Source organism: Paenibacillus sp. PK4536 (assembly GCF_028594455.2).
Taxonomy (GTDB): domain Bacteria; phylum Bacillota; class Bacilli; order Paenibacillales; family Paenibacillaceae; genus Saccharibacillus; species Saccharibacillus nuruki.
The window spans coordinates 2,484,763-2,542,433 of sequence record NZ_CP126313.1 but is presented as its reverse complement, the minus strand read 5'-3'; the positions used below and the strand labels follow the sequence as shown (position 1 = coordinate 2,542,433).

General features: G+C 37.3%; 43 protein-coding genes, 6 tRNA genes and 1 pseudogene (1 of these 50 running past the window's edge). 20 read left to right on the top strand and 30 right to left on the bottom strand.

What is annotated here, in order from left to right; translation table 11 throughout:
- Positions 1-55: 55 nt before the first annotated feature.
- Positions 56-138, bottom strand: a tRNA-Leu gene (locus PO903_RS11360).
- Between the two features lie 185 nt (positions 139-323).
- Entirely contained in the window at positions 324-686 is a 363-nt protein-coding gene (locus PO903_RS11355; RefSeq protein ID WP_069327153.1) for a helix-turn-helix domain-containing protein, read from the bottom strand.
- A gap of 215 nt (positions 687-901) precedes the next feature.
- Between PO903_RS11355 and PO903_RS11350 the strand changes: the two genes are divergently transcribed.
- Positions 902-1,108, top strand: coding sequence for a helix-turn-helix domain-containing protein (locus PO903_RS11350; RefSeq protein ID WP_069327152.1), 207 nt, complete (start codon positions 902-904; stop codon positions 1,106-1,108).
- A 218-nt stretch (positions 1,109-1,326) separates the two neighbouring features.
- On the opposite strand, the gene PO903_RS11345 is transcribed toward PO903_RS11350, so the two are convergent.
- The 3 genes from PO903_RS11345 to PO903_RS11335 all read right to left on the bottom strand — a co-directional run bounded on the left by PO903_RS11345 (position 1,327) and on the right by PO903_RS11335 (position 1,609).
- Positions 1,327-1,409: transfer RNA gene (locus tag PO903_RS11345), tRNA-Leu, on the bottom strand.
- A 35-nt stretch (positions 1,410-1,444) separates the two neighbouring features.
- A tRNA-Lys gene (locus tag PO903_RS11340) sits at positions 1,445-1,517 on the bottom strand.
- A 17-nt stretch (positions 1,518-1,534) separates the two neighbouring features.
- Positions 1,535-1,609 (bottom strand) — tRNA-Glu (locus PO903_RS11335).
- A gap of 160 nt (positions 1,610-1,769) precedes the next feature.
- Between PO903_RS11335 and PO903_RS11330 the strand changes: the two genes are divergently transcribed.
- From PO903_RS11330 to PO903_RS11320, 3 genes are all read left to right on the top strand, one after another.
- Positions 1,770-2,555 carry a DeoR/GlpR family DNA-binding transcription regulator gene (locus PO903_RS11330; RefSeq protein ID WP_069327151.1) on the top strand — a complete coding sequence of 262 codons (786 nt, stop codon included), beginning with the start codon at positions 1,770-1,772 and terminating at the stop codon, positions 2,553-2,555.
- Positions 2,552-3,427 carry a Cof-type HAD-IIB family hydrolase gene (locus PO903_RS11325; protein ID WP_273593463.1) on the top strand — a complete coding sequence of 292 codons (876 nt, stop codon included), beginning with the start codon at positions 2,552-2,554 and terminating at the stop codon, positions 3,425-3,427. Before PO903_RS11330 ends, PO903_RS11325 begins: the two co-directional genes overlap by 4 nt.
- 301 nt (positions 3,428-3,728) lie before the next feature.
- Entirely contained in the window at positions 3,729-5,213 is a 1,485-nt protein-coding gene (locus PO903_RS11320; RefSeq protein ID WP_273593462.1) for a cohesin domain-containing protein, read from the top strand.
- Between the two features lie 250 nt (positions 5,214-5,463).
- On the opposite strand, the gene PO903_RS11315 is transcribed toward PO903_RS11320, so the two are convergent.
- The 3 genes from PO903_RS11315 to PO903_RS11305 form a co-directional block, all read right to left on the bottom strand.
- Positions 5,464-5,555 (bottom strand) — tRNA-Ser (locus tag PO903_RS11315).
- 2 nt (positions 5,556-5,557) lie between these two features.
- Positions 5,558-5,633, bottom strand: a tRNA-Asn gene (locus tag PO903_RS11310).
- Positions 5,634-5,672: 39 nt separating this feature from the next.
- Entirely contained in the window at positions 5,673-6,158 is a 486-nt protein-coding gene (locus PO903_RS11305) for a SprT family protein (RefSeq protein ID WP_273593461.1), read from the bottom strand.
- A 186-nt stretch (positions 6,159-6,344) separates the two neighbouring features.
- On the opposite strand from PO903_RS11305, the gene PO903_RS11300 reads away from it, so the two are divergent.
- Entirely contained in the window at positions 6,345-6,710 is a 366-nt protein-coding gene (locus tag PO903_RS11300) for a hydrolase/acyltransferase (protein ID WP_273593460.1), read from the top strand.
- A gap of 89 nt (positions 6,711-6,799) precedes the next feature.
- On the opposite strand, the gene PO903_RS11295 is transcribed toward PO903_RS11300, so the two are convergent.
- The 7 genes from PO903_RS11295 to PO903_RS11265 all read right to left on the bottom strand — a co-directional run bounded on the left by PO903_RS11295 (position 6,800) and on the right by PO903_RS11265 (position 14,224).
- Positions 6,800-9,025: a Tex family protein gene (locus PO903_RS11295; protein ID WP_273593459.1), complete on the bottom strand. Its 2,226-nt coding sequence runs from the start codon at positions 9,023-9,025 to the stop codon at positions 6,800-6,802.
- 138 nt (positions 9,026-9,163) lie between these two features.
- Positions 9,164-9,514 carry a type II toxin-antitoxin system PemK/MazF family toxin gene (locus PO903_RS11290; RefSeq protein ID WP_069326106.1) on the bottom strand — a complete coding sequence of 117 codons (351 nt, stop codon included), beginning with the start codon at positions 9,512-9,514 and terminating at the stop codon, positions 9,164-9,166.
- 3 nt (positions 9,515-9,517) lie between these two features.
- Positions 9,518-9,799: a CopG family ribbon-helix-helix protein gene (locus PO903_RS11285; protein WP_069326107.1), complete on the bottom strand. Its 282-nt coding sequence runs from the start codon at positions 9,797-9,799 to the stop codon at positions 9,518-9,520.
- 221 nt (positions 9,800-10,020) lie between these two features.
- Positions 10,021-11,208 carry an alanine racemase gene (gene alr / locus PO903_RS11280; protein WP_069326108.1) on the bottom strand — a complete coding sequence of 396 codons (1,188 nt, stop codon included), beginning with the start codon at positions 11,206-11,208 and terminating at the stop codon, positions 10,021-10,023.
- 476 nt (positions 11,209-11,684) lie between these two features.
- On the bottom strand, positions 11,685-12,170 hold the full coding sequence (fur, locus tag PO903_RS11275; RefSeq protein WP_137222488.1) for a ferric iron uptake transcriptional regulator: 486 nt from the start codon (positions 12,168-12,170) through the stop codon (positions 11,685-11,687).
- 329 nt (positions 12,171-12,499) lie between these two features.
- Positions 12,500-13,573: an SDR family oxidoreductase gene (locus PO903_RS11270; RefSeq protein WP_273593458.1), complete on the bottom strand. Its 1,074-nt coding sequence runs from the start codon at positions 13,571-13,573 to the stop codon at positions 12,500-12,502.
- A 69-nt stretch (positions 13,574-13,642) separates the two neighbouring features.
- Positions 13,643-14,224 carry a TetR/AcrR family transcriptional regulator gene (locus tag PO903_RS11265; protein ID WP_502921637.1) on the bottom strand — a complete coding sequence of 194 codons (582 nt, stop codon included), beginning with the start codon at positions 14,222-14,224 and terminating at the stop codon, positions 13,643-13,645.
- Positions 14,225-14,473: 249 nt separating this feature from the next.
- Between PO903_RS11265 and arfA the strand changes: the two genes are divergently transcribed.
- The 4 genes from arfA to PO903_RS11245 all read left to right on the top strand — a co-directional run bounded on the left by arfA (position 14,474) and on the right by PO903_RS11245 (position 19,281).
- A complete protein-coding gene (arfA, locus tag PO903_RS11260) occupies positions 14,474-15,961 on the top strand; it encodes an arabinosylfuranosidase ArfA (protein ID WP_069326191.1) in 1,488 nt (495 codons plus the stop codon).
- A gap of 97 nt (positions 15,962-16,058) precedes the next feature.
- A complete protein-coding gene (locus PO903_RS11255; protein WP_069326114.1) occupies positions 16,059-17,402 on the top strand; it encodes an ABC transporter substrate-binding protein in 1,344 nt (447 codons plus the stop codon).
- A 117-nt stretch (positions 17,403-17,519) separates the two neighbouring features.
- Entirely contained in the window at positions 17,520-18,410 is an 891-nt protein-coding gene (locus tag PO903_RS11250; protein ID WP_069326115.1) for a carbohydrate ABC transporter permease, read from the top strand.
- Positions 18,411-18,438: 28 nt separating this feature from the next.
- On the top strand, positions 18,439-19,281 hold the full coding sequence (locus PO903_RS11245) for a carbohydrate ABC transporter permease (RefSeq protein WP_069326116.1): 843 nt from the start codon (positions 18,439-18,441) through the stop codon (positions 19,279-19,281).
- Positions 19,282-19,393: 112 nt separating this feature from the next.
- Here PO903_RS11245 and PO903_RS11240 read toward each other — a convergent pair whose 3' ends face one another.
- Positions 19,394-20,347, bottom strand: a complete 954-nt coding sequence (locus PO903_RS11240) for an ArsR/SmtB family transcription factor (protein ID WP_069326117.1) — start codon at positions 20,345-20,347, stop codon at positions 19,394-19,396.
- A gap of 173 nt (positions 20,348-20,520) precedes the next feature.
- On the opposite strand from PO903_RS11240, the gene PO903_RS11235 reads away from it, so the two are divergent.
- The 3 genes from PO903_RS11235 to PO903_RS11225 are packed head-to-tail and all read left to right on the top strand — an operon-like array spanning position 20,521 to position 22,914.
- On the top strand, positions 20,521-22,002 hold the full coding sequence (locus tag PO903_RS11235; RefSeq protein WP_137222071.1) for an alpha-N-arabinofuranosidase: 1,482 nt from the start codon (positions 20,521-20,523) through the stop codon (positions 22,000-22,002).
- Between the two features lie 20 nt (positions 22,003-22,022).
- On the top strand, positions 22,023-22,346 hold the full coding sequence (locus PO903_RS11230) for a hypothetical protein (RefSeq protein ID WP_083243319.1): 324 nt from the start codon (positions 22,023-22,025) through the stop codon (positions 22,344-22,346).
- Positions 22,347-22,386: 40 nt separating this feature from the next.
- On the top strand, positions 22,387-22,914 hold the full coding sequence (locus PO903_RS11225; protein WP_137222069.1) for a hypothetical protein: 528 nt from the start codon (positions 22,387-22,389) through the stop codon (positions 22,912-22,914).
- Between the two features lie 125 nt (positions 22,915-23,039).
- Here the strand turns inward: PO903_RS11225 and PO903_RS11220 are convergent, their stop codons facing one another.
- From PO903_RS11220 to PO903_RS11210, 3 genes are all read right to left on the bottom strand, one after another.
- On the bottom strand, positions 23,040-26,309 hold the full coding sequence (locus tag PO903_RS11220) for a S8 family serine peptidase (protein ID WP_273593456.1): 3,270 nt from the start codon (positions 26,307-26,309) through the stop codon (positions 23,040-23,042).
- Positions 26,310-26,701: 392 nt separating this feature from the next.
- Positions 26,702-29,932, bottom strand: coding sequence for a S8 family serine peptidase (locus PO903_RS11215; protein WP_273593455.1), 3,231 nt, complete (start codon positions 29,930-29,932; stop codon positions 26,702-26,704).
- Between the two features lie 338 nt (positions 29,933-30,270).
- Positions 30,271-30,825, bottom strand: a complete 555-nt coding sequence (locus PO903_RS11210; RefSeq protein WP_137222065.1) for a GbsR/MarR family transcriptional regulator — start codon at positions 30,823-30,825, stop codon at positions 30,271-30,273.
- A 334-nt stretch (positions 30,826-31,159) separates the two neighbouring features.
- On the opposite strand from PO903_RS11210, the gene PO903_RS11205 reads away from it, so the two are divergent.
- Together PO903_RS11205 and PO903_RS22315 are read left to right on the top strand one after the other, a co-directional pair.
- Entirely contained in the window at positions 31,160-32,362 is a 1,203-nt protein-coding gene (locus PO903_RS11205) for a quaternary amine ABC transporter ATP-binding protein (RefSeq protein ID WP_069326122.1), read from the top strand.
- Positions 32,355-34,190 (top strand): annotated as a pseudogene (locus PO903_RS22315) (glycine betaine ABC transporter substrate-binding protein). The gene PO903_RS11205 and the pseudogene PO903_RS22315 overlap by 8 nt, the downstream one beginning before the upstream one ends.
- 117 nt (positions 34,191-34,307) lie before the next feature.
- Here PO903_RS22315 and PO903_RS11190 read toward each other — a convergent pair.
- The 3 genes from PO903_RS11190 to PO903_RS11180 all read right to left on the bottom strand — a co-directional run bounded on the left by PO903_RS11190 (position 34,308) and on the right by PO903_RS11180 (position 36,847).
- Positions 34,308-34,466: a hypothetical protein gene (locus tag PO903_RS11190; protein ID WP_161594229.1), complete on the bottom strand. Its 159-nt coding sequence runs from the start codon at positions 34,464-34,466 to the stop codon at positions 34,308-34,310.
- Between the two features lie 54 nt (positions 34,467-34,520).
- Positions 34,521-34,967 (bottom strand): NucA/NucB deoxyribonuclease domain-containing protein, encoded by a 447-nt coding sequence (locus PO903_RS11185; RefSeq protein WP_273593454.1) that lies wholly within the window; start codon positions 34,965-34,967, stop codon positions 34,521-34,523.
- A 191-nt stretch (positions 34,968-35,158) separates the two neighbouring features.
- Complete coding sequence (locus PO903_RS11180; RefSeq protein WP_273593453.1) at positions 35,159-36,847, bottom strand: methyl-accepting chemotaxis protein; 1,689 nt, start codon at positions 36,845-36,847, stop codon at positions 35,159-35,161.
- 432 nt (positions 36,848-37,279) lie between these two features.
- Between PO903_RS11180 and PO903_RS11175 the strand changes: the two genes are divergently transcribed.
- Positions 37,280-38,056: a sporulation protein gene (locus PO903_RS11175; protein ID WP_137222061.1), complete on the top strand. Its 777-nt coding sequence runs from the start codon at positions 37,280-37,282 to the stop codon at positions 38,054-38,056.
- Between the two features lie 112 nt (positions 38,057-38,168).
- Here the strand turns inward: PO903_RS11175 and PO903_RS11170 are convergent, their stop codons facing one another.
- The 3 genes from PO903_RS11170 to PO903_RS11160 are packed head-to-tail and all read right to left on the bottom strand — an operon-like array spanning position 38,169 to position 40,775.
- Positions 38,169-38,741, bottom strand: a complete 573-nt coding sequence (locus PO903_RS11170; protein WP_273593452.1) for a GNAT family N-acetyltransferase — start codon at positions 38,739-38,741, stop codon at positions 38,169-38,171.
- A 28-nt stretch (positions 38,742-38,769) separates the two neighbouring features.
- Positions 38,770-39,981 carry an MFS transporter gene (locus tag PO903_RS11165; RefSeq protein WP_350339081.1) on the bottom strand — a complete coding sequence of 404 codons (1,212 nt, stop codon included), beginning with the start codon at positions 39,979-39,981 and terminating at the stop codon, positions 38,770-38,772.
- 32 nt (positions 39,982-40,013) lie between these two features.
- Entirely contained in the window at positions 40,014-40,775 is a 762-nt protein-coding gene (locus PO903_RS11160; protein WP_273593451.1) for an MBL fold metallo-hydrolase, read from the bottom strand.
- A gap of 117 nt (positions 40,776-40,892) precedes the next feature.
- On the opposite strand from PO903_RS11160, the gene PO903_RS11155 reads away from it, so the two are divergent.
- From PO903_RS11155 to PO903_RS11145, 3 genes are all read left to right on the top strand, one after another.
- Positions 40,893-41,303, top strand: coding sequence for an Lrp/AsnC family transcriptional regulator (locus PO903_RS11155; RefSeq protein ID WP_273593450.1), 411 nt, complete (start codon positions 40,893-40,895; stop codon positions 41,301-41,303).
- An 82-nt stretch (positions 41,304-41,385) separates the two neighbouring features.
- Complete coding sequence (locus PO903_RS11150; protein ID WP_273593449.1) at positions 41,386-41,703, top strand: hypothetical protein; 318 nt, start codon at positions 41,386-41,388, stop codon at positions 41,701-41,703.
- A gap of 208 nt (positions 41,704-41,911) precedes the next feature.
- Positions 41,912-43,051, top strand: coding sequence for a PsbP-related protein (locus PO903_RS11145; RefSeq protein WP_273593448.1), 1,140 nt, complete (start codon positions 41,912-41,914; stop codon positions 43,049-43,051).
- Positions 43,052-43,145: 94 nt separating this feature from the next.
- Here the strand turns inward: PO903_RS11145 and cls are convergent, their stop codons facing one another.
- A complete protein-coding gene (cls, locus tag PO903_RS11140; protein WP_273593447.1) occupies positions 43,146-44,600 on the bottom strand; it encodes a cardiolipin synthase in 1,455 nt (484 codons plus the stop codon).
- Positions 44,601-44,870: 270 nt separating this feature from the next.
- On the opposite strand from cls, the gene PO903_RS11135 reads away from it, so the two are divergent.
- Both PO903_RS11135 and nagA read left to right on the top strand, forming a co-directional pair.
- The gene (locus PO903_RS11135) at positions 44,871-45,656 is read left to right on the top strand and encodes a DeoR/GlpR family DNA-binding transcription regulator (protein WP_273593446.1); all 786 of its coding nucleotides are present in this window, start codon (positions 44,871-44,873) and stop codon (positions 45,654-45,656) included.
- Positions 45,657-45,682: 26 nt separating this feature from the next.
- Positions 45,683-46,822: an N-acetylglucosamine-6-phosphate deacetylase gene (nagA, locus tag PO903_RS11130; protein ID WP_273593445.1), complete on the top strand. Its 1,140-nt coding sequence runs from the start codon at positions 45,683-45,685 to the stop codon at positions 46,820-46,822.
- A gap of 783 nt (positions 46,823-47,605) precedes the next feature.
- On the opposite strand, the gene PO903_RS11125 is transcribed toward nagA, so the two are convergent.
- The 4 genes from PO903_RS11125 to PO903_RS11110 all read right to left on the bottom strand — a co-directional run.
- Complete coding sequence (locus PO903_RS11125; RefSeq protein ID WP_273593444.1) at positions 47,606-49,675, bottom strand: HNH endonuclease signature motif containing protein; 2,070 nt, start codon at positions 49,673-49,675, stop codon at positions 47,606-47,608.
- Between the two features lie 585 nt (positions 49,676-50,260).
- A complete protein-coding gene (gene groL / locus PO903_RS11120) occupies positions 50,261-51,901 on the bottom strand; it encodes a chaperonin GroEL (RefSeq protein WP_069326135.1) in 1,641 nt (546 codons plus the stop codon).
- An 85-nt stretch (positions 51,902-51,986) separates the two neighbouring features.
- The gene (gene groES, locus PO903_RS11115; RefSeq protein ID WP_069326136.1) at positions 51,987-52,268 is read right to left on the bottom strand and encodes a co-chaperone GroES; all 282 of its coding nucleotides are present in this window, start codon (positions 52,266-52,268) and stop codon (positions 51,987-51,989) included.
- Positions 52,269-52,558: 290 nt separating this feature from the next.
- On the bottom strand, positions 52,559-57,671 hold the 3' portion of the coding sequence (locus tag PO903_RS11110; protein ID WP_273593443.1) for a diguanylate cyclase domain-containing protein. 251 nt of this gene lie beyond the right edge of the window; 5,113 of the gene's 5,364 nt are visible here — the last part of the coding sequence; its start codon lies off the right edge, out of view — the gene reads right to left on this strand; it ends in the stop codon at positions 52,559-52,561.

The following is a 57,671-nucleotide window of genomic DNA, read 5'->3' as shown; positions in this document are numbered from 1 at the left end:
TTAAAAGGCTTTTTTGTTGAGGAATATGTATAGAACTGTCTAATCAAGCTTATAATGCGGTCGAGAGGACTCGAACCTCCACGGGTATACACCCACTACCCCCTCAAGGTAGCGTGTCTGCCATTCCACCACGACCGCGCAAAAAATACATTCTTGCAGCGAACCTCCATATTATACTATTCTAACCCTCACTTGTAAACCTACTTCCAAAATCAGTAATCTTATTGCATAACCATGACCTTAAATATACTTTGTATGGTCTCCATCTGCTACTAAAATATAAAAAGCCCACCTGTGATAGGCGGACTTTTGAATATATCATCTTATTGATCTTGCTTTTTATTTTTGCGGTACACTGTAAATTCAATATATTCTTTGATGAAGCCTTTTTCATTCTCTGATAATACTTCATCTTGGCAATTCAGTTGCCCCATTAGTTCAAAAAAATAAGGATCAGTCTGCTCTTTAATTAATTCAGGAAGACGTTCTTGCCCTGTAAGCAACCAATCCAGACTTGTATTAAAGTAAGCAGCAATCTCAATAAGCTTATGTGTACCGGGTGTAGATTTGCCTCTTTTCCAATCACCAAAATTACCTGTACTGATTTTTAACTGTTCACAAAATGATTTCTTGGTAATGCCTTTATTCTTAATCAATATTTCAATTCGATCATAGATAGATTGCATATTGGACCTCCACTCCCGACCATATTATCTTTAGGTACTCAATTAAGTTATTTTTGTTGATTAACAACTTAAAAAAGTATATACTTACTTTATCGACATTTTTTTACTACTTTCCCTAAATAATTATATCACAGGTTTTTGAATAATGAATTTTGGACTCTTTATTCATCACCTGACAATACACATTTTGATGTTTAGTTAAGGGGTGATATCTATTGAATCGCAAGCAGCCCGTTACCCCATTCGGTTGGGCAATCAAGCAACGTCTGGCAGAATTACAGATGGATCAGAAAACATTTTGCACACGTCACGGGATTCCTCCTTCCCGCTTATCCAATCTCATTAACGGTACACGCAAAGCCACACGATACCGTAAACAAGTCGCCGATCTGCTTGATATTCATGATTGTTGTAATCACTGATATGCGTACATAGTTATACTACAGCTCCTGCAATATACAACAGGTTAATAATCATTTGCAGCCAATTTATGTATTTAGAACTTTAGTCTGGATATGGCGAATATGAACTAATCACTCATTTATATTCTACCAAAAATAAGCTTTCTATTCTATCCTATATTAATAACATTATAAAAAAAGTCCCGGCTATAACAGCTAGGACTTTTTTTACTTTATAATGCGGTCGAGAGGACTCGAACCTCCACGGGTATACACCCACTACCCCCTCAAGGTAGCGTGTCTGCCATTCCACCACGACCGCTCAATGAATATAACTGAGGATTATTTATAAAAGGATGAGCCATGAAGGGCTCGAACCTTCGACACCCTGATTAAAAGTCAGGTGCTCTACCAACTGAGCTAATGGCTCACAAATACAAACATAAATGGTGACCCGTAGGGGACTCGAACCCCTGTTACCTCCGTGAAAGGGAGGTGTCTTAACCACTTGACCAACGGGCCATGCTCTTTAACAACAGAAATGAGTATAACAAGAATCGATATAGATAGCAAGCATTTCAAATGAAAATTATTTTACTTACTATTTACACAAATGCTCTTGTTAATTCACTTAAAAATACTTATAATTACTTATATATACTTATTTAAAAGGAGTATGTTTATGTATCAAGAAGAGCGAATGCTTCACATTTTAGCGTATCTCAAAAATCATCAACGTATTAATATTGAAGATATTTGCCAGTTATTTGATGTATCCAGAGATACAGCGAGACGTGATCTGGTACGGATGGAAGAGCAAAATTCAATTATTCGTACACGAGGTGGAGCTCTACTGCCTTCTTCTGAAATGGTTATTCCTAGTTATCAAGATAGACTGAATACTGTTTCTTTGGAAAAGAAAAGTATTGGTAAAGTTGCTGCTTCACTAATAAATGATCGTGATCGTGTCATTCTTGATTCTTCGACAACTGTGCAAGCTTGTGCAGAATTTTTAGATGCTAAAGGTTGTACGATCATTACGAACTCTATTAATCAAGCTGATATTTTATCAGACAAAGAAGATATTACGATTCATTTGCTAGGTGGACAACTACATACTCAGCATCGTTATGTATATGGTTCAGCAGCGATTGAACGGCTTTCTCATTATTTTGTTCAACGTGCTTTTATCGGGATCGGAGGTATTTCTGCCAAAGGGCTTACTTCGGTCTCTGATGAAGAAGGCATGATTAAGCACAAAATGATGCAACAAGCAGATATCGTTATTATTTTAGCTGATCAATCCAAATTCGGTAGAGAACTATTTTATAAATTTGCCGATTTATCTGAAATTGATCTTATTATTACAGATCGTGCCCCTACCCCCGAGATGGCTGAATTACTAAAACAACATGAAATTGAAGTTCATATCGCCAATCAACCTATTTTGAAGGAGATGAGTCTATGACTGTCAAATTAATTGCTATTGATCTAGACGGAACCTTATTAAGCGCACATACTCACATCAGTGAGACGAATATTCAAGCTGTACGTACAGCACAACAAGAAGGAATTCTAGTCACTATTGCTACAGGACGTGAACATGGAAATGTACGCGAGATCCTACAATCTTCAGGTCTTGAGACTCCTGTTATTTCTTCAAACGGATCTGTCATTCATGATGAGCAAGACCAACAACTATTCACTTTACCTTTAGAGCGTCAGGCTGCTAATGAAGTTTTACAATGGTTAGAAGTTAATGAGTATTACTATCAGGTGCACAGTAACCGTGGCATTTATACCGTAAATAACAGCCATCAACTATTAGCTATGGAAGTCGATCGTCTGCTAAGTACGGATCCTGACCCTAGCTTACTTAAAATGCTAGAAGCTATGCAGTTCCATCATGAAAATACAGGATTTTTACGTATTTCATCCTATACTGAAATTCCGGATCAAGCTGATTTGTATAATGTGATGGCATTGTCTTTAGATCCAGAAAAGTTACAAGTAGGACGAGACAAATTTTCTAATCGTGATGATATGACAATGGTCATCTCAGGTAGTCATAATTTTGAAATGGAGCACAAACAAGCTTCTAAAGGATTCGCTCTACAACGTCTTGCGGAACACTTTAATATTCCTATTGAGGATACGATGGCGATTGGAGATAACTACAATGATGTCTCCATGCTGCAAATAGCAGGTAAAGGTGTAGCGATGGGCAATGCTGATCTAGAAGTACAATCCTATGCGGATGAAGTCACCAAAAACAATGAAGAAGATGGCGTAGCTCATGCGATCTATAAAGCAATGGGTATGACGATCCCTTCTGCTTAACATTTCTTTTTTGATTTTTACCATTTAGTTATTAATATATTTCAAATGAAAGTGAATTCTGAGATATTCAGATTCACTTTTTTTGTTTATGTACAGATTAGACACTAAGTCAAAAGAATCATTAATATAGAATGGAACTAGATATATTATCCTTTATTCATCCAACCATATACATATTAGGAAACATATAATCAAACATTAAAAGTACATTATTACATATTTAGTAATAAGTGTTTTGACAACAGGTTCTTTATTCCTATATGATTCTTTTTGTTAATAAAAAGATTTTCAGGGGGAAGTTATGAAAAAGAGAATTTTTAGTCATTTAAGTTTATTTTTATCAGTTTTGTTTGTAGCAGTATCCGTACTTACAGCTTTACCAACAGCAACACAAGCAGCTACACCACCAGTAACATGGGATAACGGTTCTTTAACAGCAACTCTTAATAGTAGTAAACAAATTTTTCAAGCTAATATTGGAAAAAATTCAGGCAAATGGTATTGGGAAGTTACTATAGACAACGATACTGCAGATACTTCAGCAGTAAGAGTTTTTGTTGGAATTTCAAATTTGGCAAAAAATAAAGTAGTTCGTTATAATGGAAATACTGGAAAAATTCATGCCACTACTATAAAACCATATGGCACAACATTTAATGTAAAAGATGTAATTTCTGTTGCTTTAGATGCAGATAATAACACAATTGAATTCTTTAAAAATAAAGTAAGCCAAGGAGTATATTCGTATACTGCTGATGTTACTAATCCAGTTTATGCAGAAATAGCAGTCGGAACTGTATCAGGTACTCATACTCTTACTGCAAACTTTGGAACATCAAAGTTTATAAATAGTATTCCAGCTGGATATGCTCCGTATGATGAGAATGCTATGCTTATCGGAGCATCCACTTTGAAAGCTACTGCTGGTGATGCTAAAGTTGATCTCACTTGGTCAACAGCCACGAATGCAACTAGCTACAACGTAAAACGTGCTACAGCTACAGGTGGTCCTTATACTAATGTAGCGACTAATGTAACAGGTAATACGTATTACACAGATACAACTGCTGTTAATGGCACTCCTTACTTCTATGTAGTAACAGGCTTAAACGGTACTACTGAAGGTGCTGTGTCTAATGAAGTAACAGCTACACCAATCGCAGCAGTGAAGCCTAATGAACAAGCAACACTTGATGTTACGATCGACAAAGAAAAAGTTAAAGTTGGCGAAGATTTTATTGCTGATTTATCTTTGAAAAAAGCAACAAATATTTATGCAGAAGATTTTGTTGTGAACTATGACTCTACATTAATGGAATACTTGGGCGCTACTGAAGTTCCAGGTTATAAAGTCTATAATGAAACAAACGATAAAAAAGGAACGCTTCGCTTTATCGTAGCTAGCCAAGGTAAAAACTATGGTATTTCCGCAGATACTGTATTTTTGAAATTGAAATTTAAAGCTATTGCTGTCGGAACAGGTAAAGTTGATTCACTATCTGGTCGTATCGCAGATACGGATAACGAATATGATATCGCTCCTGCTAACGCTTTAGAAGATACGATTTTAATTGAAAAGCCAGCTTTTTTGGACGTGAATAGATCTGGTTCTTATACGCTTCTAGATCTATCTATTGATGCATTCTACTTCGGTCAAAATGCAGCAGACACGGATAAAACATTGCATGATGCAGATCAAACGGAAGATGCTAAAGTTGGTGATGATGACCTTGTCTATATTGTTGGTCAAATCTTAACTAACCCTGATTATACACCTAACAAATAATTCGTTTTTAAATCAATAGGCATGAGACACTTTCTACCACAGAAAGGATCTCATGCCTATTTTTTACTTCTACTTCTACTTCTACTTCTACTTCTACTTCTACTTCTACTTCTACTTCTACTTCTACTTCTACTTCTACTTCTACTTCTACAAATATTATTATCTATCTTTAAACATAAAAAAGGAACAGCAGCTGCTGATCCTTTTGTTGTATGTACCTATGATCTTACTTATTCTATTCATTCTTATATGGCGGAGAGAGAGGGATTCGAACCCTCGCACCGCTAACGCAGTCTAACCCCTTAGCAGAGGGTCCCCTTATAGCCACTTGGGTATCTCTCCATTGGCTCCCCGAACAGGACTCGAACCTGTGACAACTCGATTAACAGTCGAGTGCTCTACCAACTGAGCTATCAGGGAATATCTAAAAAGAATAATATAGGTAGTACAAGAAATAATTTACCATGATTCCTGAGGCAAGTCAAGCTGTTCCAATGTTAATTTACCACTGCATTTGCCACAACGATATTTGTCTGGATTCATTTTACGTTTGCGTAAATACTGAGTCTGACAAGCGGTACATAATAACTTATAACGATACAGTTCTTTTCGTTTTTGTTGCTCGATCGCTGGTGGAGCCTGACAGTATCGGCTTCCACCCACACGTTTGAGCCAGTATTTAAACTCTGCATCCCGGTGACGATAGCCCATACCATGAATATGTAGATGATAATGACACAACTCGTGTTTGATAATGCGTTCCACTTCTTCTATACCAAATGCTTCTAGTTGATGTGGGTTGATCTCTATATGATGACTTCTCAAAAAATAACGTCCACCTGTAGTACGTAATCTAGCGTTGAATACAGCACGATGTCGAAAAGGCCATTCGAAATGTTCCAGCGAAAGTTGTTCTACCCAAGTTTGTAATTCTTCGTTCGTCATGGACACTATTGCTCTCCTTTGTATCGGTTTCACTCTGTATAACTATCCTTTTACTTCATTCGATTGTTGCCGTTAATCTATATTTACTATAAATATAATCTCTTCTCTTGAATTTTAACTTTATTCTAAGCTACACTTCAAGTATAAATTATATAACCTATTTGATATTTAAAGGAGAATCTACTCATGACTGCTACAAACATGCGTTATGTGCTATTGCAACAAGATTCACAACTTTCTTATATAGAAATGCCTGCTGACTATGCCTACCAATTAAGTGCGCTTAACCTCAGACTACATAAAGAAATCAGTAAATTAACAGCTGAAGATATTCCTTCTTTGCCTCGTGCGATTGCTGAATGTGACCAGCTAGAATTATTAGACGAGACCGCTTCGATTACAGGTGGATTGGACTACATTAATGAATTGGAACGTTCTTTTGCTATGCTCAAAGAAAATCATTATCCTTTAATCTCATTATTAACAGAAATTCGGGCACTGCAAGCACAATTAGAACAATGGTATGAAGAATACAAAGAATCTCAAGCTTAACGATTTCTTTTCAATCATAATCTCTCTATAGCAAAAAGCGTACACTTTTCGAACAATAATTCGAAGAATGTACGCTTTTTAAATTATCTTTATGCTTGAGCAGCTTCATCCGCAGAGGACTTGCGCATCGTCAAGCCTACACGACCTTTTTTATGATCGATATTCAGAACCCATACTGTTACATTATCCCCGATAGATACCACATCCATCGGATGCTTCACAAAGCTGTTACTTAATTGTGAAATGTGTACCAATCCATCGTTTTTGATACCAATATCAACAAAGGCACCAAAATCAATAACATTACGAACCGTTCCTTGTAGTTCCATCCCTGGTGATAGATCTTCAATTTTCAACACATCGGTGCGGAAAATAGGCAATGGCAATTCGTCACGCGGATCACGCCCTGGACGTTGTAAACTATCCAAAATATCACGTAATGTTGGAACACCAATATCCAATGTTTCTGAAGCTTGCTCTACATCGACATTAGATAATGCTTCTACTGCTTCAGGTGTACCTAATTGCTCGGGTGTAATTTTTAACGATTTAAGTAATTTCGTTGTAGCTGCATAAGACTCTGGATGAATCGATGTGTAATCGAGTGGATTTTCGCCACCATTGATTCGTAAAAAGCCCACACATTGCTGTAGCGACTTCGCACCCAAACGTGGTACTTTTTGCAGTTGTTTGCGACTTGTAAATTTACCATTTTCTTCACGGTATTTTACGATGTTTTTGGCAATCGTTGCATTAACGCCTGCTACATACGATAAGAGCGATGGAGAAGCTGTATTCACATCTACCCCAACATGGTTAACTGCGGACTCTACAACGGCTTTTAGACTGCTCTCCAGATGTTTTTGAGAGACATCATGCTGGTATTGTCCTACACCGATTGCTTTTGGATCGATTTTGACCAATTCAGCTAATGGATCTTGAACACGACGAGCGATAGAAGCTGCACTACGCTGAGCTACATCCAGATCAGGGAATTCTTCTTGAGCGAGTTTGGAAGCGGAATATACACTTGCTCCTGCTTCACTAACAATTAAATACGATAGTTCTTGATCTGTAATCTCTTGAATCAATTCAGCGACAAACTGTTCAGATTCACGAGAAGCGGTTCCGTTACCAATAACGATCAATTCAATATCATACTGCTTGATCATACGGCGGAATATGTCAGCAGCTTCACGTTTTTTGTTATGTGGTGGAGTTGGATACGTTACTTCAACTTCAAGTAATTTACCTGTACCATCTACTGCTGCTAATTTACAACCTGTCCGGTAAGCTGGATCGACACCAAGTACACGTTTTTCTTTGATCGGTGCTTGTAGCAAGAGATTGCGAAGATTACCAGCGAAAATAGAGATGGCTTGCTGATCACCTTTTTCTGTTAATTCTGCACGTACTTCACGTTCAATCGATGGCGCAATCAGACGTTTGTAAGCATCTTCGATCACATTGATCAATAAATCGCGAACAGCAGAAGAACCTTTAACAACCTGCTTTTCCATATACCGATGAATAGATTCCGGTTGAACTTCCAGTTGTACTTTTAAAATATTTTCACGTTCTCCACGATTGATCGCTAAGATACGGTGAGGTGGCATTTTTTTAGCTAATTCACGATAGCTATAATACATTTCATATACAGACTCTTCCGTAGGCGCTTTGGCTTCTGTAACCAGCATCCCTTGATCAAGTGTGTATCTTCTAATCCATGTACGCAGATTCGCATCATCCGATAGACTTTCTGCAATAATATCCATAGCGCCTTGTAGAGCTTGGTTCGCATCTTCTACACCTTTGTCAGCATCTACGTAACGTTCTGCTTCCACGAGTGGTGCAGGGCTTGCGTGTTGCTCCATTATCCAATTGGACAGTGGCTCTAACCCTTTTTCTTTGGCAACACTTGCACGTGTTTTGCGCTTTTGACGATACGGACGGTATAAATCTTCAACCACTTGTAATTTAGCTGCACTTTGAATAGCAGTCGCTAACTCTTCGGTTAATTTATCTTGTTCACTAATAATCCGTAGCACTTCATCTTTACGTTCTTGCAAATTACGCAAATATTGATGACGTTCTTCGATATCTCGCAATTCATTTTCATCTAGCTCGCCGGTCATTTCTTTACGATAACGTGCAATAAATGGAATCGTATTGCCTTCTGACAATAAATCAATCGTTGTGCGAATTTGTTTTAATGAAATTTGTAATTCGCTTGCGATTTGTTTAATAATTTGTTCACGAACTTGCTGTTCGGTGACTTTGGCTTGTTCTTCTGTGATTACTTTTTGTTCAGACAAATCCTATCCCTCTTTCTCTTCTCCCTTACAACGGAGATTCCTCGCATCATACTTTTATTATCTCAGACAATGTCTTTGATTTCCACCTGAATACAAAAAAACCCGGTGATAGCACCGGGTTGAAATTGCAAGTTAGGCTTAAAATTCAACTAAGCCTAAACTGATCTGGAGCGCATCATGTACACGACGCATGGTTTCTTCATCCAGATGTGTAATCTTATCAGTTAGACGCTGTTTATCAATAGTTCGAATCTGTTCCAGCAAAATAACGGAATCTCTGTCAAACCCATGAGATTTAGCGTCGATCTCTACATGTGTTGGCAATTTGGCTTTTTGAATCTGTGCTGTAATTGCCGCCACAATAACCGTTGGACTGAAACGGTTGCCGATATCATTCTGGATAACCAGAACCGGCCTCACGCCGCCCTGTTCGGAGCCGACGACGGGCGATAAATCTGCAAAAAATACATCGCCACGTTTTACGATCAATGTCTACACCCCGCTAACTAAACGGTCCAGAGTGATGTCCGCCTCTTCCTCCGCATGAAAAGCTTCGCAAGCGATTCTCAGATTGATCTTAGCCATTTCCATATATCCACGCTGCATCGCTTCACGGATATACCGCTTTTTGCGTTCAGTGAGATAAATTTTGGTGGCTTTTCTGATTAATTCACTGCGATCGGAATCTTCTAAAGCTGCGATACCATCCACTTCTTGCAGAAGTTGATCCGGCAAACGGATCATAATGCTCTGCGCATTTTGCATGTTGTCCAACTGTCAAGCACCCCCAAAACCTTTTCCAGCTCTACCCCTATAGCGGCTGTATTGGTATCTTTTGTGCACGAATCTAACTTTCTGGTCTTTGCGACACATACGACATATGAGGCAAGTTTGCTGCCATCATTATAAACCAGATCATACGTGTGCGTACAGACCTTTCTTGATACTTATGTAAGATTCGCTGTAAATATTCGGTTTCCTTCTGATTCACAAAATTAATTTGTAAAATGTGTAAGGGGATTCCAAAGGGTGACAATGGCATTATTCCGGTAGTATGCACGAGGCACTCTAGCGGCAATCATACAAACGATTTCATAGTGAATTGTACCGAGCTTAGATGCCAGCTCATCAGCAGTAATGACAGCATCATGCTGTCTGCCAATTAAGACAACCTCTTCGCCGATTTGGATTTCTTCTGCTTCTTCAGCAAAAGATTTAAGTGATACCATGCACTGGTCCATACAAATCGTTCCTACTACAGGGACACGGCGACCACGAATTAACACTTCCGCCACTCCCGTTAACATTCGAGAATAACCGTCCGCATAACCGATAGGAAGTGTCGCAATATATTCATCACTTTCAGTAACATATTTCCCGCCATAACTTACTTTAGAATGATCAGGAAGTTGTTTGACGTATGTTACTTCAGTTTTGAGCGTCAGTACTGGAGTTAATTCTATCGCCTGTTTGTTCACTTCAGCTGAAGGATACAGCCCATACAATGCAATACCTATCCGAACCATCTGAGGCGATAATTCAGGAGTATCAATAGCGGTAGCACTGTTCCCCGTATGTATGATAGGGATAGAATAACCCAGTTCACGTAATTGCACGTTAACCTGTTGAAAACGTTCGTATTGTTCCAATGTATAACTTTTGTCAAACTCATCCGCCTTGGCAAAATGGGTAAACATTCCTTCGATCTCAAGCTGTGGCACTTTGAAAGCTCTAGTAATAAAATCAACTGCCACATTAGTCAAAAGACCGATTCTTCCCATTCCGCTGTCGATCTTGATATGAGCTTTAAGCTTGCGTTCGGAAGAATCAAGCACAAGTCCAGCTATCGCTTCAAGTACATCTTCCGTGAATACATTAAGAGTAATATCATATTCATAAGCAGCAGATATACCTGCCGGTCCGGTATAGCCCAGAACAAGAATAGGCATACGTATACCTTGCTGACGCAGCTCAATCGCTTCATCCAAAAATGCCACACTCAAATAGTCCGTACCTAATCGTTCCAATTCTCGTGAAATTTCAACTGCTCCGTGTCCGTAGGCATTACCTTTAACACAACATAGCAATTGAGTCTGTGGAGATAAAGCTCCACGAAAAGCTTCGTAGTTGGTACGTAATGCATCCAAGTTAATGTCTGCTCTCGTTGCTCGATACTGTTGCACTTGCAGTCACCTTCTAATCCGTTTTTGCCTATAAAGGGCAATAAATATATGTTAATGCGGAAGTAAGATAACTGTCAATTACACTTGGATACATTAACAAGGCGAATATTAAAAAAGACGATGTTCCGTAGTGCAGTTGCGCCTTGCGGTTTCGTCTTATATCGTAGTATTTACCCGCTTCAAGGTCGATAGAAGCGGGATTTTGAGTATTTTGTAAATTTACATTTAAAATTAAAACTTTTTCATTTTTTATTCATACACAACGGTGTTACCGCAATATTCACAATCTTTCTTTTCATGCGGTGCAATCGTATAAATCGCTCCACAACCGGAACAATCTACCTTTTTAGGCTGAAGATTAGGAGCAGGAGGTTGTGTTGTTGATGCATTCATGGACTGATGACGTTGTTGCTGTTGCGTATTTGTGAAAATAAAGATGAACGCAAAAAAAGAGCCATTAATGGCTCTTTCTGGGATTAAGATACAGCTTTACATTTGTTGTTGGACTTATTTTTATCACGTTCTTTGACACGACATTCTGTGCATATGCCCTGAAAATCAAGACGATGATCGGTGACAGTGAAACCATATTCTCGTTCAATCCGTTTCTCAAGTGGCAATAACCAGTCATCCATAATTTCTTCCACATTCCCGCATTCGGTACAGATTAAATGATGATGTAAATGGGGGCTATTCGCTTGACGAAGGTCAAATCGAGCGGCTCCATCGCCAAAATTCACTTTTTGTACAACATGCAGTTCGTTCAAAAGATCCAGTACACGGTACACCGTCGCCATGCCGATTTCTGGAAATTGTTCTTTCACTAATAAAAATACTTCTTCTGCACTTAAATGATCTTTTTCATGTTGGAGTAATACCCGAATAGTCGTTTCACGTTGAGGTGTCAGTTTATACCCTTTTGATTTTAAGCGCTCTTTAATCCGGTTCAATTGTTCTGTCAGTATCATTATGTGTTCACACCTTCCGGTTAAATTTGCAAGATATCTACAGATTCTAAGATGAGCATAATCTGATTTTCACGATAAATCTATATGTTCTAGCACAACTTATTATGAAATTATTAGAATACGATATGAATATGCAGTATTTATACTTAGAATAATTATAATTCTATAATAACTAAAATGTAGCACTCTTGTAAAGCATATTGGATAAAAAAGTAAATTTATCATATAAAAAAACGTCAATGAAAAAAGAGAGAATTTAAAATGTATTCTCATCCTTTTTTTGACGTTATACTAATGAACGATTTTATTTCTATCGTTGTCATTTATACATAAGTCTGAAGCTGAAGACGAGCATCCAGATCTTGTATAACTTTTTGCAATCCATTTACAGTAATTGTAGATTGAATACCATATTTAGCTTCGATCTGGCGTACTGATTCTAACGGATATTGTTGCTCGACGATAAAATCAATAGAAGCTGCCGGTACACCTAGCTTTTGCCCGAGCGATGTACTCAGTATGTATTTAACTACGTAAGGTGGAACAGATAAAATAGGTTGAGGAGCATTCAATTCTAAACTGATCTGCTTCACCAATTGCTTGATATTATAGGTATGTTCAGGACGATTTAATAAATAGTATGCTTGCATATGAGGTAATTGTGAATGTTGCTCTTCCAATAATAAACAAATCAGAAAATCAGCAATATAATCAACATGGACTAAAGGTAACCAGTGACGTTTTCCACCCGGTACAATACGCATCTTTCCTTTACGTACCGCATCGACTACAATTCCAAGTCCTCCTAATTGCGGTGTAGTGCCTGTTATCGAATCTCCAATCACGACTCCTGGATGAATAATGGATAATGGAAATCGATGCTGGAATGATTGCTGACGAATATAAGCATCGGCTTTGAACTTCATCTGTTCATAAGGAGCTTCATGTTGTAATAATTGATCCAATCGTTCTGGAAACTGGATATGTTCTTCAGTGACCGGACTTTTATAACCTACAATATGAATAAATTGCTTTAAAGAATGAGCTTGATGAATCTCGCTCGCTAACTCTGCAATATGGATAGCCCCTTGCATAAAAGCAGAATGCGCTTGATCGGAATGAAGTAAAATATCCATCGGCCCACCTGCATGAATAATCGTATCTGCCTCCATCGCTAGTTCCCAATCTTCATTAGACAAACCTAAGTGCGGTAATCCAAGATCGCCTTCTATCGCGATAACTGACGAACTATCTTTCCACTTCTGTAATGTCTTCCACTCTTTCCATCGTTGTAAAGAACGAACCAGTACAATGATGCGATAATCGGTTGCCAAACATTTTTCCAATAGTGCCTTGCCAATAAACCCTGTTGCACCTGTCAAAAATAAAGTATGCATATTCGTCTCCTCATCAATATCTATTTATTTTTAATTTAGTACCGATCTGTACTAATATATTCAAAAAAATTACTTCAGCATGGCTGCCAAAGCAAAAAGTGAGGATCGAATCATTTGCGGGTTCTGATGAACATGACCTAAAAATAGTCCTCCTTCTATAGTAGATACGATTAATGAGGCAACAGCAGGCGGTTGCAAAGACTCATTAAATTCCTTACGCTGTATCCCTTCAATAATCAATTGTTCGACCACGATCACTTGCTGTTCAAAAAACTGCTTGATCGCATTGCGGATATGTTCTGCTTCTATAGGAGTCTGTGTGTACAATGTTAAAAATGGACAGCCTCCCAAACAATCGACTTCTTCCATGATTAGAAGCTCCGTAAATCGTTGTAGACGTTCCCATACCGATTGATCATGCTGAGCAGCAATCTGTGTAATCTTCTCTGTATATTGTGTGATCAGTTGATGAATAATAGCTGCTAACAGTTCTTCTTTACTTGCAAAATGATAATAAATATTCGTTTTAGAAACTTTGCTTACTGCTACGATCTCATCCATACCTGTTGCTAAATATCCTTTTTGTAAAAACAATTCCGTTGACAACTGTAAAATGAGATCACGATTTGAGGTTTTATTTTTTTTAATCATAATTAGTACTGTACGGTACTAATCTTAATATTGTCAACTGTTATTGCTTTGTACAGGTCTATCATTTATATATTTATTTTAGTTAATGTTTATGTTAATTATTAATATTATTATTGACTGGGTAAAAAATATATGCTACATTTGCTTTGTTAAATTATGCAAGAAGTATCCAAATGAAGCGTTATCATTATTGATGATGGATTAAAGAAAGGATGAATATTATTGTCACAGTCTAACCTTAAAGCCAAAATGGTCGTGGATAAAGCTTTTCGTATCGCTGAAGTTGATAAACGCATTTATGGTTCCTTTATCGAGCACTTAGGTCGTGCCGTATATGGTGGTATATATGATCCTTCTCATGCGTCCGCAGATGAAAGCGGTTTCCGTAATGATGTCAAACAATTGATACAAGAGCTACAAGTGCCTATTATTCGTTATCCTGGCGGTAATTTTGTATCCGGTTACAATTGGGAAGATGGCGTTGGACCTGTTGAATCTAGACCGAAGCGCCTAGAGTTAGCATGGAAAACGGTTGAGCCTAACGAAGTGGGTACCAATGAATTTATGAAATGGGCAAAAGAAGCCGGTTCCGAGGTCATGATGGCTGTCAATTTGGGAACACGTGGTATTGATGCTGCTCGTAATCTAATCGAGTACTGTAATCACCCAGGCAATTCTTATTACAGCGATCTACGTAAACAACATGGTGCAAGCGATCCTTACAATATCAAAACATGGTGTCTTGGTAATGAAATGGATGGTCCTTGGCAAATTGGTCACAAAACAGCGGACGAGTACGGTAGATTAGCACTTGAAACGGCTAAAGCAATGCGTCAGGTCGATTCAAGTATTGAATTGGTGGCTTGCGGAAGTTCCAATACAGGCATGCCTACATTCCCAGAATGGGAAGCAACAACACTGGATCATACGTACGAAGCAGTAGATTATATTTCTCTTCATCAATATTATGGTAACCCTACTAATAATACTGCTGATTATCTAGCTCGCTCGATGGATATGGATCATTTTATTCATACTGTTATCTCTACATGTGATTACATCAAAGCCAAAAAACGCAGCAAAAAAACAATGAATTTGAGCTTTGATGAATGGAATGTATGGTATCACTCCAATGAAGCAGATAGCAAAATGGACCCTTGGAGTATTGCTCCACCACAATTGGAAGATGTGTATAACTTTGAAGATGCTTTGTTAGTCGGCAGTATGTTACTTACTTTCTTGCGTCATGCTGATCGTGTGAAAATGGCTTGTCTGGCTCAATTGGTCAACGTTATCGCTCCGATTATGACAGAAGATGGCGGACGTGTATGGAAGCAAACGATTTTCTATCCATATATGCACACTTCTACTTTCGGACGTGGGGTATCCCTCAAGCCTGTTGTTGATTCTCCTAAGTATGATGCTAGTGATTACACCGATGTTCCTTACTTAGATAGTGCTGTTGTATATGATGAGGAAAATGAATACTTAACGATCTTTGCTTTGAACCGTCATTTGAGCGAATCATTAGACTTGAACTGTGATGTGCGTTCTTTTGAAGGCTATCAGATCGAAGAACATATTGTACTTGAAAATGATGATCTTAAAGCAGTCAACACAGCAGATGAAGAAAAAGTGGCTCCACATCGCGGAGGTCAATCTCAATTAGATGATGGAATGTTAACCGCTCGCCTTGCTAAAGCTTCATGGAACGTTATTCGTCTTCGTAAAGCGTAAGCTTCGCCTTATTGTATAACAATCAATACGATTTGGGTTGGAATATGTACAGTGGTCTATGTATTACTTTTTTGAAATTTAAGGGGAGGTTTAAACTATGTTGCGTCAAAAAAGTTGGCTGATTGTCTTGGCGAGTGTGTTGATGTTGTCTTTGGTACTTGCAGGCTGTGGAGGTTCCAAAAAAAATTCAGATCCTAATCAATTAACATTTATGTTCCGTGGTGGACCGGATGAGCAAAAAGCATATAATGCGGTTGTCGAGGAATTTAAAAAAGATAATCCGGGTGTAACGGTTAAAGTGATTCAGACAACAGGTGATCAGTATGCTACTAAATTACAAGCGGCGATTACAGGAAACAGTATTCCTGATGTATTCTTCTACAATCCTGCTGATCTGAAAGCATACGTAAATAGCAACATCTTATTAGACATTAGCAAGTATATCGAAAACAACAAAGAAGTTGACCTGAAAAACATGTGGGCAGATGGCGTGAATTTCTATCGCTACGATGGTAAAGAAGTGGGCAAAGGCGCACTATACGGACTGCCTAAAGATTTGGGTCCTTTCTCCCTCGGCTATAACAAAACCATGTTTGAAAAAGCAGGCATCCCTCTGCCGGACAAAAACAAACCTTATACATGGGATGAATTTATCAAAGTCAATCAAGAGCTAACGAAAGATACCGATGGTGATGGCAAATTAGATCAATTCGGTACTGGACTGAACGTACAATGGGCGCTTCAAGCGTTCGTATGGAGTAATGGCGCTGATTGGATTGATAGCACACATACTAAAGTAACTATCGATGAACCTAAATTTATCGAAGCTCTACAATTCTTTGCAGATATGCAGAACAAATACAAAATCACCCCTGCGATTGAGCAAGCACAAACACTAGATACTTACCAACGTTGGATGAGAGGCGAACTTGCATTCTTCCCGGTTGGACCTTGGGATCTAAGCACGTATGATCGTGAATTGAAATTTGATTATGATCTTATTCCTTACCCAGCAGGTTCTACAGGCAAAACAGCAACATGGATCGGTAGTCTAGGTATCGGTGTATCCAGTAAAACAGCTAATCCTGAACTAGCTGCTAAATTAGTGACTTATTTGTCCGCTTCTAAAGAAGGACAAGAAGCATTGGTGAAATCTGGCGTACAGATTCCGAACTTACAAGATATGGCGAAAACATGGGCTGCTGATACATCTACTAAACCAGCCAACAAAGAAGAATTCATTAAAATCGTAACTGAATATGGCAGACCGTTGCCAGGTCAATATACGTACAATGCAGAATGGTATGACCTATTCTTCACTGATGTTCAACCCGTTATTGATGGTAAAATGTCGGCTGCTGATTATGTCAAACAAGAACAGCCTAAAATGCAAAAACTACTCGATCGTGCCGTCGAGCAGGATGAAAAATCTAAAAAATAAGTTTTAAATCTTCCACTAAATGAGAGCCATTTTGAGAATGGTGAAAATGATGTTAGCTTTCCCTAAATCCAAATGGGACTAACATCATTTTCATTCCAGATGAATTAGGGGTGAATTATGAAAACCAAATCTAATCTGTATCGTAAAGAAAAATATTTTGGTTATTTGTTTATTTTGCCACCCGTTGTCGGTTTCTTACTGTTCACACTTTACCCTGCCTTATATTCGGTATATGGATCATTTACCGATTGGAACGGACTTGGACAGATGAACTTTATCGGGTTGGATAACTTCAAAGATATTTTGACAGATGATTTCTTTTACAAATCAATGTTTAACACTTTATTCTTAATGATCGGTATTCCGATTGGATTGGTTATTTCTTTACTACTAGCATTAGGTCTAAATCGTAAAATTCCGGGTACCACTACATTCCGCGTGATCTATTATGTACCGGTTATCTCTTCACTCGCTGCAATCTCTATCTTGTGGCAGTGGGCATATAACGGCGATTATGGACTGGTCAATCAATTCCTTGATCTATTTGGAATCAAAGGCCCTAACTGGCTTGCAAATACAGCTACAGTCAAACCAGCCTTGATTATTATGACGATCTGGAAAGGTCTTGGTTACTCCATGCTTCTTTATCTAGCTGCTCTACAAAGTGTATCTCGTAGCTACTATGAAGCAGCTGAATTAGATGGCGCAAGTGGATTCAAGATGTTCCGTCATATTACATGGCCGATGGTTAAACCAGTTACTTTCTTCCTTGTGGTTACGAATATTATCGGAGGATCTCAGATCTTCACCGAGATTAATATTATGACACCTACAGGCGGACCTGAGTTCTCCTCAGCTACAATCGTATTCTACATCTGGCAGAAAGCTTTTGATAACTTACAAATGGGCTATGCTTCGGCAATGGCTGTTATTTTAGGACTATTTATCTTTATTATTACATTGGTTCAGTTCAAAATGAATGAGCGTTCCAGCTTTGATGTCGATTGATTACTAGCTCGAAAGGAGTGACTACAGAATGGTTCATACTAAGCAACAAAAGATAAGTAATGCGTTCATTTTTGTTTTACTCTGCATCGGAGCTATCGTGATGATCGCTCCATTGCTCTGGATGGTCTCTACTTCATTTAAAGACAGACAAGATGTATTTGCTCTTCCACCGAACTGGATTCCTGCTGTGTTCCACTTTAATAAATATCAGGAAATTTGGACAGCGGGTCCATTATTAAGCGGTATTATCAACAGTCTGATTGTGGCGCTTACTGTAACCATTATCGGTACGATTACATCTAGCTTAGCCGCTTTCGCTTTTGCTAAATTACGTTTTCCTTACAAAAATCAAATCTTTTTACTATTGCTTTCTTCGATGATGATTCCGTATCCAGCTGTTATGATCTCTCAATTCATTATGTTCTCTGAATGGGGATGGGTCGATACACTATTACCGCTGATTGTACCGGGGTTATTCGGTAATATTATTATGATCTTCTTCTTGAGACAGTATCTGTACAGTATTCCAAATGCAATCATTGAAGCTGCCAAAATCGATGGAACTTCTTACTTCGGCATTTATGCCCGTATTATTTTCCCATTGATCAAACCAGCGATTGCAGCTCAGTTAATTCTGTGGTTTATGGGGATCTGGAATGATTACTTACCTCCTATTCTGTATCTGAACTCTCCTGAAATTCAGACACTACAGATCGTTATTGCTAACTTTAATGCTAACTATGCGATCCAAAGTGATTATCCATTAATCATGGCGGCATCTGTAGTATCGTTGTTACCGATCTTGATTATTTTCTTGATCTTCCAGCGTCAAATTATCGAGTCTGTCGCTATTTCAGGTGTAAAAGGATAATCAACTGCACTCTATCCCTTTTTTACTTTTATCTAAATCTTATCCAAAAACTAAACCATACCAAAAAACGGCTAGAGATTATTCTCTTAGCCGTTTTTTGGTATGCACTGCATTAAGATTGTGATTCTGCTTCACGTGCACTAGCATTAGCAGAATGAATTAATTTGTCATAATACAACCGGAATACGATATCCTGATTATAGTTACCAAATCCTCTACCGAACAGTGTTAACCCGCCGACATGCTCAGACGAAGGATCGACTGCGATACGTAATGTCCACTGACGATCGCGTACATTGACCTGATCCAGATTCACATCAGATAATTTCTGCCCATCCATATATGTACCATCTCTAGATACAGTCAGATGTTTGAGTAGTCCATATTGATTGACAATATCCGGCCACCATTGCGGATTGTACTTACCACGCTTGTCTCCATAATCACCCGGACTTGTCCACGTTCCTAATTTCACTTCATTCAAATAGAAAGTAATGTCTGAAGGAAAACGATTATCTGTCAAAGGCGCTTCTGACGAAATCTCAAGCGATACTAACAATTCTAATGGATTTTCGGTAGACAGCAAAAAGTTAGGAATTTTATATTCAATAAATCCTTCACTAAACCACAGAATTTTGGCTTGAAAACGTTCAGCATCGAAAAAATAACGAGTATCGTCTACTTGCCCGATAAACTTTTCAGCTGAAGCTAAGCCACAAGTTGGTTCTACTTTGAGGTCTGTATAATGTCCGATCGAAATTTCACTTTCATGGTATTGACGTAAATGCTCTACTTTATTAGGAAAAATAATTTGTGCTTCTTCCACTTGAAGTGAACATATTTTTTGTACGCCCCCTTTACCGGGTTGCATACTGGTTGAAATAATTCCTGCTTTCTCTAGCTTTTTGACATGCATAGAGACGATGGCACTGGTTAAACTTACTGCTTCCGCTAATTCACGAATATTCATAGGTCGTATAGCAAGTAATTGAATGATTTTGTGCCTTACACTGCTTGCGAGTGCTTCATACACAGGCAATGATTTATCCGAAATATCCAGATTCATATTCAGGCTCCTCCAATACCAAATGTGTGTAACGTAAACCAATACCTTTCCACTATATCGTTATGTTAATAAAAATACAAACGTTATTCTATTTATGTCGTAAAATTATATTATATATTATCAAAAAACGTGTTATTATCGTCATGTAAGCGATATCAAGGAGGTATATATATATGATTAACATGAATATGAATATTCAAGATATCACAGGGAAAATCAGTCGGCATATCCACGGACAATTTGCTGAACATCTAGGTCGTTGTATTTATGAAGGTATCTGGGTAGGAAAAGATTCACCGATCCCCAACGTGGAAGGCATGCGTACCGATGTGATAGAAGCGTTACGTAAGCTTCATATTCCCGTTCTCCGCTGGCCGGGAGGCTGTTTTGCAGATGAGTATCATTGGAAAGATGGAGTCGGTCCTACAGAGCAACGTGCTCGTATGGTAAACAACAACTGGGGTGGCGTAGAAGAAAACAATCACTTTGGTACCCATGAATTTCTACGATTATGTGAGTTGCTTGAGACTGAACCTTATATCAGTGGCAATGTGGGCAGTGGTACGGTTCATGAGATGCAACAATGGGTTGAATATATGACTTTGGATGGGCAATCTCCAATGGCAGACTGGCGCAAACAGAACGGTCAGGAAGAACCATGGACATTAACTTATTTTGGTGTAGGTAATGAGAACTGGGGTTGTGGTGGTAATATGCGCCCTGAATATTATGCTGACCTCTACAGACACTATTCTACGTATGTTCGTAACTATGGAGATAATCAAATTTATAAGATCGCTTGTGGAGCAAATAGTGATGATTACCACTGGACAGAAGTATTGATGCGTGAAGCTGGACATTTAATGAACGGATTGAGCCTACACTATTACACGCTTCCTTCAGGTGATTGGACATCCAGTAAAGGTTCGGCAACTGATTTTACAGAAGAAGAATGGTTTACAACGCTCAAAAATACATTATATATGGAAGAATTGATTATTAAACATTCCAAAATTATGGATAAATACGATCCTGAGAAAAAAGTCGGTATGATTATTGATGAATGGGGAATCTGGACAGATGTAGAACCAGGAACTAACCCGGGCTTTTTATATCAGCAAAATACATTACGTGATGCGATTATCGCAGGTGTGAACTTAAACTTATTTTATAAATATGCAGATCGGATCAAAATGGCAAATATTGCACAGATGGTGAATGTGCTACAAGCAATGATTTTGACAGAAGGCGATCAGCTCATCTTAACTCCGACATATCATGTGTTTAATATGTATCAAGTACATCAGGATAGCCAAAGACTAGACTTGCAGTATACAAGCCCTAAATACACGATGGGTGCTCAATCTATAGACAAAATCAGTGCAGCGGCTTCCAAAGACCATCTGAATCGTGTTCACCTGACGATCTGTAACTTGAGCCATAACGAAAGCGAATCGTTCTCTTGTCGCATAGAAGGCTTTACCCCTTCAGATATTCAAGGCAAAGTATTAACGGCTTCTGCTCTCAATACACATAATACATTTGAACATCCAGAGCAAATCACTCCAGTTGCTTTGGAAGTCTCTTTTGCCAAAGACGGTACATTAACATTCGAACTTCCAGCGGCTTCTGTCGCAGCGATTACGTTGATCTAACAGAGAGGACGGTCACCCTAATGCCAGCAATCAATCATGGATGTAAAGGTTGTAACCGTAGCCCTCAACTGTCTGACGAAAAGATTGAACGATTGGTCGCTATCGCTATTCAACATAAACAGCCTCATGAGTTAACACCAGAGTCTGTACAGCAAGCACGAATGAACACTTGCTTGTCTTGTCCTTCTTTACAATATGGGACAACGTGCAAACATTGTGGCTGCCTTGTGCATATCCGTACACGTTTATCTGCCTCTTATTGCCCTTCTCCCTATGGATCGCAATGGGAAAAAGAAGATGTGTTGTCAGACATTCTAAGGTATAATGCAAACGGGAATGGTTAAGTACTACGATAACCCGTATTGAATTTTTGGAGGTCTATACATGACAACACATCAAATCGAACAATTATATGTTGAAGGTATTATTAATGACGATACGCTAACTGATATTTTGCATCAATGGGCAGTCGTGCCACTGCTTTATGATGATGGTCACGAGATTGCAGTCGAAGACTATTTCAATCATCTCGAACATTCATTGGGTGTAGAAGCTTATGCTGCTGCTCAATCACTATATGAGCTATCTGTAGAAGCTTCTCGCCGCTTTGCTGAACCGGATGTATATGAAGTGTTGCAAGACTGTATCAGCTTACAGGAAGACTTGTGGATGACCAATGTTCTGACATTAGGAGATTGGATTCATTGGATGGAACAAGCATCTCAAGGAAAGCTTGATTTGCCTGTGATGGATTTCCATAGTCTATTTGAAGATTTGCCTGAAGGATATATGATTCAAGATTTCCATGATGATCTATTATTTATGCTGGAGCAAGAAGATCATCCTAAATACCAAGAAGCTTTAAAACAACAACAACTGTTGTATCGTCAACTAGGTGTGACTGCTTCCTAGTCTATCCCTATGATATGAATAATGATGTTATTCACATCAAAAAAAGACGCTCAGCTATATTAGCTTGAGCGTCTTTTTTGTTACTTATGATCGGGTTAATCAGGTGTGTACCCGTTTATTCAGTATTACTTTTTAGGAGCCGTAATTTTTACCAAGGCATTTACAGTAACCGTTGCTGTTGGATCTGTTACTGAAGTGATTTGGATTTTCAATCGAGTCATACGTGATCCAGAAGCTGGATACTTAATCAATACACCTTTGTTATCTACATATTTCAGATCATCGCTAGACAATACTTTATAATCTAGACGATTATCGTTTGGCAATGTAATCACAGATTGTCCAAGAACATTGTTACCATCAATAATGTAGTTAAATGGTTTTTTCGCTGTAGCAATACGTGTTTTCTCTGTACCTACAATACGGTATTGAGCAGAAGATGTATGAATTGAGTTGCTATCTACTGCACCTGTTGGAGAAACATTGTATGCAGCCAATTGCAATTTGTACGTTCCTGGCTCTAATGCTTTGAGAGAAACGGTACCATTAGCTGAAGCCATGACTACATTATCAATATCATTGAACTGGTAGTATCCCGGGTCAAATAAAGGATAACCTTCTTCAGTTGGAGATTGAACATATTGAGCGGCTGTTCCTCTAAGCTCATCGTCCAGACCATACACGTTCAATTCAATAACATTAGAATCTTGCGACGTTAAATGGAAACCTACATCTGTTACATCTTGTTTGCCATCCAAACGAATATTGGTATTGCTTACTGTCACTTCTTGAATACCTAAGCCTGTATCTGGTAATTCAGTACCTACATGCAATACAAATGGTAAATGCAATGTAGGATAACCATTAGCTGTTAATACCACTTCACCTTCATAAGGCCCTGTTGCCGCAGCAGCGTTCGGTTTGACGGCTAATGAGAATTCTTTGGTTGAGTTGCCACCTAGCAAGATCGAACCATTAGCATCCAATCCTTTAAGTGTAGCACTGATATTACTTACATCCGGTGTTGAAGTCGGATTGTAAGGATCAGAAGTGACATCAGCATGCAATTGGATACTTGCTTTGTAAGACACTGTTAAAGCAGAAGTGTTTTTCAATTGCAGTTTTTTCGTTTGTTCTGCACTACCTGGTTTTAATACGCCAAATGCAGCAGAAGAACCATAGTTAGTCACTGTTTTCTTATTCAAGTTTTTATCCAAAATAACGATCGATTCTACCGTTTCCAATAATGCTGGAGAGTAGACTGCTGATGCTACATTGGCACGTCCAGCACCTTGAGAATAGACATCGTATTGTGTATCATTCTCATCTTTGATCACATCTGCTGTATTCACCAATGCTGCGCGAATATCAAATGGTGTCCAATCCGGATGTTCTTGTTTCAGTAATACAGCTAGACCTGCAATATGCGGGCTTGCCATACTTGTTCCGTTTTGACGCGTATACGCTTCAGCATAAGAAGCATCTTTGATAAATTTACCGTAAGCAGGAATTGTAGATTCAATACTTACACCTGGAGCCACTAGATCAGGTTTAATACCTAGAAGTCCATCTTGGTTAGGACCACGTGAACTGAAATCAGCCATCGTGTCGCCGCGTTGTTCTGTTTTTGGATAGCTGCTTCCGAATTTGAATGTTAATGCATCCGCAGAAGATTTCAATGCTTCTTTAGCTAAAGCACGTCCTTCTTTACCTGCCATATCAAATGTTGGAATATATTCGAATCCATCCCCTAAGAATGCGCTCGAACCGATTGGACCATCACGTCCAACCACACTTTCAGACAAGTCAGCTTCTAACGGATTGGAAGCTTTAACATTACCGTTGAAAATGATAGCCGCTTTGGCTCCATTGTCTTTAGCTACTTTGATTTTGTCTACGAATGTTGCACTACCACGCGAGATCAAAACCACTTTGTTTTTCACATCTTTGCCTTTGTAGTCACCCACTAGACCCAATCCTACATACACTCCATCTAATGGAGAAGTACCTAGAACTCTTTGGAAGTCTTCGTTTCCTGTACGCCAAGCCATTAAGTTCAATCCATACGATTGACCATAAGCATCTGCTGTTACCGTTGTTGTCTCATTTGCATTGTGATAATTAACTGCCGCAGCACTGACTGCCTCTGCTGTCGCAGCAGCTTCACTACTGTATACCGAAGCCGTTACGGTTGAAGCAAACTGTTTGGTAGGAATAGTAGAAGCTCCTACAGAAATAGCCAATTGGGAAGATGCAGGTGAACCCATAGAATAGTAGTAATATCCTTGTTTGGCTGCATTACCATTTGCAATAACGGCTACAACTCCACTGAGCACAGCATTGTTGATTGCGATAACGTCTGGTGAGTTGACATCTTTCTCAGCATCAGAACCTAGAGATAAGTTGATAACATCCATACCGTCTTTAACCGCACGTTCGATTCCATCAATAACCTGTGCGGAAGAACCGGAAGAACGTCCTGTCTCTGCGTTACGTCCCAATACTTTGTATACATAAAGATCTGCATCATAAGCGATCCCTTTTTGTACGATATCACTTGTTTTGTTCGCTGCACGACCTACAATCGTTCCTGATACGTGAGTACCATGCGATGTACCGGCAAATCCTGTACCGTACGGATCGTCTTCAATAGCGATAGGTGGCTCTTCGTACGGATCGTTATCTTTTTCAAATGAATCGTATCCGCCTTTATAAGCACCTTTCAAATCAGGATGCTCATAATCAACACCTGTATCGATAACGCCCACTTTAACACCTTTACCTGTTAATCCTTTTTGCCAAGCCACAGGTGCACCAATTAAGTTCAAAGGAGAAGCATCATATGTAGCTGCTGTTGCTGTAAGCGAAGGAGGATCTTGTACAGGAATCGTGTAATACACACTATTCTCATAAATAGACTTTACACCTGGCAATTCAGCCAACTTGGGAATTTGATTCGCTGGAATCGATACTTCCATACCGTTAAGTACCGTATTGTAGCGATAATTGACTTTAAGCAAAATACCTTGCGCTTTGGCTGCATTCACAATAGCAGATTGTTGAGAATCAATTGCTGTTTCTGTAGATTCTGTAGCAAAGCTACGTACACCTGCTTCAGCAGCATATTGACCTATAGCAACTGGTTGATTAGACAATTGCACGATAACGCGTACCACTTTACTAGAAGTCACATTTAATTTAGGCGAAATAACAGGTGCTTCGTTTGAAGTCTGATTAAGCAACACTGTCGGTAGATTGCGTTCTATTTCGTATGGAGATGTTGCTGTACCTGCTTCAGCTGCGAAAGAAGCAGTTGGCGATAATAAAGTACCTACAGCTAGAACAGCTGCCATGGAAACAACCGAAAATTTACGGATAACGTGTAACTTCGTCAAATGATTTCCCTCGTTTCGTTAAGTTAGATAGTGTGTGTAATGATTTTTTACCGAACTAAAAGGTAGCCCCAGAATTAAACCGTTAACATCTTACTTTAAGTGTAAGCTATAGTAACCTCCTTTAATGAGAATGTGAGGAAGATTTTGTAACATAAAGTTATATTACCACCTGAATTAACCAGTGGCTAGATATTTTATCCATCTATAGAGAAAATTTGCGTTAGTTATAATGAAATAATGAATTTTTATCAATCTTTAACCAAATTTATAATATATATTACATTAAATGGAATAAAAAGAACCTTTCCTATAGCACTACCTTACCCGCAGGTTGGATAGTATCTATTGTGAAAGGTTCTTTTTTGTTTACTATTTAGATCGATATTTTTTCATTATTTTGCAGGTGCTTTAATTTTGACTAATGCTTTGACCGTTGTCTGGACAGTAGGATCTGCTACTGAACGAATCTGAATATTTAATTTTACGATACGCGAACCAGAAGCGGGATACTTCAAAAGTGTTCCAGTATTATCTACATATTTGGCATCACTTGTAGATAATACTTTGTAGGTGATCCGTTCTGTATCGTTTAGTGCAATCACGGGTTTACCGATCTTATTTTGTCCATCCAAAATATAATGGAACGGTTTTGCGGCGGTATGGATTCGATCTTTCTCCGTACCTGTAATGCGATAAGAGGTGTATGCAGGATGAACAGAGTTAGGATCTGTCACCCCCTGCGGATTCACATGATATACAGCCAGTTCTAATTTGTATTGTCCCGGCGGGAGTGCTTTGAGAGAAGTTCCGTTATTGTCAGATACCATCACGACATTATCTATATCGTTAAAGTTATAATACCCTGGCTTAAATAATGGGTATCCCTCATCAGTAACCGGTTGAACGACTTGTGCCAGTGTTCCTTGAGCAACATCATTCATATCATACACATTTAATTCCATGACATTGGAATCGGTAGCTGTTAAGTGAAAACCAATATCTATACTATCTTGCTTGCCATCTAAACGAATGTCTCGATCACTTAACGTCACTTCTTGTAGTCCTAATCCAGCATCAGGAAGATTGGTTCCTACATGGAGAACGAATGGTAGATGCAATGTAGGATAACCATTAGCTGTTAATACCACATCGCCTTCATAATCTCCTGTTACAGCAGTAGCATCGGGTTGAACAGCTAAAGCAAACGATTTAGTCGATTGCCCACTAACCAGAATAGAGCCGTCTGGATTTACTCCTTTTAACCGTGCTGCAATATGACTTACATCTGGTGTTGCTACAGGTTGATAAGGATCTGATGTCAGGCTTGGATTCATGTGTACAGTCGCTTGATATTGTATACTCGTGGTCGATGTATTTTTAATTTGCAATGTTTTGGACTGTTCTGCTCCACCTGCCGCAACTACGCCAAAAGCAGCAGAAGAACCATAGTTGGTCACTGTTTTCTTTTTCAATTCTTTATCCAAAATTGTAATCGGTTCTACGGTTTCAAGCACAGCTGGTGAATAGACAGCATCGATTACATTTACACGTCCACTTCCTTGAGAATAGACGTCATATAAAGTTCCTTTTTCATCTTTAAGCGGCTTGGCTGTATTCGCTAGAATTGCTCGAATATCAAACGGAGTCCAGTCAGGATGCTCCTGTTTTAACAAAGCCGCTAGACCAGCCACATGAGGACTAGCCATGCTCGTTCCATTTTGTCGTAAATAAGCTTCTTTATACGAAGCATCTTTAATTAATTTGCCATATGCCGGGAATGTTGATTCAATATTCGTTCCTGGAGCCACAAAATCAGGCTTGATCCCGAGCAATCCGTCTTGATTCGGTCCACGGGAACTAAAATCAGCGATAGTATCTCCAATAGAAGATGTTTTGGGATATTGCTTTCCGAATGTAAATGTTAATGGCGTTGTAGGAGATTGTATAGCTTTTCTTGCTAAGGCACGTCCTGCTTCACCTGCCATATCAAAGCTTGGAATATAAGGATACCCATCTCCAATATAAGCTCCGCTTCCAATATTTCCATCTCGCCCTGCTATATTTTCGGATAAGTCAGCTTGAGTGGAATCAGTGATTTGAGCATCTCCATTAAAAATAATAACCGCTTTGGCTCCTTTAGATTTGGCAAGGGTTATTTTATTTGTGAATTTAGAACCTCCACGTGAGATCAATACCACTTTATTTTGTACATCTTTGCCTTTATAATCATCATCCAATCCTAAGCCTACATATACTCCTTGATACAACGTATCTCCCAAATATTGAGCAAAATCATCTTGCTGGGTGCGCCATGCGATCGCCTGCAAAGAATAACTTTGTGCATACGTATCTTGACTTACCGAATCAGCATCATACACAGAAGCTGTAACCGATGCTTGATATTGAGTACCCGGAACAGTTGAAGCTCCTACTGAAATCGCCAATGGCGAAGTAGCTGGAGAACCTAGAGAATAATAGTATGAACCTGGAGCGGCTGCATTTCCGTTCGCAACCACTACCACAACACCGCTTAATACAGCATTATTAATAGCAATCACATCTGGTGAATTCACATCTTTGTCTGCGTCTGTTCCTAACGATAAATTAATAACATCCATACCGTCTTTAACTGCATGTTCGATACCGTCAATAATTTGCGCTGTCGTACCTGTAGAACGCCCTGTCTGCGAGTCACGTCCTAATACTTTGTAGACATGAAGTTCTGCATCATAAGCGACTCCTTTTTGTGCAATTTCGCTTGTTTTATTCGCCGCTTGCCCTACGATTGTACCGGATACATGGGTACCATGAGATGTTCCTGCAAATCCCAATCCTTGAGGATCATCTTGTACAGATAACGGTGGATCTTCATAAGGGTCATTATCATGGTGAACAGAATCATAACCCCCTTTATAAGCGCCTTTCAAATCTGGGTGTTCATAATCTATCCCAGTATCGATCACTCCGACTTTAACACCTTTACCAGTTAACCCTTTTTGCCAGGCCATCGGAGCACCGATTAGGTTAAGTGGTGAAGCATCATATGTAGCACTGGTTGCAGTGAGTGTAGCTGGTTCCTGTACAGGAATCGTATAATAATTATTATTTTCATAAATAGATTTGATACCCGGAATCTCAGCCAAAGTCGAAATTTGATTGGCAGGTATCGAAATCTCCATCCCATTGAGTACAGTGTTATAACGATAATTCACTGTCATCTTAATCCCTTTAGCTTTGGCGGCATTGGTAAAAGTAGACTGTTGTGAATCTATCGTTGTTGCTGTAGAAGCCATCACTTGCGAATCTTCTACCGATTGAGTGGTGAATCCTTGTACTGCTTGGTCTGCTTCATATCGCCCCACTGCAACAGGTTCATTATTAAGTTGGACAATCACTCGAATGATTTGGCTGGATTTGAGATTGATATGCCGTGAAATGATAGGAGCTGTATTCGCAGATGAATGTAATAATGATGCATTCGCTGTTGATGTTAATTCATAAGGAGATGTGATGGTACCTTCTTCAGCAGCAAAAGAACGATTTGGCGATAACAAGGTACTTACTGTAAGCAAGGCTGTTAATGTGATCATAGAACATGTACGCATAGCTTTGACTTTATTCAAATGATATCCCTCTTTTCGATGACTAAAATTCAAATCGTTTTCTTTCTCTTACAATCGTTTGACATACATAAGTGATAGATAATGACGACTTCGTAAATACAGAATACTTCACTGTTCATTATGCTAATTTTGTAATACAAAGCTATATTATCATTAAGATGTAGTGATCGACTAGACCCAATATAGAACTATTTATCCTATTTTGATAGTTATAATTAAAATATACGCTTTTAATAATCATATTCTGGTGAAATGAAATAGTTATTACTTTTATTGGAACAAAAAACCACTTCTACCTTATGACAGGCGAAAGTGGTTCTATTTTATAGGGTACGATTCTATTCTTCTTTAGGTACAAAATCGAAAATTTGTCCTTCTTCCATAAGATCAATCAGACGATCTAACCACATATAATAACGTACTGCTTCTTCCATTTTCTCTTTATCTTTCATCAATACTTGGGTCGCTGGTGACTCACTATCGAGATCAACAATCAATTTATCGATTTCTTTGACCGATTTGCGTAACACTAAAATATTACTTTCAACCGATTTGCGCCATTTGATAGCGAAAAAATCAGTAAATGTCTGATACCAGTCATATTCGACTTCATATAAGTCTTTACGTGACCCTTTTTCCCAGACTTTATTAACCATACGTAAATCTAGCAAATTACGGATACCTGTACTCATGCTTGTTTTACTCATCGCCATTTCAGTACCCATATCATCTAAAGTCATAGGTTTGTCTGCAAAAAACAACATTCCATATAAATGTCCTGTAGATAAGGTTACTCCATATAGATCCATATTACGTCCGATGACTTCGATAACGCGTTTTCTTACTTTTTCTACTGCCTCTTGCTGTGATTCATTTAATTGGTCCAAGCTCATGCTTGCACACTCCTATTCTATATATACAGTTTATTCTTTATGATCTGGATATTATGTTTTCTTAAATCATTTTAAAAAAGATAATCTCAAAAGTAAAGTCTCAAAATGAATAGTATGACTGAGAATATGAGCGTATATTAAAGTATTCCTTATAAACTTTCTGTACAGTTTTTTCTGTACATACTAAATATACGGGTTTTACGGTTGATTTGCAAACTTATATTTGTTACAATGAATCTCGTCGGTTTGCAAATGATGAAAATAATCATTTATTTTCTGTAAGTATAATGTTTTTCATCTTTATCTTCCTACTATATAAAAGGGGTGACAAATAGTGTCTATTTTAGAAATCAAAAATGTAAGTAAGTTGTTCGGTCCAAACGCAGAACAAAATGCGAAATTATTGGATCAAGGTTGGACAAAAGAAAAAATGGCTAAAGAAAAACAGATTACTGTTGGTGTCAATCGTGTCAATATGGAGATTGAAGAAGGCGAAATCTTCGTAATCATGGGATTGTCTGGTAGTGGTAAATCTACATTAGTACGTATGTTCAATCGTCTGATCGAACCTACCTCTGGTGAAATTCTAGTCAATGGTAAAGATCTTCGCAAAATGAATAAAGAACAACTTCGCAATGTGCGTCGCAAAACAATCAGTATGGTCTTTCAAAAATTCGCTCTATTCCCTCATCGTAGTGTTCTCGAAAATGTGGAGTACGGACTTGAGATTCAAAAAGTGGCTAAAGCTGAACGTCGTACCAAAGCAGAAACGTCGCTTGAGTTAGTAGGTCTTAAAGGCTGGGAAACGAAAATGCCTGACGAACTTAGTGGTGGTATGCAACAACGTGTGGGTCTAGCACGCGCTCTAGCGAATGATCCTGAAGTTCTTTTAATGGATGAAGCATTTAGTGCACTTGATCCACTGATTCGCCGTGATATGCAAGATGAATTGCTTGAATTACAAGATAAAATGAAAAAAACAATCATCTTTATTACGCATGATCTAGATGAAGCTCTTCGTATCGGTGATCGTATTGCACTGATGAAAGATGGTGCTGTTGTCCAAATCGGTACACCGGAAGAAATCATGATCCAGCCTGCTAACTCTTATGTTGCACGCTTTGTAGAAGATGTTGATTTGTCTAAAGTATTAACTGCTGCTCATGTGATGCGCAGACCTGAGACGATCACATTGGATCGTGGACCTCGTGTAGCGCTTGAATTGATGCGTGAACGCGGTGTATCTAACCTATTCGTTATTGATCGTTCCAAAAAACTACTCGGTATTATTACTGCAGAAGATGCTGTTACCGCAATGAAAACACAACAGAAACTTGAAGACATCTTAATTCGTGATGTGCCTCAAGTAGAACCAGAACGTATGTTGAATGAACTATTTGAATTAGTCAGCACAGCTAAATTGCCTGTTGCTGTTGTAGATGAACGTGATCGCTTAACAGGTGTATTGATTCGTGGAGCATTACTAGGTGCACTTGCCGGCGAAGTAGATAATGGAGAGGTGAATGAGTATGCCTAAGATTCCTTTAGCACAATGGATACAAACGTTAGTAGATTGGCTGAGCCTGCACTGGGCAGGATTTTTCAAAGGCGTATCTAACATCATCAGTTATGTCGTCGATATTTTTACGTATTTCTTTATGTTGCCACACCCATTCTTATTCGTCATTATTATCGGTATTCTCGGGTATATCGCGAATAGATGGTCGCTCGCCATATTCTCAGCACTTGGATTTTTATTAATCTACAACTTGGGATATTGGACAGAAACCATGAACACATTAGGTCTTGTTATCACTTCTGCTCTAATCTCAATCTTGATCGGTGTTCCACTCGGTATTATGTGTGGTTCTAGCAAATTAGCTGCACAAATTATTACACCATTACTTGATTTTATGCAGACCATGCCAGCATTTGTATACTTATTACCGGCTGTAACTTTCTTCAGTCTAGGTGTTGTACCTGGTGTAGTCGCATCTGTTATTTTCGCTATTCCACCAACAATTCGTTTAACCCATTTGGGAATTAGACAAGTATCGGAAGAATTAGTTGAAGCGGCTGACGCATTTGGGTCAACCGGTGGACAGAAATTATTTAAAGTTCAATTACCACTTGCTTTACCAACGATTATGGCAGGTATTAACCAAACGATTATGTTATCTCTATCTATGGTTGTTATCGCATCTATGATTGGTGCACAAGGTATCGGTGCTGTTGTATATCGTGCTGTTGGACAGCTCAAAATTGGTGAAGGTTTCGAAGCAGGTCTAGCTGTTGTTGTTCTTGCTATTGTACTTGACCGTCTTTCTCAGAGCTTATTCAAAGGTGGACGCAAACAACGCGCTTAATAGTAACTAACTGTATACTCTAGCAACATTTGAAAATATTGATTAAAGGGGCGAATTATACGCATGAAAAAGCATAAAAACTTGCTGCTTTTCTCCTGTATTATATTGATCATGATCATTTCTGCCTGTAACCCGAACCGTCAACCATTTCCATCGTTCCCGGGCAGTAAAACAACCAATAGCTCTGACGCTATTGGCGATCAAGTCGGTTACCAGATTATCGGTATCGATGCAGGCGCAGGCATAATGAAAGCTACACGCAAAGCTATCGAAGATTATAAATTAACAGACTGGACATTGGTTGAAGGTTCTAGTGCAGCGATGACAGCAACACTGGATAAAGCAATCAAAAATGAAGAACCTATTATCATTACAGGTTGGACACCACACTGGATGTTCAGTAAATACGATCTTAAATATTTAGAAGATCCGAAGAAATCTTACGGAGATGCTGAAGAAATTCATACGCTTGCTCGTAAAGGATTACAAAAAGACGATCCAACCGCTTATCAATTTTTAGACCGTTTTGAATGGTCTTCTGATGAAATGGGCGAAATGATGGTAGCTATTCAAGCAGGTACTGATTCTGCTGTAGCGGCTAAAGATTGGGCTGAAGCTCATCCTGACCGTGTTGCTGAATGGACCAAAGGCTTGAAAAAAGTAAATGGCAACACACTTACATTAAGCTATGTAGCATGGGATTCTGAAATTGCCAGTACGAACCTAATAAAATACATTTTAGAAACTCAACTCGGTTACAAAGTAACTGCTTTGCAAGTAGAAGCAGGCCCTATGTTTACCGGTGTTGCTAATGGCGATGCAGATGCTACCGTAGCAGCTTGGTTACCACTTACCCATGCTGACTATTGGGAAAAATACAAAGCCAAACTGGATGACCTCGGCCCTAGTATGACCGGTGTTAAAGTAGGACTTGTTGTTCCTAAATATGTAAATGTGGATTCGATTCAAGATTTGCAGCCTCAAGCAGCTACTAAATAATCTTTATCTTTCATAGAATTTAAATAGAAATACAAAAAAAGCTATCTTTGAAATCGTCAGTGATTTCAAAGATAGCTTTTTTAATGCCTAACTATAGCAGTATACATAAGTTAAAGCTTATTCTGGATCATCTTTGGTATCGTTAAGTTTTTTAACCCACAATCCAAAAGCAATACATGCTACCACTATCATTACTGCATACAATAAAATGTAAGGTGTGTGTGCATTAAATTCCATAAATAAAGGCAACACAGCCGGCAAAATAGAAGTTCCCATCAGGTATTCCTCCTTTATAAATTTTCAATAACGAATTTTTAATCAATCCTTATCTTATTTTACCTCAAATAATACCCTTGTGCCATCCGAATAATTGTCTAATTGGTTACCTATCCATGAACCTGCGCCTCGATTATCTGAAGGTTTGATATAACGGATATCTGCCCCTTCTCCACCTTCTTGACACATCGCCATCGGCCACTCATCTCGATCATAGCCTTTTTTGGTAGCTATTCCTCGTAAAGATAACTGTCTATTCGCTTTGGCGCCTCCACGGTCTATGGTGCAGATCGCAGAATGTCCTTCTGCGATCGCGTCTTTGATATGAGCAGCTGTTTTGGGATAGCGATCAGCAGGCACAATAAGGGTATAATCGGCTTGTCCATTAGACGCTTGATTGGGATTCAATATATTGCCAAGATCCACTTGTCCATTCACCAGATAAATAACCCCTGCTAGAATAGCAGTAACCACAAATCCCCATATTTTTTTAGAAGACATCGATTAAGTTCCTCCTATCGTACTCATTCTTTATTATAACCTGCTGTCTCCCTAAATAGGAACAGACGTTTCAATATACAAAAAAATACAAAATTCTTCTATACAAAAGACGAACCGGAAATCATCAGCTCATCCTCTATATAGAAGAATTTTGTATTAAATTCAATCAGACGAATGAATGAAGATTTGACTTACACACGGAATTTCGAAACTTCTGTCTGCAAATCCATTGATAAATGACTTAATGATTCAGCAGCATTCGAGATTTCGCGCATAGACTCTAACTGAATAGTAGATGCTTGAGTCGCTTCTTTTGAATCTGAAGTAATTTGTTGAGAAAGACCTGCAATTTGACGTTCCGAATCCAAAATTTTGGATGAACCGGATGAAATTTGATTCGAAGCAGTAGAAACTTCTTTCACTTGCTCTGTTACCAACTGGATTGCACTGTGTACATTATGGAAAATCTCTCCCATTTGCTGTACTGCTTTGGTACCGCTTTGTACTTCTTTGGCGCCTTCTTCCATTTTGGTTACAGCATATGACGTTCTTTGAATAATATCTTCGATTTTGTCATTGATCTGTCTAGCAGAATCATTAGAATATTCAGATAATTTTTTCACTTCACTTGCTACAACAGCGAATCCAAGTCCATGTTCACCTGCACGAGCAGCTTCAATAGAAGCATTAAGAGAAAGAAGGTTAGTCTGTCCTGCAATATCACGAATCACTTGTACAATCGTAGCGATTTCTTTAGACTGTTCTGCTAACTCATACAATGCTGTTGCTGTCGCTTGTACGGTCTGATCTACATTTTTCATTTGTAGCACTGTTTGTTCTACATTGCTTTCTCCATGTTCAACATCACTTAATGCTTTGCTTGAAGAATCTGCAACTAATGCCACTGATTCAGCTATACGATAAATATTATCTGTATTTTTTTCTAACAATTGTTGGTTGTCCATCACTTGTTGTAATTGAAGTCCTGCTGAAGATGAAATGCCTTTGACCGTAACCGTAGCTTCGTCAGCTGTTTTAACGGATTCTTCAGAAGTTGCTGTTAATTCTTCCGAAGCGGCTGCCATTTGTTCTGCACTTGAACCAATCACTTGCATCAAACCACGTAAATTATTCTTCATTTCATTAAATGACTTAGCCATTTGACCCAATTCGTCTTTGCTTGAAATCTGAAGATCCTCAATCGTTAAGTTCCCCTGTGCAATTTCTTTAGCACCTTCAGCTACAAGAGCAATAGGTTTGGAGAACATGCGAATCACAAAGTATGCAATGACTATTCCTACAATAACAGCAATAAAACTAACAACCATCAATGTATAGAGCGTTACATTAGCATCACTATTGGTTTCAGCTTGTGCTTCTTTTAATAGATTAGAATGGTATTCTTCCATCTGTTGCGCTTTGTCTGCTAAAGATAATGCCATCGGTACACATTGCTCTTGGACCATTTTAGTATAAGCAACCACATTATTTTGTTCTTTGTACGTAATCAGTTGATCGGTAATACCGCCATATTGAGTTTCTAGATCAGATAATTCTTGTAACATGTTAAGCGTTGTAGAATCATCGGCTAGCTTCTGTTGCATCGTAGCGATACCAGCAATCAATTTCTCCTTATTCTGCTTGAACATATCCAGTTGATTCGTATCGCCTGTAAGTAAGTACCCTCTTAAATATTTGGTCTGATCGCCCGCCAAGTATCTTAGATCTTTAATCCCTAGTATGGTCTGAACCCGTCCATTAAGTAAATTTTGATAATTTTTGCTAGCTACATGAACTTCATATCCTCCGATAGCCCCTACAAGCAAAACTATAAATATCATGATTGAAAATACGCCTGACAATTTCTGTTTAATGTTCATTTTTTATCACTCTACTTTCATATCTATTGTTCACAATTTAAAATTACAAATTCAGGAAATACTAATAATAAGATTATCGGGTTATCTATCATATGTTTTATGAGCATTTATACCTATTTTCGATAAAAATCGACATATTATTTTATTTAGTGCTAAAAATGTAGTTTATGAGTAGATGTATAAGCGTTTACAGATTACATATGTATACTTCATTTCTCCTTTTTATTTAACAATTAAACTTTAGTTCTATATCTTAATACCTATATTTATAAATTATGAAACAAAAAGATATAGTCAGACTATACAAGAAATCACCTTTTACACAAAAATTGTCGATAAAAATAGTATAGAAATAAGAAACGTAATATATATTTCTTCCGTATATGTTCATATCTAAATAAGTTACTCATCATCCAAAAGGGGAAATGTCCAATGTCATTCTTTAACAAAATGCTTGCTCGCGTAGGAGTAGGCGCAGCCAAAATTGATACCATCTTAGAGCGTACCGAGTATTATCCTAATGAAGATATGAACGGAGTCGTTCATATTCAAGGAGGCAATGTTGATCAAGAAGTCGGTAATATCTATATTAAAGTGATGACTGAGTATATTCGTGAACACGATGAGAAAAAAGAACATGTACAGTATGCCATGGCTCAATACAAAGTATCTGATGAAATGGTTGTCAAAAAAGGGCAAAAGTTAGAAATTCCGTTCTCCTTTATATTACCTTCGCAAACACCGATCACTTTGGATCGTCAAAAAGTATGGTTGCATACCGGATTGGATATTGGTATGAGCCTTGACCCTACCGATCACGACTATATTACAGTGCATCCACATCCTTACATGGAAACAGTACTTCAAGCGGCTGAATTACTAGGATTCCATTTCCATAGCTCATCTGTTGAATACCTGTCCCGTTCACGTTATGGTGTTCCATTTGTTCAAGAATTTGAATTTACACCAGGTCGTGAATTCAGCAATCGGATTACAGAGTTGGAATTAGTGATGCGCTTAGAACCTCATGGTCTTCAAGTTCTGGTTGAAGTCGATCGCCGTGGACGGGGTCTAGGTGGATTATTTGCTCAAGCTTTCGATATGGATGAGCGTCATGCGTGGTTAGAACTTAGCAACAGTGACTTAAATCGTGGTGTAGAACATATTGCTGATCAATTAGAAAATCTGATTATTCAACAAAGTCGTTAATTTGTATAAGAAGTAAATATTCTTTCCATATTTTTCTGAAATAGCTAATAATGTATACGCAATAGAGATCAAAAAGGATGATCTACGCTAACAGGTGTAGATCATCCTTTTTTCACTTTATAACTTTTAATGCTTTTGATGAAGTGATATGAGGTTTGAATACTGAAAATAGTAAAGTACCTGCAAATCTTTTTAGTAAATCATAAAATTCTTCTTTATCCACCTGACCTCTATAAATCAGAACTTCGTACAGACCCCAACGATCTTGATAAATCAAAGTTGAATCTTCAAAACCATTACGAACATAGAACTTCCTTCTCGTTAACCGTTGCTCATAGTTATTAGCTATCTCATCCACAAATTCTATATTAAGTATTATCCGATTGTTCGGGTACTTTTCTTTGATTAGAGTAAGTGCACGGCTTCCATACCCTTTGGATCTAATATTGTTGTCTATAGCTATATATAAGACATACGTTAAGTCTTTATGAGTGATTAAATACGTAAATCCTACAAATACATCATTATCATACATAATAAGAAAGTCTACGAAATCTCTTTTGGCTTTCCACAGTAAAAGGTTGATCGGTATCCGCTCGTTTGTAGGGAACGAATCTAAATATAATTCTTTGATTTTATTGATTTGTTGCGGATGTTTCTTTAGTGATTCTACTCTCAGACTCATATCATCAATTCCTTACTATATTCGATTGTTAACCTGTTTTTTTATTAAGGATATACCGATTAGCTTTTTCTTTCTTTCCATACAATACATAATAAAGAACAGATGTTGCGATAACAGCTACTCCTAAAATCATATATATAGTGGGATATCCAGTAATGGGAATAACAAGTCCCAAAAGTGAAGGCCCAAATCCATTTCCAATATCATAAAAAATGAAAAATGTAGCGCTAGCCAGTCCCATACGATGAGGAGGAGCCACGGTTACAGCTATCGTCTGACTGATCGAAGAAATATTCCCAAAGCCAAGACCAATCAACCCTGCTGCAATTAAAAGAGTTAATGCACTATTTGCAGTACCCAAAAGAACCATTCCAATACCGAAAATAATAAAAGCAGGATACATAATATAATTAGCCCCGATGCTATCCATCAATCGCCCGGTAAATGGACGGGAAATCAAAACAGTAACTGTATACACAATAAAGAAGAAACTAGCAGTATCTATTAAATTCAGCTCAATAGCATATAAATTGATATAGGACAAAACACTAGAAAAGCAAAAAGTCATAATCAGAACGATGAAGCTGATCGGCAGTGCTTTCGGTTCAATATACTCTGAAAGTTTAATACCTTTACCCTTTTCTTCTACCACGTCTACTTTTTTCATTTCAGGAATACGGACGAAAAATCCAATGATAATGCTTACGATCGCTAATAGTAGACACACGATAAAAATCATATAAAATCCAGTATGCTGAGCCATATATAGACCCACAAATGGACCTAGACCAGTTGCTACTGCTGTACTAACAGCAAAATAGCCAATACCTTCACCTCGTTTAGATATCGGTATCGTAAGCACCACAAGCGTTCCAATCACAGTTGTCGTGATCCCTAATGCAATGCCATTAAAAAATCGGCTAATAATGAAAAAAGAAAGTCCGTAATTCACCAGATATAGAAGAATCGTTAAGGCAAAAAAAATAAGTCCAACCACTAATAGCTGTTTATATTGGAGTCTTTTCATAAGGGATCCTGTAAAGATACGTCCTGTCAGTGCACCAATAATAAAAATTCCTGCTGCCAGACCTGCTTGTCCCGTAGTCGCATCAAATTCTTTTAGCACATAAAGAGCAATCGTGGCATTTAATAACAGGTAAATAAAGATCAAGAAAAAATTGACTAAAGAGAGAATGATGAAATCTTTTGTCCATAATTTCGGTTGTGCTGTTTTCATCATTTTGTTTCCTCTATTTCTTATACTTTCTTATTTTAAAATGGATATGATTCTCCATTATCCGGTATTAACAATTGAGAAGAGAACTGTTTTTCAACTGCAAATTGTTTCAATTCTTTTTTAGACAATCCCCAGTGATTAGCCGATTCCATATGAACAGAAATGATCGTTGCAGTAGTTGCCGCTTGATGAACTTGATATACATCCTCTTTGTCCATAATAATTGGACCACCCTCTAGAAATTGATTAGCGCCTGCATTTACTACAATTACTTCTGGCTGATGCGTGTGAATCGTGTCTTGAACACTCTGATACCATACGGTATCGCCAGCTACATATAATGTCGGCTCCTCTGGATGCTTAAAAACTACTCCAGATACATGTCCCATAAGACTGACTAGATCTCCTCTGCCATGCTCCCCTGTTGTCTTGATCAATTGAATCCCTTCAAACAATGTATCTACTTGCAAAATCTCTACATTTTGAAATCCTGTACTTTGAATTTCTTTTGCAGCTTCTTCGTTTTGAGTAAACAGTTTTACGTTTTTGGGCAAGACTTCTTTGGCTACATCATCCCAATGATCTAAATGCAAATGAGTTACAATCACCGCATCGATATGGTCGATAATTTCATTCATAGGAATAGGCAAACTTTCCAACGGATTATTTTGATCTTGTCTTGCTGAATTTGAGAAAGGAGGATACGTGCCTTTTTCAGCTAAAAATGGATCTACCAAAAACTTTTTGCCTGCATACTGGATGATCAATGTTGCACTTCGGATTTGCTGTATATTCATGTGTGTAACTCCTTTTGTTTGATTTACATACAGTGTATACTATTGAAACATTGCAAATATATGGTATAAATAAAGTGTTTTTACCGTTTAACTTTATTAATGAAGGGATTTGAACAAATGTTAGATAATACAGATAGGCAAATCCTAGAAGAGCTTTCGAAGAACAGCCGAATCTCGATGAAAGAGTTAGGAAAAAAAATACATTTAAGTGGGCCTGCCGCTTCAGCACGAGTAGAAAAATTAGAAAATAGTGGAATTATTGAAGACTATACGATCAATATTAATCAAATAAAGATGGGATATTTTGTTCATGCTATGATCAATATCTTTACCAAAAGTACCCATCATCAACCTTATCTTTCCTTCCTAAAAACACAAGAATCGTACGTGATTCATAACTATAAAATTAGCGGAGATAGCTGTTACATTCTAGAATGTAAATTTCCTTCTAACGAGGAATTAAATGAATTTCTGATTCGGTTAAATGAGCATGTCAATTACACATTATCTATCATTATTAATAAATAAAATGTGTCTAAAGAAGTGAGTATATGCAAAAGGAATCTGTAAGTCTATCTAGAATGGTTATATTATGAAAGGAGCTGATAGCATGTCTAAATTTTATATGGTTAGAGAAGAGAAATATTCTAGTTATATTCAAGAGACGTTGAATCAGTTAATCCAACAAGAACACCTGGAGGGGATAGAATCAGTTCACCCCACTACCAATCCAGACAAAGTTTTACTGTATTGCTCAACTCATCACGATGAAGAAGATTCTCCTTATAAATATATTTATTATTTAAATGAGACCGCTAGACTAATCTTTGAAACTCATCAGATTCACCTTACGTATGTTGCAACGATTCCTGAAATTGCTCTTCCATCTAATTGTTCTACATTGGTAGAAACGATACGATCTATTTAAAACAAGCGCACTCCATGTATTGGGGTGCGCTTGTTTTTGTAATATCTAATATAAAAAAGAATGACTCTTCATATTCTTCCTTAATTTGCCGATAAAGATAGTGTTATGTATATTTTGTAGATACATGGCTACATTTATTTTCCGACATAAGGCACAAGTTATATTCTCAGCCGATGAGACAATACACATATAAGGGGTTATTATTCAAATGTACAAAAAAATCGTACCCGTCATTTTACTATCTGTAGCTTTAACAGCTTGTGGTTCTGCTAATAAAGAAGCGACTCCAGCAGCCGAAAGCAAAGCAGTAGCAACGAATGAATCTGCAACAACAACTGCACAAGCAACTACCACAGAATTTAAAACGTATGATGCTGATTTATTTTCAATAGACTATCCTGCATCTTGGAAAGAATATGATACTTCTAATCTCAATCAACCTTCTGTTCAAATAGCATTTGTAGATCCTGCACCTAAAGCTAAATTTGCTGACAATCTAAATGTAACAATGGAAGCTTCAAGCTCCAATATTACTGCTAAAGCTAATTCTGAACAATTAATAAATTTTTATGAAACAAGTGCAACATACATGGAGAACTTTAAATTAATTGAATATAAAGATAATGACAATTATAATAACTCTGGAGTTCTTGTAGGCGAATACATTCAACCAGAAACTAAAGAAAATGTTGTATTAACTCAATATTTGGTTCCTTCCAACGGAAATTTTTATGCCATTTCTTTAAGTTTGGGTAAAGCTTCATATGATAATGGTGGAAAAGCTATAGTTGACCAAATGATTGAATCATTTACACTAAATGATGAAGCAACTACAGCAACTACAAATAATGAAGTAACTGCTGAACAATCAACAAGCTCCGCTCAAACAGTAACAGCTGATATGATGACTGAAGTTGTACCTAATGTGGTAGAAGATGGTGCTCTGGATGATTCTACGTATAACTATATTGTAGACAATTCTAACCTATTTCCTGCAACTACTGCTGCTGACAAGAAGCTAGCTAAAGCGGAAGTTGATTCTACTATTACTTCAAAACACCTTTTTAAAAATATCAATCCTTATTTAGACACTATGGTTTCACTTACTGGTGATATTATACAAGTTCAAGAACAAGAAACCGCTTATGGTACAATTGCAACGATTCACATCTCTGATGAAAATGATAATTCTATTGTAGGCATTTATAAAGGTTCTACAGGTGACATACTTGATGGAGATCATGTTACGATGAGAGGTGTGCCTACAGCATCTTATTCTTTTGAAAATGTTGGTGGCGGAACAACGAATGCTGTATTATTAACTGTTTCTACTATCCAAAAAAATTAATTATAAGCAAATAAAAGCAATTTCTAGAGGTTATCTAGAAATTGCTTTTTTGTTATACAAACAATATTAATTATCGACACTGGATTGTTAGTTTTTACAGAATAGGTGAAAGCAATCTGGAAATGCCTTCTTTAAACTTAATGATCCATGATCTATTCTGGTAACGCTCTAATGTAAGTTCACTACTCTCTAGGCTGTCTTTATCAAATAAATCATGGAGTTGCTTGGCGATCTGCTCATCATACACAATCGCATTAATTTCAAAGTTCAGCCGAAAGCTACGCGAATCTATATTCATCGTTCCCACAGAAGCCACTTCTTCATCCACCACAATCGTTTTAGCATGTAAAAAGCCTTTTTCATACAACAGAATTTTAGCTCCATAATCCAGTAATGTCCCTACATGTGCCCATGTTGCCCAATAGACAAACGGATGATCTGGTTTATTAGGGATCATAATTTGCAGATCAATTCCTGAGATGAGAGCAATCTTACACGCATCCATAAAGCTCGCATCTGGAATAAAATAAGGCGTCTGAATATAGACATTCCTTTTAGCCGATAAAATCAGCTTGATATACATATTTTTGAGATGTTCTGTCTCCGAATTAGGCCCACTGGACACGATCTGGATCATACTGTGACCATGATGCTTTGCAGAACGGTACTCAAATTCATGATAATCTTCTTTTTGTTCTTTGCGAGCTTGATGCCAATCCAGAATAAATCTGCCTTGAATATGGTTAACTGAATCGCCTTCTATTCTAAAATGGGTATCTCTCCAATAACCGAATTTTTTATTTAATCCAAGATATTCATCACCTACATTAAACCCACCAATATAAGCAATCGTTCCATCAATAATGCAAAGCTTGCGGTGATTTCTGTTATTGATGCGGAAATTGATTAATTTGAAAAAGGAAGGGAAAAATACTTCGACTTCTCCACCAGCTAACTGTAATTCTTTAAAAAAGGAACCTGAGATTTTTTTAGAACCCACTTCATCATAAAGTAATCTTACTTTCACACCTTCTTGAGCTTTTTGAGTTAAAGCATCTCTTAGCCTTCTGCCCAGCGCATCAGGTTGAATAATATAATATTGGATATTAATTTCTTCCGTAGCTGCTTGAATATCTTGAAGCAAAGCATCGAACTTAACATGACCATCATCGAAAATAACGATCTCATTGTCATTCGATAATAAAGCATTGGTTGATCTAAGATTCAGCGTGACTAATTCATCATATTTGGATGGTATCGGAAATTCTTGTGACTGTTTATCTTGTAATGTAAGTAACTGCTTATCGACCTCAGATTGTACAAATCCTCGTTCTTCCGCAGAAAGCCCGTAGAAATTTTTCTTTTTAAGATTACGTCCCAGAAAGATATACACCAGAAACCCAACAATCGGAATAAAAAAGAGAATCATCAACCATGCCCAAGTATAACCTGCATCTCTTTTTTCAAAAAACAGAAATCCGATCGACAAAGCAATATTAATAACGGTAACGATCGAAACGATCAGTGTAACTACATTTCCGTATTCCATATGTATGTCCCTTCTTCTAAATTCATCTATTAACTGAATAACACGTCTTTATACTAATATGTAGCTCAATATAGTTAGTTTAAAGCTTAAAGTCATCAATCACAAATGGATATTCATTTTTTACATACTTGTTAAATATTTATGTTAAATGATATAGCGCTTTTCATTACTATTATAATCTCCAAAAACTTACAAATCATTAATAATTAAAATAAAATACTTGAATATCATTATATAAACGAATAATATTACTTATAAGAGGTGATTATTATGTATCAAGAAGAACGATTATTGAAAATATTGGAATATTTAAAACAGCATCAATCAATGAGCGTAACTGATATATGTACTGAATTTGAAATATCCAAAGATACAGCCCGTAGAGATATTGTTAGATTAGTACAAGAAGGAGTCGTTATCCGTACTCATGGCGGAGTCTCTTTACCTCAATTAAAAAAAGAAATATTATCGTACCAAGATCGTCTTATTGATGAAGCCGAACCTAAACGAACAATTGGAATGCTTGGTGCTCAACTTATTCAAGATCATGAGACTGTTATTTTGGATGTATCCACTACAGTACAATTCGTCGCAGAACAGATCAAAGCTCAACATCTTACTGTGATTACACACTCTATTGATAATGTAGGGATTTTATCAGATAGAGAAGATATGCAGATTTATTTACTTGGTGGCTATTTGAATGTAAAAAATCGTTCTTTATTTGGCCCTTCTATTCTCGATAAGCTTAGTCAGATTCGTGCAGATAAAGCCTTTATTGGGGCTGTAGCTATCGGTTCAGATGGTATCTACTACTCCTATGAGGAAGATGCTCGGGTGAAGCAAGAAATGGCTAGAAGATCAGATCAAGTGATTGTGGTAGCAGATCATACTAAATTTACAAGTAAATCATTTTATCGATTAGATTTTGATTATATAGATATTTTAATTACGAATCAGCCTGTTCCTAACCCCTTAAAAGAAATACTTAGTCAGAACAATATTATGGTTATTACGTATCAAGATGATGAACATGGAACGAACTATAATGACTAAGTCATATGATGAGGATGAGAATATCGATGTATACTATTTTGCAAAATGTAGAACTGGTACTTCCAAATAAAATTCTATCAAACGTTCATGTAGAGATCGAAAAAGGAAAAATCGTAAAGATTGATGCAGATCCTATTTCTGCATATAAAGAATATCAACAAATCGATTGTAAAGGGCAACGGTTAATCCCTGGCATGATTGATGTTCATATTCATGGAGCGAATGGCTTTGATATGATGGATGGTCGTGAAGAAAGTATACAAGAAGTGTCTCGTACATGTGCTTCTACAGGGTGTACCTCTTTTCTAGCTACTTCTGTCAGTTCTACGATTGAAGATCTTTTAGCGATGATTCATAGTGTGAAACGCGTTGTCGGTCATGAAGTAGGCGCCAAAATCGCAGGGATTCACTTAGAAGGACCCTATCTGAATCCAATACGTAAAGGTATGCAAAATGAGAAGTATTTACGTCATCCTGATATCGAAGAAATGAAGATGATCTTTAAAGAAGCCGACTCTCTTATTCAAATGGTAACGATTGCTCCAGAGTTACCGGGGGGGATGGAATTAATTTCATTTCTTAAAGAACAAGGTGTTATTATATCTATTGCACATTCGGATGCGACTTATGAAGAAGCCAAAAAAGCATTTAAAGCTGGTGCAAGTCATGTTACACATTGTTTTAACGGGATGCGACCGATCCATCATCGTGATCCGGGAATTGTCGTTGCGGCTTTTGAAGAAGAACATATCAGTCTTCAAGCTATTGTAGATCATATTCATTTGCATCCTGCTATTATTCGATTAATGCATCGTTCAAAAGGACCTGAAGGGATGGTCTTGATTACAGATGCTTTACAAGCGATGGGTATGGGAGACGGTGATTATCTGTTTGGAGGTCACCATGTAACTGTAACCGATGGTGTGGCTAGATTGCACGATGGAACATTAGCTTCAAGTACAGTTACGATGAATGAAGCTCTTCGATATACGGTTGAAACAGGGATTTCTTTAACAGATGCTGTGCAAATGGCTTCGACTACACCAGCACGTATTCTAGATCTACAGCAAAAAGGAGCAATTGCAGTAGGCATGGATGCAGACTTAGTGCTACTGGATGATGACTTTCAAGTACAATGGACTATGATCAATGGTCAAATATTATAATAGTATTCCACTTTATTGCTCTAACTCATATAGAACATATGATATTTTCAATAGAAATAATAGGTATAAATAATAAAAAGAGGTTGCCCTCAGGTTTTAAAACCTGTGGACAACCTCTTTTTTTGAAAGAATAGTTGGATGATATAAAAGATTCAAAAGAATCTCATTACATCATTCCGTCTACATCAGGGGATATATTGTATTTTTTCATACGATTTAAAAATTTAGCACTCACAAGGCTTACTTAACTAACTTATAGAGATTCACTAAAATTCAAAAATTTTTACTTGTGAATCTAGAAAAGTAATATTAATAGACACGTCCAAGAGTATCTTTTGAAGAATTTTCTTTATCCACAATCTTGAATAAAAATAAATCGATTTTTTTCTAAGCTGTGTTTTACAAAGTGCTGAAAGTGCATACTCTTTTGATAATAAGCAGTGTAACTATTCATTTTCTTTCTCAGTAGCAATTATTGCATCGTCTATAATCTAACTTCTTTCCTAATTTTTAGAATTTTCTTTGATATAAGTCCAATATGATTCTTTTGGAACTAAAATATTTTCTACTAAGCATTTATTTTTATAGTCAGAAGCATTCCATACTTCCATCAGGCCTTACATTCTATTGACTATGATTCTTCTCCAAAACTAGTATTTGTTGCTTTTGCGATCCTACAAAAAAGTAATATAAACCTAATTTCATCAAAAATAAGATTATAAAAGATAACTTCTCATTCTCTCATATAACTTTCTTTAAACATGCTTAAATACATGCTCTAGTTTAATCTTTTACTTCTAAATGATAATTTGTAAAAATTAAGAGTTTTTCCCCTTTAACAGATTCAAAGACTAGCTTCTCATCTTCGATTTTAGTTAGGAAATCAAATCCTCCTCCTGCATAATGTAATAATTTATGGTGGTGCGCACAGACAACAACCAAATTTAGATAAGAATCTAAAATTACATCTGATTCATCATTGGCATGTAATGCATTAGAAATAGGTTTAATATGATGTACCTCTATATAATGACGACCATTTTCCATTTCTATTCTTGGAATAGTTGGGTTGCTATAAGGATTTTCACATAACTGGCATCCATCGAGATAAAGGACTTTCATTTTTTCTACTAAAATTTTGCTTCTTTGAATTTGAATACGAGTATTAGAAGTAATATCTAGTTGACCTTGTATTTTTTTTATTTCGTTAAGTAATTCTGACCTTACATCTTTTTGAACTTTTTCGTTAGAAACATTATCATTTGTTTCTTCACTATTAAAATATGGATTGTACTCTCTTTCAAAACCCCAAATTTTTAATTGCTCATTAATAGTAAGTTTATATTGATTAGCATAAATAAATAATTTAGCATAAAAAGGGGACTGCGAATTTATATATACCTTTTCATTTTCAAATAGGAGATTCTCTTCAATATAAGCAATATATTCTTCTTCTTTATTTAAATTCAAAATCATATTTCTCCAATTAAACTCCAGATAGTTTTCTGGTAAATCTTCTTTGAAAATACGTGTATAACCATATTCTATCAATAAAAAGTCTGTAATATTCTCTTGTTTTCTTCTCAACGTTAAGTATAAATTTTGATAGAAAGGATCATAGGAACTAATATAAACAAATTTATTGTTGATAAGATAATTTTTATCTATCCGTTCTTTAATACGTTCCTTGGTTGGTATATTTCGAATTTTTTCATACAAAAAACCATGAGCTTCAATTAGTCCTTTTAAATTTAATCCTCTATTATGTGCTAACTGTACCAGCCTTTGATAATATGGAGTTTCAATTGGTACTTTAACAAACCCAGTTTTTTCATTATAGTGTTCAACTATCAATTTTTTTATTTCGTCTTCCGAGACAAACCTCCGATCTATCACTTTTATATAACGATTTTTAATTTGATAAAATTCTATTAATTGTTCCAAATCATATTCTGCTGTATGATTTTTATTAAATTTTTTCAATCTTTTTTTTAATATTTCAACTTCATCTTCTGTAAAAGATCTGTCTTCATTTAATTCTTCATCTTCTACACTTCTAATAAGTTCAAAATCAATTTCATCCAATAAATGATAGTTGAGAGAAAGAAGATTGTCACGTAACCATGAGGGAATATCAAATATACATCTAGTAGATTCTTCATTTTTAATAAAAACAGCAAATTTTTGCAAATTAAAATCTTTAGATCTATATAATTTAATGAAGCCTTCATTCTCAATCGAAAATGTTGTCTTCTTTGTCATAAGCTCATTAATTTTTACAATGTCATTCTCATTAAGATAGCTACTAACCCAAAACGGAAAAGCCATGCCTTCCTTTTTTAAAAGTTGATCTATTCTTTGTCTTGAAACTCCGAACCATTCTGAAAATTCAGTTGCTTGAAAATTATAGAGCTCTTTTAATTTTTTCAATGTTAAAAAGTCGAATATACTCGAACTACCAATTTTATAATTCCACGACAATAATAAATTTGTCACATTCAGATCATAGAGTGATGCTATAGCTTTTAAATTTGTATATAAAATATAATCCTTATCTTGGATTTGACTTATCGATTCTATATTCCGTAATGGAAAATGACTTTTCAATTTACTTTTTTGTTCATCTTCATTTAAGCTTTCTTCCTGTGCATTTTCTTTTTTAGTCTGCTTATTTCTTATTACTTTAAACCCCAGTTGATGAATATAGTCTTTTACTGAAATTTGGAGTCCTCGACAGTGGTTATAAATTTGACCGTATAGAGCCGAGTTTTTCTTGTATAGGGCAATAACTTCTTGAGAATGATATTCTTCAATTAATAGTCTAGAAAATCTGATATCAATAGGCTCATGCATTAATATCTACTCCTACTCGAAACTAATTTTAAATTTATAAAATAAATAATTTAAATTACCTAAATTATACATTTAAATCACTATTAAATCTTAAACTTTTTCGTTCATCTCTTCTTAATATTTATAATTAGTTGAATATGATAGATGAAATTTGCTGAGGTATATCCCATTATATAGAATTTAATAACTTGAAATATTTACATAGTCTATTAGCTTGTTTATATATCGAAACTCTGATATTTAATACTCTTTTTAAATATGGACACAATATATGGCTTACAGGATAAAATCAGTAGAGTGAGGGACAAAGTATTGTGATAAATATATAAGCTCCCATTACAAAAAATGTTAAAGGAAAGATTTCTAAAAGATTTAACCAATCGACGAAAATTATTCTTCAATTCCATTCAAATGAAGTAGTTTTAAAAGAAAATTAAAAAGACCTTTTATAAGTTCAAAGAACTTACAAAAGGTCTATCCAAAAGCTTAATTTATTTTTTCAAACCCAAAAGTTAGTAATAAGTTAGAATCTCATAATACTTTTTCCTACAAACCACATGATATAAAAGATTCAAAAGAATCTTTTTACATCATTCCTCCCATTCCTCCCATACCGCCCATGCCACTCATATCAGGAGCGCCACCAGATCCAGCTGGTTCTGGTTTGTCAGCGATAACTGCTTCTGTTGTTAAGAACATAGCTGCTACAGAAGCTGCATTTTGTAGTGCAGAACGAGTTACTTTCGCAGGGTCAACGATACCCGCTTCGAACATGTTTACCCATTCGCCTGTAGCTGCATTGTAACCAATACCAACTACTTCTTTTTTCAGACGCTCAACAATAACAGAACCTTCTTGTCCAGCATTCGCAGCGATTGTGCGAATTGGCTCTTCAAGCGCACGTAGTACGATGTTTACGCCTGTTTGCTCGTCACCTGTAACTTGTACAGCAGATACTGCTGCATATACGTTCACAAGCGCTGTACCACCACCAGATACGATACCTTCTTCAACCGCAGCGCGAGTTGCGTTCAAAGCATCTTCGATGCGTAGTTTGCGCTCTTTCAATTCTGTTTCTGTTGCTGCACCGACTTTGATTACTGCAACGCCACCAGCTAATTTAGCTAGACGCTCTTGCAATTTCTCTTTGTCGAACTCGGAAGTTGTTTCTTCCAGTTGTGAACGGATTTGGTTCACACGAGCATCGATATCCGCTTTGTCTCCAAAACCGTCTACGATGATTGTGTTTTCTTTCGTTACACGTACTTGGCGTGCTGTACCCAATTGCTCGATTGTTGCTGTTTTTAGGTCTAGACCCAATTCTTCAGTGATCACTTGACCACCAGTAAGAGCAGCGATATCTTGCAACATAGCTTTACGACGGTCACCGAATCCTGGAGCTTTAACAGCTACAGCATTGAATGTACCACGCAATTTGTTCACAACTAGCATAGCCAAAGCTTCGCCTTCGATATCTTCAGCAACCAATACCAATGGTTTGCTTTGTTGTACTACTTTTTCAAGTAATGGCAAGATTTCTTGTGTGTTTGTGATTTTTTTGTCAGTGATCAAGATATATGGATTTTCTAGAACAGCTTCCATTTTATCTGTATCTGTAATCATGTATGGAGAAAGGTATCCGCGGTCGAACTGCATGCCTTCTACCACTTCAAGTTCAGTAGCGAATCCACGAGATTCTTCAACAGTGATAACACCGTCTTTACCTACTTTTTCCATAGCTTCAGCGATCAATTGACCTACTTCTTCGTCAGCCGCAGAAATAGAAGCAACTTGAGCGATAGACTGTTTGTCTTCTACATGTCTAGAGATGTTTTGCAATTCTTGAACAGCTGCACGAACCGCTTTTTCAATCCCTTTACGAATAACCATAGGGTTAGCACCAGCAGTTACGTTTTTAAGACCTTCACGAATCATCGCTTGAGCCAAAACAGTTGCAGTTGTTGTACCATCACCAGCTACATCGTTGGTTTTAGTTGCTACTTCTTTAACCAATTGCGCACCCATGTTTTCGAAAGCATCTTCAAGTTCGATTTCTTTTGCAATCGTTACACCATCATTTGTGATCAATGGGCTACCGAATTTTTTCTCAAGAACCACGTTACGTCCTTTAGGTCCCAATGTTACTTTTACTGCATTTGCAAGAGCATCTACACCACGAAGCATTGCGCGACGAGCATCTTCACTGAATTTAATTTCTTTAGCCATAAGAATAGTTACCTCCTTGATATTTTAAAATCATTATAATGACAGACCGGCTTACACCGACTGTGTACATGTATATTCGTTGGTATTAAGATAGAATAGCGTGAATATCGCTTTCTTTCATAATCAAATATTCTTTACCTTCGAATTTAATCTCTGTTCCAGCATATTTGGAGAAAAGGACACGATCGCCTTCTTTCACTTCCAAAGGAATACGCACTCCATCTTTTAATTGACCGCTACCTACAGCAATAATTTTGCCTTCTTGCGGCTTTTCTTTAGCAGAGTCTGGAAGGACAATACCAAATGAAGTTGTTTGTTCCTGTTCGATCGCTTCTACCAATACACGTTCACCTAAAGGTTTGATCATGAAAAATAGCCTCCTTAAAATAATATATTGATTTGTTTCATGTGATGGTTGTTATTTATGTAATTAGCACTCGACACCTTTCAGTGCTAACAACCAACTTTATGATACTCAACTTGAGCGATAATTTCAAGTCTCTTTGTGTAAATTTATAAAAGTTAGGTTCAAAATAACGATTATTCTACCATACAATCACTCTTACAATTACCCAATCCGAGGGAATAAAACATCAATCGAGTTATAAAAAAAGAAATCAACGCGATTTGGATACATTCACGTTGATTTCTTTTTTCTTACAATACATTAATCGTGATGCAGTTTCTACCTTTGGTTTTGGAGCGATATAAGGCTTCATCTGCTAATCGATAAATCTTCTCTTCGGTTAATTCATCATCGACAGCCGTCACTACAGCTAGACCTACTGAAACAGTAATATATGGACTGGCATCATTTTGATTATGAGGAATATGAAGATCTTCAATACAAGCACGTAAAGACTCTGCAAATTCATGCGCCTCTTCAATCCCTGTACTGATATGCAAGATCGCAAATTCTTCACCACCCAGACGAAAAGCCATATCTGTTCTTTTTCGCATCTGAGCCGTTAATGTGGAACCGATCATTCGTAGTACATGATCACCTTCATAATGCCCGTAGGTATCATTGTATTTCTTATAATGATCGATATCGAGCAACATAAAAGCAAGCCCTTTTTGCTCTTTGGCTGCTTTCAAAATTTTGTGCACAATACGATCATTAAAATGTCGGCGATTATACAAACCAGTCAAATCATCAATAATCGAGATGCGTTCAATTTGCTTTTTGTCTGTAATATTATGACCGATAAAGGTATATCCTGTAATCTGATTATGATTCAAAATAGGCTCAATAATCATATCCAGCCACAGTAAACTTTCATCTTTTTTCGGTTGAATTAATTCGCCTGTCCATGTCTTTTCTTCGTTCATGACAAAGACCTGATAAGAGCCTTCGCGACGATCTTTGGCATATAAGAAACGATGCTTTTTACCAATTAATTCTTCCCGAGAATAGCCAGTCATAATACAAAATTCTTCACTCACCATTGTGATCTCATCATGCAGATCCGTCTGCACAATAATGACATTTTTATCAACAATGTTAAAGTATTTACTTAGTTGTTCATTTTTGATCGCTAGCTCTTCTGTACGTTCTGCGACCAGGTTTTCCATGTTCGCATACAGACTTGCATTTTCGATAGAATAGACCATATCTCGTGATAGCAAGTTAATCATTTTCAGACGTTCATTGGTAAATGCACCTGTCATCAAATTATTTTCCAGATAAATAATCGCAATCAGCTTATTCTGATTATAAAGAGGCATACACAACATCGATTTTGGCTGATATTCTGCAATATACGAGTATGCTGCTAGACCAATTCCTGAACGTGCATCACTATGAAGTAAGATTTGCCCACTTTCCGCTACATAATCAATAATATCCCATGGGAAATGCTGTTGCTGATCTCTACGTTGTTCATGATGAAGCAAGACTTCGATCCGATTTTCGGTATGTTTGTATTCTCCCTCAACCCACAAAGAAAAATTAGACTGCATCACCATACAACCACGTTCTGCACCTGCGTTCATAATCACAACTTCCATAATTTTTTGTAGCAACTGATCCAATTCAATCTCTTTGGAAATGATCTGCGATGCTTTGAACAACAGATGAATATCAATATTTTCTGTAGAAGAAGTGAGCGTATTCTCGGTATGAGAAGGAATCCATTGCACATGATACATCAGATCCTGATAACGTTTCTCTAGATGCTTAACTTTGGCTTTGGCTCCCCAGACAGAATAATAATAAGAAGCCTGCTTGAAGAAGTAAGCTGCCAGTTCATTTAATCTTCTGGATTGGTAAAAGCGAGCCATAAGTTCACTTGCAATCGCTTTGTATCTTGTAAAGTTACCATGTCCACCTGTAGATAAAGCAAGATGATAATACTTTTCAGCTTCCTTGTGTCTTCGATTAATCCGTAACCATTCTGCTTTCATCATATACTGCTGTGTCAAAAAATTATGAGGAAAATGAATTGCCCATTTTTTCATTTTTCGGTACTCTTTGCGCATACGTAGACGAGCAGTCTGCTTTTCTCCTACACTCATATGTTCATAACAAGCCGCTATGTTCATAAAGGTGTAAAAAGAGAACTCTTCCAAAAAGGTTGAACCTGCTAATGTGCCTACCACTTTATACGCTTTGTCGATATCACTCAACGATTCACGATAATTTTCAAAAATAAATGCAATCTGGATTTTATTAATATAATAAATAGCGATGCCTGAATAATAATTGGCTTCTGTTAATTGTGCTAAATAAGCTTGTTCGCTAAAAGATTCATCGTCAAAAGAATCGGTCTGCTTCAACTCTCCAGCCAGTATCCGGAACTTTTGGCGTGATAACTGAGCGGTTGCCAGCGCTTCTTTATACTTGGTATTTTCGATCATAGAGATCATCTGATCGCTTTCTTGCAAATACTTTTCAATCTCAAGTGCTGGATTCCAGAGATTCATATAATAACAAGCATGTGCCAGATAGAGCATATCACCTGACAATATACTGGAATCGATTGCATGACTGTATTGTTCCTCTAGCAGTTCCCACTCATGACTCCAACTGTAACAAAACAATGTGTAGAGCACTTTTACAAGGCTACGCCACTGTAGATCATTGAATTTCTCGTTGATATCCATTGCAAGCTTGCCGTATTCTTGTGCGCCTTTGAGATCACCCATACCAGAAAGCAACATGGCATAACCGATATAAGCACCCGCCGATTCCGGGCCATTTCCATATTGGATAGATAAATAAGCTTTTTTCAGAACTGCCCATGCGAATAACGTCTGTTCTCCTGAAATAAAGGCAGGTGGAATAAAGCTTACTAACAACCGCATAACCAACTTAATCTTCTCATCTTGTACTTCAGGGCCATGTAATAAGTCATGAGTGGTTTTGCCGCGGAGCTTGAGCTTAACTCGTATCATTTCTTTGCCTACAATCGCCATATTGAGCTTAGTGGGCACGTATACACCTAGACTCGCCAGACCTAACTTCCCTGCTTCAATCGCTTCTTTCATCATTCCGAGGTACATATAATGATTAGACTGCATCTCATAGATTCTAGCCAGTTCCATCGGAATCTGTACATGTTCGATCAGTGCACGGCAAGCTTGATCTCCTGACTCTAGCTGATGAATCAAATACGAACATTCACTGTACAGATAATAAATATCAAATGTAGTCTGATAATGCGTTGTCCAGCTATTGGAGCCTAATAGACTGAGCGCAGTCTCCAAAAACTGACAAGCAATCTCATAGCCAAAAGATTCTTTGGCACGCTTAGCCGCTTGAAGATTGATGATAATCATACGTTCGCGCTCTTCTACAGAGACCACTAGAGATACACCTTTATTCAAATGCCCTGCTATTTCCATACTATTTTCGCGGACTTTATCTACTGACCAATGATCCAGTAATAACCAGCCAATCTGAAGATGCAGACTTTGACGGCTCTGTGGATCTATCATTTGGTACAAAGCTTGTTGCAATTTATCATGTCCAAACGCAAACGGAATATCCAACTGCTTCAGTTCAGTACTGACTTCTTCTACACTGCTTAACATTTGGTAATTCGAATGAAGTGGTGTAATGATATCTTCTTGTACTGCGTGTATTAAAGATTCTATGATGACTGTCGTTGTCTCATCACTGACCAGATGAAGAATCTGCCAATCAAAACTACGACCGATCGATGCCGCTAATCCTAAAATGTGCTGCATATGGACAGGGAGCGTTTGCATTTTCTGAATCAGATAATCAATCAAATCTTCATTCATCGTCATCTGTTTCACCTGAGTCTGATTCAGGTTCCATGTGCCTAATTGATCATCGAAAAAGATCGCTTTATTTTTGTACAAATCTTTAAGGATTTCATGAATAAAAAATGGATTTCCTTTGGTCTGATGATAAATATTTTCACGCAACGGCTCAATAATATCCGTATTGGTTGTATTTAGCGTATCTTCAATCAGGTATTGTACATGTTCAGCAGATAACGAAGTCAATTGAATATGATGAATCGTCATCTGCTTTTCAATTTCTTCCAACGTAGTTGCTAATGGATGTCCTGGATTCACTTCATTGGGACGATACGAACCGATAATAAACAGCTTTTTCAAACTGCTACTTTCCATCAATCGCCCTACCAATTGAATACTGGCTACATCTGCCCATTGTAGATCATCTAGAAATAATACAAGCGGACGTTGCCCTGCTGTTAATCCTTCAAGAAAGCGAATAAACGATAAGAAAAAGCGATTATTTTCTTCGGTTGGATTAAGGGGTTCGACCATTGGCTGTATGCCTAGTATTTGCTCAAGTTCTGGTAACCATTTGGTAATCACACCTGCATTATTCCCTAATCCATTGCGAAGAGCCAATTGTAACTGTTGGGTTTCTTCAGGCAACCCTTTAAGATACTGCACCAGCAATGTACGAAATGCTTGGATAATCGCACTATACGGGATGTTTTTATTGTATTGCTCAAATTTACCTTGAATAAAATAACCGCGTTCTTTCGAAATAAAGCTGTGCAACTCATTAACAAAAGCAGTCTTTCCGATTCCTGCTTCTCCAGATGCAAGAGCCAGCTGAACATGCTCTTGAATACCTTCTGTTAAAATGTGCTTCATCCGGGCTAATTCTTCATCACGTCCATGCAATCGTTGTGGAATATGAAATAGACTTAAGCGATCTTCATGCCCTATTTGAAACTCTGCTTGAGGATCATAACATTTTCTAAGATCGGCTTTGATTCCATATGCACTGCGATAACGATCTTCCGGTGACTTTTCTAACAATTTCATAATGATATCTGATAGCGAGCGAGATACTTGCCCCTGTGTAAGGTCATAAGGAGATGTTGGCTTCTTCGCTATAATCGAATAAATTTGCTCGACAACCGAATCCGAAGGGTATGGCTTTTGACCAGTGACCATTTCGTACAAAACAACACCTAACGAATAAAAGTCAGAACGATAATCGATATTCCGATTAATGCGTCCTGTCTGTTCAGGTGAAATATAAGATAATGTACCTTCCATCACCCCTGCATTTTGAAATTCTTGCTTTTCATTGGTCAGTTTGACAGATAGATCAAAATCGATAATTTGAATCTGGTCACTTTGACGATTCCAAATCAAATTGGCTGGTTTGAGGTCTTTGTGAATAATCTGTTGCTCATGAATACGTCCGACAATATCTACAATCTTTATAGCTAACCGTAAAATAGTTGATAATTCTAGTTGTTCATCCCGGATTACATTTCTTAGCGATTGCCCGTCGATATCTTCCAAAGTT

Excerpts from the sequence above, each read along its gene's own strand:
- arfA (WP_069326191.1), top strand. The coding sequence starts at position 14,474 with ATGGTCGTGGATAAAGCTTTTCGTATCGCTGAAGTTGATAAACGCATT.
- PO903_RS11235 (WP_137222071.1), top strand. The coding sequence starts at position 20,521 with ATGATTAACATGAATATGAATATTCAAGATATCACAGGGAAAATCAGT.
- PO903_RS11355 (WP_069327153.1), bottom strand. The coding sequence starts at position 686 with ATGCAATCTATCTATGATCGAATTGAAATATTGATTAAGAATAAAGGC.
- PO903_RS11265 (WP_502921637.1), bottom strand. The coding sequence starts at position 14,224 with ATGATTAAAAAAAATAAAACCTCAAATCGTGATCTCATTTTACAGTTG.
- PO903_RS11255 (WP_069326114.1), top strand. The coding sequence starts at position 16,059 with ATGTTGCGTCAAAAAAGTTGGCTGATTGTCTTGGCGAGTGTGTTGATG.
- PO903_RS11165 (WP_350339081.1), bottom strand. The coding sequence starts at position 39,981 with ATGATGAAAACAGCACAACCGAAATTATGGACAAAAGATTTCATCATT.
- PO903_RS11160 (WP_273593451.1), bottom strand. The coding sequence starts at position 40,775 with ATGAATATACAGCAAATCCGAAGTGCAACATTGATCATCCAGTATGCA.
- PO903_RS11150 (WP_273593449.1), top strand. The coding sequence starts at position 41,386 with ATGTCTAAATTTTATATGGTTAGAGAAGAGAAATATTCTAGTTATATT.
- PO903_RS11250 (WP_069326115.1), top strand. The coding sequence starts at position 17,520 with ATGAAAACCAAATCTAATCTGTATCGTAAAGAAAAATATTTTGGTTAT.
- PO903_RS11185 (WP_273593454.1), bottom strand. The coding sequence starts at position 34,967 with ATGTCTTCTAAAAAAATATGGGGATTTGTGGTTACTGCTATTCTAGCA.
- PO903_RS11225 (WP_137222069.1), top strand. The coding sequence starts at position 22,387 with ATGACAACACATCAAATCGAACAATTATATGTTGAAGGTATTATTAAT.
- PO903_RS11330 (WP_069327151.1), top strand. The coding sequence starts at position 1,770 with ATGTATCAAGAAGAGCGAATGCTTCACATTTTAGCGTATCTCAAAAAT.
- PO903_RS11155 (WP_273593450.1), top strand. The coding sequence starts at position 40,893 with ATGTTAGATAATACAGATAGGCAAATCCTAGAAGAGCTTTCGAAGAAC.
- PO903_RS11325 (WP_273593463.1), top strand. The coding sequence starts at position 2,552 with ATGACTGTCAAATTAATTGCTATTGATCTAGACGGAACCTTATTAAGC.
- PO903_RS11230 (WP_083243319.1), top strand. The coding sequence starts at position 22,023 with ATGCCAGCAATCAATCATGGATGTAAAGGTTGTAACCGTAGCCCTCAA.
- PO903_RS11145 (WP_273593448.1), top strand. The coding sequence starts at position 41,912 with ATGTACAAAAAAATCGTACCCGTCATTTTACTATCTGTAGCTTTAACA.
- PO903_RS11190 (WP_161594229.1), bottom strand. The coding sequence starts at position 34,466 with ATGGGAACTTCTATTTTGCCGGCTGTGTTGCCTTTATTTATGGAATTT.
- PO903_RS11170 (WP_273593452.1), bottom strand. The coding sequence starts at position 38,741 with ATGAGTCTGAGAGTAGAATCACTAAAGAAACATCCGCAACAAATCAAT.
- PO903_RS11240 (WP_069326117.1), bottom strand. The coding sequence starts at position 20,347 with ATGAATCTGGATATTTCGGATAAATCATTGCCTGTGTATGAAGCACTC.
- groL (WP_069326135.1), bottom strand. The coding sequence starts at position 51,901 with ATGGCTAAAGAAATTAAATTCAGTGAAGATGCTCGTCGCGCAATGCTT.
- PO903_RS11135 (WP_273593446.1), top strand. The coding sequence starts at position 44,871 with ATGTATCAAGAAGAACGATTATTGAAAATATTGGAATATTTAAAACAG.
- PO903_RS11175 (WP_137222061.1), top strand. The coding sequence starts at position 37,280 with ATGTCATTCTTTAACAAAATGCTTGCTCGCGTAGGAGTAGGCGCAGCC.
- PO903_RS11320 (WP_273593462.1), top strand. The coding sequence starts at position 3,729 with ATGAAAAAGAGAATTTTTAGTCATTTAAGTTTATTTTTATCAGTTTTG.
- PO903_RS11245 (WP_069326116.1), top strand. The coding sequence starts at position 18,439 with ATGGTTCATACTAAGCAACAAAAGATAAGTAATGCGTTCATTTTTGTT.
- cls (WP_273593447.1), bottom strand. The coding sequence starts at position 44,600 with ATGGAATACGGAAATGTAGTTACACTGATCGTTTCGATCGTTACCGTT.
- PO903_RS11300 (WP_273593460.1), top strand. The coding sequence starts at position 6,345 with ATGACTGCTACAAACATGCGTTATGTGCTATTGCAACAAGATTCACAA.
- PO903_RS11305 (WP_273593461.1), bottom strand. The coding sequence starts at position 6,158 with ATGACGAACGAAGAATTACAAACTTGGGTAGAACAACTTTCGCTGGAA.
- PO903_RS11210 (WP_137222065.1), bottom strand. The coding sequence starts at position 30,825 with ATGAGCTTGGACCAATTAAATGAATCACAGCAAGAGGCAGTAGAAAAA.
- PO903_RS11270 (WP_273593458.1), bottom strand. The coding sequence starts at position 13,573 with ATGCATACTTTATTTTTGACAGGTGCAACAGGGTTTATTGGCAAGGCA.
- groES (WP_069326136.1), bottom strand. The coding sequence starts at position 52,268 with ATGATCAAACCTTTAGGTGAACGTGTATTGGTAGAAGCGATCGAACAG.
- PO903_RS11180 (WP_273593453.1), bottom strand. The coding sequence starts at position 36,847 with ATGAACATTAAACAGAAATTGTCAGGCGTATTTTCAATCATGATATTT.
- nagA (WP_273593445.1), top strand. The coding sequence starts at position 45,683 with ATGTATACTATTTTGCAAAATGTAGAACTGGTACTTCCAAATAAAATT.
- PO903_RS11125 (WP_273593444.1), bottom strand. The coding sequence starts at position 49,675 with ATGCATGAGCCTATTGATATCAGATTTTCTAGACTATTAATTGAAGAA.